The following is a 55,684-nucleotide window of genomic DNA, read 5'->3' on the forward strand; positions in this document are numbered from 1 at the left end:
TTGCCCCACCCGTCCGCGGCCGGCGTGGTTGCTTTCCGGGGGGGGGGGGGGGGGGCCGCGCCCGGGGGGGGGGGGGGCCCCCCGGCGGCCCCCCACACCCAGGGGCTCGGTCAGCCCTTGAAGCACTCCTGGCCCGTGCCCCGGCTCAGGGACAGCTTCAGGTCGGGGAGCTTGAAGGTGGCGGCCGTGGTGGCCCACGCCTTCTGCCTCACGTTGGTCAGCGTGACGCTGTCGGCGCGCTGCGCGAAGCCGTTCTCGTTGGCCTCGGTGTTGGGCTGGATGCCCTGGCCGTCCTTGTACTTCGGCAGGGAGCCCGCCGCGACACCGATGTCGATGGCCTTGAACTCGGCGTCGGCCTCCAGGTAGGAGACGTCGAGGTACAGGTCCTTGCCGATGACCTTGTCCGCGTCCTCGCCGGACTTGGCGGCGGCACCGCCCGCTTCCAGGCGAAGGGTGACGTCACCCAGGACCGGAACCGGCGTCACGACCGACTGGCACATGTTGGTGATCTTGGCCGTGTCGAAGCCGGAGACCGCCACCGGGGCACCGAACGGCGTGCCGTCCAGCTTCTTGCCCTTGGCGACGCTGCCGTACTGCACGAACTCCGTGCCCTCGAGCTTGTCGGTCGAGACCTTGAACTCCTGGCCGGAGATCGCGAACGACGCGGCGAGCGCACCCTGGGCCAGACCGACGCCGATCGCGGCCGTCGCGGCCACACTCGGGACCATGACGAAGGCGAAGCGCTTCCATCTGGTCCCGCCACGAACCTGGGACTGCATGAGAATTCCTCCTTCTCGGACGTACATCTCCGGGAGGGCCGGGGCCCGTCCAGGGATGGGAGAAGAGCTACGTCCTCGGGAAGGAGAGCGCCGAGACGGCAGGCGGCGCGTTGCGCGTCCTCATCACCGGCGATCACCCCCGAGCGACAACCATGGGCCGCGCCACGGAGCACGGCCTGATCGGACAGGCCCCGTTCGGAAAGAGCGGGAACCCCCCTGTCCATGACCGGTGCCGGAACACCGGTCCGCCCGGTGGGGACCTTCACCGCGTCCCGGTTGTTGCCGGGGTGGTGCGGTTCGGACCGAGCGTCGCCGATCGTGGTCCATTCCGCGCCCTCGCACAAGGGGGTTCGTTACTGGCTAGTAACGGGTGGATAACCACGCCATGGCGGGACGGGACCGAACGGGCACGCAGGGTGCGTTCGAGTGGAGGGGAATGTCATGGAATCGCCGCAGAAAAACGGACAGAACACCGGGTTCGATTTACTGCAAGTAACAGCGGCCGCGATTACCAAGTTTTGGTAAAGCGCGGCCGCCTTTTGTCACCCTGCTGCCAAATCGTCAGACGATCGGACGTCCGGAACCGGGCACCGGCCGGCTCAGAAGAGCACGCGGGCCAGAGCCTGCCGGGCCGCCGTCACACGGGGGTCGTCGGAGCCGATTACCTCGAACAGTTCCAGGAGCCGCAGCCGCGCCGCGTCCCGGTCCTCGCCCACCGTGCGCCGCACGGTCTCCACGAGCCGCCCGAAGGCGTCCTGCACATGTCCGCCCACCAGATCCAGGTCGGCGGCGGCGATCTGCGCCGCCACATCGGCCGGGGCGTCCGCGGCGGCCTTGCGTACGGCGGTCGGGTCCAGATCCTGCACCCGGGTGAGCAGTTCGGCCTGGGCGAGACCGAGCTTGGCCTCGGGGTGGGCCGGGTCGTCGGCGAGCACGTTCTTGTACGCCTGGACGGCGCCGGCGAGGTCGCCCGCGTCGAGCGCGGACATGGCCGCTTCGAGCAGGGCGTCGTACGGGCCCACGGGCTGCGCGGGGGCACCTCCCTCGGCCCCCTCGGCGCCGGCGTCCACGACGATGCCGGTCAGACCGAAGCGCTCCTCGCCGATCTGGATCAGCTGGTCGAGGGTCTCGCGGATCTGGGCCTCGGGCACCGCGCCCTGGAAGAGCGGCAGCGCCTGACCGGCGACCACCGCGAAAACGGCCGGAATTCCCTGGATGCCGAACTGCTGCATCAGCATCTGGTTGGCGTCGACGTCGATCTTCGCGAGCAGGAAACGGCCGTCGTACTCGACGGCGAGCCGCTCCAGAAGGGGGCCGAGCTGCTTACAGGGCTCGCACCACTCGGCCCAGAAGTCGAGGACGACCGGGACCTCGGCGGAGCGCTGGAGCACATCGCGCTCGAAGCCCGCCTCGTCGACGTCGATCACCAGGGCGGACGGGGGCACGGCGGCGGTACCACCCTGCCGGGCGGCTTCGGCGCGCGTCTGCTCCGCCTTCGCCTTGGCCTCTCCGGCCGCCTTCACCGCGGCGAGGTCGACGACGCCGCTCATGGACATGTTTCGGGGCTGCATGCGTACATCCTCCCCCTTCCGCGCGCGTAACCGGTAAGTCATGGCTGAACCGTGCCGTCCGCACGTCTCCCGCCGGTGTGCGAGACGTGGGGCGACACGGTTCTTCGTCTTCGTTCTCGCACCGGGTCCCCACCCGGCGCCATGGTTGTCGCTCAGGCCGCTCAATGCCTTTCGCTACAGGTCGTAGCGTAACTGTCCGGGGGGATCCGACGGGAGGGCGCGGACCGCATCCGCGCCGTGAACTGGCTCACACGCCGGGCCCCTGGCGCCATACCTACCGGCGGGTATGGTCGACCTCCATGTGTAGCCGCACCAACCCCTCTCGCAGCCCCCGCACCGGGCGCCCCCGCTCCACCGAGGCCGACGCGGCCATCCTGGAGGCGACCCGCGCGGCCCTGGTCGAGCTGGGCTGGTCCAAGCTCACGATGGGGGACGTCGCCGGCCGGGCCGGGGTTGCGAAGACGACGCTGTACCGCCGCTGGGCCAACAAGAACGAACTCGTGGTGGACGCCGTCGCCGTCCTCTTCGACGAACTCGAACTGCCCGACCTGGGTTCCCTCCAGGCCGACATCGAGCATGTCGTCCTCCAGTTCGCGGCGCTCCTGGAACGCCCCGAGACCAAGACGGCGCTGATGGCGGTGGTGGCGGAGTCGACCCGCGACGAACCGCTGCGCGAACGCATCCGCGCCTCGATCGTCGACCGGCAGAAGCGGCTCGTCCTCGCGGGCCGGAAGCGGGCGCAGCAGCGCGGCGAACTCCCGGAGGACCGCGACCCGGTCGCGGTCGACGCCATCGACGACCTGATCTTCGACGTCGTCGCGGGCGCCGTGGTGCACCGCGCCCTGGTGAGCGCGGAGCCGGTCGACGAGCCGTGGGTGGCGCGGCTGTCGGCCCTGCTCGTGGGCGGTCTGGGCGCGGTGGCCGCGCACGGCTAGCGGGTGTCCCTGCCGGTCTGGTCCGATCGGCGGCAGCCCCCTAGCGTGGCGGCCGTGATCACTGAACAGCAGAACCCCGAGCGGGACGGCGTCCGGCTGAACGACACCGTCCGCGCGCTGCTCGACGACGTCAACCCGGCCGTGCTGGCCACGATCCAGCCCGACGGCTCCCCGCAGACCTCGGTCGTGTGGGTCGGCCGCGACGGCGACGACCTGCTGATCTCCAGCCAGGAGGGCCGCCGCAAGATCAAGAACATCCGGGCCGACGCCCGGGTCAGCCTCACCGTCCACGACCGCCGTGACCCGGAGCTGTACGCGGAGATACGGGGGACGGCGACGGTCGCCGAGGACACCGGCCGCGCGCTGGCGGTGGCGCTCGCGGAGAAGTACGAGGGCGAGGGCGGCGGCCAGGAGTATCTGGACCTGCCGCCGGAGAAGGTCCGGGTGGCGGTCCGGATCACCCCGACGAAGGTGCTGGGCTCGGCGGCGAGGTAGCCGCCCATGCATGAGGCGGTACGGGAGTCCCCCGTACCGCCGCGCACCGCGAGGGGGCGGTACGGGAGATCCCGTACCGCCCTTTTCACCTGTGGGGGGTCAGAAGCCCGGCGGCTCCGTGTAGACGCCCCACTCGTCGCGCAGCGCGTCGCAGATCTCGCCGAGGGTCGCCTCGGCGCGTACGGCCTCCAGCATCGGGACGATCATGTTGGAGCCGTCCCGGGCGGCGGCCAGCATCGCGTCGATGGAGGCGCGGACCTTGGCGTCGTCGCGGCGCTCCTTGCGCTCGCCGAGGACCCGGACCTGCTCCCACTCGACCTCGTGGCTGACCCGGAGGATCTCCAGGTCGCCGGTGACGGAGCCGTGGTGGACGTTGACGCCGACGACCCGCTTGTCGCCCTTCTCCAGGGACCGCTGGTACTGGAAGGCGGACTCGGCGATCTCGCCGGTGAACCAGCCGTCCTCGATGCCGCGCAGGATGCCGGAGGTGATCGGGCCGATCGGGTGCTGCCCGTCCGGGTGGGCGCGGCGCCCGCGCTCCCTGATCTGGTCGAAGATCTTCTCGGCGTCGGCCTCGATGCGGTCGGTGAGCTGCTCGACGTACCAGGAGCCGCCGAGCGGGTCGGCGACGTTGGCGACGCCGGTCTCCTCCATCAGCACCTGCTGGGTGCGGAGCGCGATCTCGGCGGCCTGCTCGCTGGGGAGCGCGAGGGTCTCGTCGAGGGCGTTGGTGTGGAGGGAGTTGGTGCCGCCGAGGACGGCGGAGAGGGCCTCCACCGCGGTGCGGACGACGTTGTTGTAGGGCTGCTGGGCGGTGAGGGAGACACCGGCGGTCTGGGTGTGGAAGCGCAGCCACTGGGCCTTGTCGGTCTTGGCGCCGTAGACCTCCTTCATCCAGCGGGCCCAGATGCGGCGGGCGGCGCGGAACTTGGCGATCTCCTCGAAGAAGTCGAGGTGCGCGTCGAAGAAGAAGGAGAGGCCGGGGGCGAAGACGTCCACGTCCATGCCGCGGCTCAGGCCCAGCTCGACGTAGCCGAAGCCGTCGGCGAGGGTGTACGCGAGCTCCTGCGCGGCCGTCGCCCCGGCCTCGCGGATGTGGTAGCCGGAGACGGAGAGCGGCTTGTACGCGGGGATGCCCCGCGCGCAGTGCTCCATGAGGTCGCCGATGAGACGCAGATGGGGTTCGGGCTCGAAGAGCCACTCCTTCTGCGCGATGTACTCCTTGAAGATGTCGGTCTGGAGCGTGCCGTTGAGCACGGCCGGGTCGACGCCCTGGCGTTCGGCGGCGACCAGGTACATGCAGAAGACCGGGACGGCGGGCCCGGAGATCGTCATGGAGGTCGTCACGTCGCCGAGCGGGATGTCCTTGAAGAGGACCTCCATGTCGGCGGCGGAGTCGATGGCGACACCGCAGTGGCCGACCTCGCCGAGGGCGCGCGGGTCGTCGGAGTCGCGGCCCATGAGCGTGGGCATGTCGAAGGCGACGGAGAGGCCGCCGCCGCCGGCGGCCAGGATCATCTTGTAGCGCTCGTTGGTCTGCTCGGCGTTGCCGAAGCCGGCGAACTGGCGGATGGTCCAGGTCCGGCCCCGGTAGCCGGTCGAGTGGAGTCCCCGGGTGAAGGGGTACTCGCCGGGCCAGCCGATGCGCTCGAACCCCTCGTAGGTGTCCCCGGGCCGGGGGCCGTAGACCGGCTCGACGGCGTCGCCGGAGAGCGTGGTGAAGTCGGCGTCCCGCTTGCGGGCCTTGTCGTAACGGGCCTGCCAGCGACGGCGGCCTTCCTCGATGGCGTCAGCGTCCATGCTTCGAATTTACTAGGACGTCCTAGTAAATGTCGACGGCAAACCTCCGCACATATGTGCGGAGGTGGGGGGTCAGGCCTTGACCGGCTCCGGCTGCGCGCCGCTGACCAGCGGAAGCGTCTCGGCGACGACCTTGCGCTCGACGAAGAACGCGGCGGTCGGAATGGTGCCGGAGACCAGCACCCACAGGAGCTTCCCGAACGGCCACTTCGCCTTGGAGCCCAGGTCGAAGGCGAAGACGAGGTAGATGATGTAGAGGACACCGTGGAGCTGGGAGACCGCGAAGGTCAGGTCCTCGCCGACGCCGAAGCCGTACTTGGCCACCATGCACGCGCACAGGATGAGCAGCATGACGGCGGTGACGTAGGCCATGACGCGGTAGCGGGTCAGCACGCTGGATTTCATGCCGTCGAGCGTAACCGCACGTTCCGGGCGATCTTCGCGCGGGTCAGCCCTCGTCGAAGTCCTCCGCCGCCACCCGCAGCGGCCTCAGCATCGCGAAGATCTCCGCGCACTCCTCCGCGTCGTACGCGCCGAGCCCGAAGTCCATCTCCATCAGGTCGCGGGTCGCCGCCTCGACCACCTCGCGGCCCTTCTCCGTGATGGTCGCGAGGGTGCCGCGGCCGTCGTTCGGGTTGGGGCGCTTGTCGACCAGACCGGACCTCACCAGCCGGTCCACCGTGTTGGTCACCGAGGTGGGGTGGACCATCAGCCGCTCGCCGATCTTGGACATCGGCAGCTCGCCGGCCTTCGAGAAGGTCAGCAGCACCAGGGCCTCGTACCGCGCGAAGGTCAGCCCGTACGGCTTGACGACGGCGTCCACCTCCGCGAGGAGGATCTGATGGGCCCGCATGATCGAGGTGATGGCGGCCATCGAGGGGACCGGGCCCCAGCGCTTCTGCCAGAGTTCGTCGGCGCGGGCGATGGGGTCGAAGGGGAGACTGAGCGGCTTCGGCACGCGTCGACCTTACCCATGGGCAACATGCCGGACAGCCCTGTCTCGTCCCTCGGTCGCCCCGGCCGCCCTCAGTTCGGCCGCGGCGGCCAGCAGGCAGAGCGTGCCGAGCACCCCCGTACCCGCGACGACCGTGTGCACGGGGACGAACTCGGCCGCGACCCCCGCCCCGGCCATCCCGACGCCCTGGACGGTCATCATGCCCGCCGTCATCAGGGTCATCGCCCTCCCCCGGGTCTCCTCGGGGACGGCGGCGACGAACCAGGCGTCGAGACCGAGGGTGTACGCACCGGTGGCACCCGCCAGGAAGAGCGCGACGGCCGCGAGGGCGACGCCGGGCTTCGGGCCGTACAGCAGATAGGGCAGCACCCCGGTGACGGCGAGCGGCAGCACGATCCGGGAGCGGGTCGCGGCGCTCAGGAAGGACCCGGCGAACAGCTCGCCCACGATCGTGCCGACCGGCAGCGCGCACATGAGCAGGCCGAGCGCGGCCGTGGAGACACCGATCTCGTCGGCGTACGGGGCGGCCAGCGCCTCCGGTACGACGGCGAACAGCGGCGGCACCCAGAACATCAGCATCAGGGCGCGCACCCGCCGGTTCCGCAGCACCGCCCAGGTGCCGGCGAGCCCGCCCGCGGCCGTCTTCCCGGCGCCCCTGGCGGGCCGGCGGGCGGTGCCGAGGCGCAGCAGCAGCGCGGAGACGAGGAAGGTGACGGCGGTGACGGCGAGCGCGCCGCGCGGCGGGACGACGGTCAGCAGGACACCGCCCACGGCGAAGCCGGTGAGCAGGGCGCTCTGGGAGACGATCCGCAGGAGCGAGCGGCCGAGGACGAAGAGGTCGCCCTCGCCGAGGATGTCGGCGAGGGTCGCCATCCGGGTGCCGTTGAAGACGGGGGAGACGACGGCGATGGCGCAGCGCAGCGCGAGCAGCAGGGCGACGGGGGTGGCGGGGGCGGTCATCACGGCGACGCAGGCGGCGCAGACGAGGTCGCAGACGACGAGGAGGCGACGGGGCGGGAGGCGGTCGGTGAGGCCGGCGAGGAGGGTGCCGCCGACGAGGTAGGGGAGGAAGCCGAGGGCGAAGGTGAGGGAGGAGAGCAGCGGGGAGCGGGTGAGGTCGTAGACGAGCACGGTGAGCGCCAGCTCGCTGACGACGACGCCGAGCAGCGAGAAGAGATGCGCCACGAAGACGAACCGGAACTCGCGGACGCGGAAGACGGCCCGGTAGCCGGGCGCGGGTGCGTCCCCGGGTACGGGCGGGGGCGCGGGCGCCTCCCCGGGTACGGGCGCGGGCGCGGGCGCCTCCCCGGGTACGGGCGCGGGCGCGGGTGCCTCCCCGAGTACGGGCGGGGGCGCGGGTGCCTCCCCGAGTACGGGCGGGGGCGCGGGTGCCTCCCCGGGTACGGGCGCCCCGGCCGGGGCGCTTCCGTGGGCAGGGTCGTGCGCGGGCGCCGGTGCCGGCGCCCGGGTGTCGTTCTCGGGCATGGACGCAGCCTGCCGCGGGGAACGGGCCCGCCCTAGACTTTCGGGTCCAGCCGAATCTTCTGTCCGGGGAGGGCCGCCCGTGCCGTACCATCTGCGCTTCGGCGAGGCCGACCCGCTGCGCATCCGGTTCGCGATCTCGCCGCTCTGGGAGACCCACTCCGCCGTGCGGGTCCTCGCCCGGCCGGGGAAGCAGGGCTACCACCTGCCGTGGCTGCGGCGGATCGCGGGCGCCACGCGGGGGCTCGACCTCGGGCCGCTCCAGCTCCTGATGCCGCTGCGCGGGCACAGCCCGGACTTCCTCTATCCGCCGCCGCTCGGGCCCGTCGCCACCTTCGACGAGGAGATCGCCGCCGTACGGGAGACCGATCCGGCCCTGGCGCTCGTGGACTTCGAGCGGGCGCTCGCCGAGACGCCGGGGGCCGCCGCGACGGAGGAGGGGCGGCGGCTGCTGGCCGATCCGGCCGACGGCGTACGGCGGCTGACGGTGCTTCTGGAGGCGGCCTGGGAGGCGCTGATCGCCCCCGAGTGGCCCCGGCTGCGCGCGCTCCTGGAGGCGGACGTGGCGTACCACTCGCGCAGGCTCGCCGAGGGCGGGCTCGAACGGCTCCTGAACGAGCTGCACCCGGCCTTCGACTGGGCGGCGGAGACGGCCACCCTGCGGGTCGCCTACGCCGGGGAGCACGACCGCCCGCTGGACGGGCAGGGGCTCGTCCTCATGCCGTCGGTGTTCACCTGGCCGGACGTGGTGAGCGGCTTCGACCCGCCGTGGCAGCCGACCGTGGCGTATCCGGCGCGCGGGATCGGCGGGCTGTGGGCCGAGCCCCGGGAGCGTACGCCGGAGGCCCTCGGGCGGCTTCTGGGGCCGGTCCGGGCCGATGTCCTGTGCGCCCTGGCCGAGCCGATGGGGACCACGGCGCTCGCCCATCTCCTCGGCAGGGCCGCCTCCTCCGTCTCCGCGCACCTCGCGGTGCTGCGGGACGCCGGTCTGCTGACCTCCCGGCGGTACGGCCACCAGGTGCTGTACGAGCGGACCCCGCTGGGCATCGCGGTGTCGCAGCCCGACGCCGGCTGACCCTCGTGTCACGATGACCCGGATTGTCGCCCCACGTACGGTTTCGCACCGCCTCGTACCCGACTCTGGGGGCCGGATGTCCCGCCGCACCGTCACCGCCGTCGCCCTGGTGCTCGTCTCCGCGCCGCTCCTGGCCGGGTGCGGTGAGGACGAGTCCCCGAAGGGCCCGGTCGGCCCGCCGTCCACGCGCGGCGAGGCCGCGGCCCCCGCGAGCGGGGCGCCGTTCTGGGTCGACCCGGAGAGCGACGCGGCGAAGCAGGTCCGCCGGTACGAGGCGCAGGGCAGGACCGAGGACGCCCGCGTCCTGAAGCGGATCGCGGACCAGCCGGTCGCGGACTGGCCCGCGGGTGACGACCCGGTGCCGGAGATCACCCGGGCGGTGCGGGGCGCGGCGGCCCAGAACCGTACGGCCGTCTTCGTGGCGTACAACATCCCGCACCGCGACTGCGGGATGTACTCGGCGGGCGGCTCGCACGACGCGCAGGCCTACCGGAACTGGATCGAGTCCTTCGCGACGGCCCTCGGGGACTCCTCCGCGATCGTGGTCCTGGAGCCGGACGCGGTGCCGCACATGATGGACGGCTGCACCCCGGCGCAGTACCACGACGAGCGCTACCAGCTGCTCACGGAGGCGATCGAGCGGCTGAAGCGGCAGCCGCGGACCCGGGTCTATCTGGACGGGGGCAATCCGGCCTGGATCGACGACCCCGGGAAGCTGGTGGAGCCGCTGCGGCGGGCCGGGGTCGCCCGCGCGGACGGCTTCTCGCTGAACGTCTCCAACTTCCAGACGAACGACATCGCGCGGGGCTTCGGCCCGAACCTCTCCGGGCTGCTCGGCGGCACCCACTTCACGGTGGACACCAGTCGCAACGGCGACGGCCCCCTCCCGGGTGACCGGGAGGAGTCCTGGTGCAATCCGCCGGGCCGGGCGCTCGGCGTACCGCCGACGGACCGGACCGGGGACGGTCTGGTCGACGCGTATCTGTGGATCAAGCGCCCCGGCGACTCGGACGGCCAGTGCCGGGGCGGCCCGGCGGGGTACGGAGGGGCGCCTTCCAGAACTGCTTGACGATCGTCTCGTACGTGCCCCGGGACCAGCGGAGCTGCTGGGTGAAGAAGTCGGTCCAGGAGGCCGGGCCCTCGCCCACGGCGAGCACGTCGGGGGTGTAGACGGAGCGCCAGAAGTGGCCGGTGCGCGGGTTCCTCCTGCGGTGCAGTTCGAAGCCGGTGGCCATGTCCTCGGTGACGGAGTCGTACAGGCCGCCGATCTGCTGGAGGGCGGAGATCCTGACGACGTTGTTCGTGCCGACGAACATGGGCGCGTGGTAGCGGTTCCCGGCGCGCTGGATGAGGGCGTGGAAGAGGAACTGCTGCGACTCGGCGGCCTTGGTGACGATGCCGGTGTAGTTGCCGTACACCTGCGGGCCGACGACGAAGGCGACGTCGGGGTCGCGGAAGTAGCCGAGCATCCGCTCCAGGAAGCCGGGGAGCGGGACGTGGTGGGTTTCCACGGAGGCGAAGTAGTCGTAGTCGTCGCCGTGGAGAGCGAGCCATGCGTTGTAGTTGCCGTGCTTGGTCCTCGCCTTGTGCGGGCCCTTCTTCCGGTTCACTCGGGGACGCCGGCGCGGGTGAAGTGGCGGATGCCGAGTTCGGCGCAGAGCGCCTTGGCGTCGTCGGAGTCGCCCTCGTCGAGGAGCCAGACGTCGAGCGGGCCGTCGTGCCGCAGCAGGGTGGCGCCTTCGAGAGTGCCGCGGACCATGGAGAGAGGTTCCTTGCCCGGGACGTAGGTGGTGAGGAAGGCGACGTGGGTACCCTCTTCGGCGTACACGGGTATCGGGTCGCGGGCGACCATCGTGGCGTGGGCGATCGACGTGACGTTCACCAGCATGAAGAAGCAGATGAGGCCGATCGACACCGGCATCACGGTGTCGAGGTGGACGAGCCATTCCTCGCCGCCCTCGCGGACGGTCCAGTGGCTCGGCCAGACGAGACAGGCCAGGAGGACGGCCGAGAGGACCGGTGCGAGGCACATGAGGAGGACGGCTCGTACGCGGTGCGGCTCGTTCGCGAGCAGACTGCGGTACTGCACCGTGTAGGCCACCGGGTCCGGTTCCGTGAGCCGACCGGCGAGCCGGCTGTAGGCGCCGCACCCTGCCGGGACATGGCCATCGAGTCTGCGACAGGTGGGCGTACAGGGAGGACAGGCCTCCGCCGTGGTCCACCGTTACGTGGATTCCGTACGGCCCGGTGCTGCCCGGTGAACTGACTCGTCCGTTGGCCACGGCCCGGATCGCGGTGCCGATGGAGGCCGGGAAGTCGAGGCCGGCGGGCCACGCGGAGTCGACGTGGGAAGCAACGGAGGCCGCGGAACGCTCAGCGCCGGCGCCAGTGGGCGGCGCCAGCGGGTACGGGAGCTCGGCCACGACGGAAGCCCCCGGTCTCCGGTCGTGCGGAACGGGTCGGCGTCAGGCGCCGAGGTGCCGCTCCACCGTCTCGACCTTCAGCCGACGCCGTGCGCACACTGCGGCGCCGACGTCCCGCAGAAAGTTGGCGCCGGCCGGCTGAAGCGCTACTGCACCCCTCAGCACGGCCGCGCGTGGCGGCGTCACATGCGGGCGCTGGGCTTCCCTGTTTGGTCAGCCAAGGTACGGATCCGCCCGATCCTCCAACGCGTGCTGTACGCGCAGCCGTTGAGTGTGATGCATAGGCAGCTCGTCGACGTCGGCCGGCGGAACGAAGCGCAGCTCTGTCGACTCGTCGGAGATCGTCAGCATCCCGCCGACGACGCGCGCCTTGAAGCACACGTTGAACTGGCGCCGGACCTCCCCGTTGCTGTACTCGATGATGTGACGAGGGTCCGTGTACGTACCGACGAGGCCGGTCACTTCGATGTCGAGCCCGGTCTCTTCCCTGACCTCCCGGACGGCTGTTCCGGGGAGGCTGTCACTCAGCTCCATCCCGCCCCCGGGAAGCGCCCACAGGCCACTGTCAGCACGACGCTGGAGGAGGATGCGGCCCTCGTCGTCGGTGACGAAGGCGGAAGCAGCCACCACCATGCTGTTCGGCTTCGGGGCGCTCGGATCGTCGTAGTACTCGCGGCGGGCCATGACGTCAGCCTGCCACGGGAGCGCCTGTGTCCCACACGGCGTCAAAGCTCTGGGCGTAGGTGTCGAACATCCCGCCATCGCCGCTCCGGCGGAGGTGCCACACGGGCGCGGCGTATGCGTTGGCACCCCAAACGTGGGCGTTGACGAGGCACTGATCATCAGCGCGATAGATGCTGTTGTAGAGCGTCGTTCCGTGCGTCCGGATCTCGACGTTCTGCACCCCGATCAGCGATCGGTAGTGCATGAGCGCCAGTCGGCACCGCGACTCAATGCCGTGACCGAACCGCTCTTCCTGCCCGCGCTGTTGGACATTCTCACTGTCGGCGTCGCCAACGGCGATCCGGATCCGGCAGCCGTCGGCAGCGCGCTCCCTGAGTAGCTCGTTCAGCCGCGGATACGCCTCGTGGAGGAACACAGCGGCGTGGACGAGGATGCCAACGTGCACACGCGCAGGTGCGATCAGGTCGACGAACGTTGACACGGGAAGGTCGGCGCGTTGGTCGTATACCGCGACGAGTTCGGGGCTTATGGCTCGGGCGCTTCGGGCCTGACGCAGCGCCGGCCAGAGTGCGTGCACGTCTTCACCTAGTGCCTCAGCGGCTTTGAGCGCCGCACCCCGACCGGGGCGTCCTGCCTAGATTCACCCAGCGTTCTACGCTCTTCGGATCAACTCCGACGGCGCTCGAAAGCGACGCATGGGTCCATCCTCCCGTGGTCATGACCACCCGAAGACGCTCGTTCTGCATGAAGTCTCTCCCTATGACGTGAGACGTCGCTAGGGACGTTCTACAGCCTTCAGGACGTCCCGAAGTGGGTTGTGTACGTGGTTCCCCCGCCCCAACGCACTGCGCGACTCTCAGGGGACGTGAGGGGACGGTGCGAAATGCCGGAAGAGCAGTGGCAGCCGGCCAAGAGTCGGTATGCGGTCGACGAGAACGGTCGTATTGGCCGTGTAGTCGACCGGTACGAAGGGAGCGTCTTCCTCCGCCACCGGGTGGCGGACGTGAGTGGACGGTAGCGCCCGAGACGCTTCGTCAGCCGACCTCCGACGAGATGACGCGGGTTCGCATCTTCACTACCCCCGTACCGGTGGTGGAGCCGTGACGATCAAGTCCGTCATGCGCTTCGTCACCCACCGAATCACCCGGCACCCGGATTCCGAAGTCACCGTCACCGCGCGCTGCCTGAATCCCGACTGCACGTGGGAGGTCGAACCGACGGCCGACGTGGCGAAGGCGGACGTCGACTGCATGGTCCACAAGGGCGCCACGGGGCACGGCATCTTCGCCCGTCGGTACGAGGACGTCGCGGTCGTCGTTCGCGACGAATAGAGCTCCGCTCCTCCTCCGGCTCTTGGGGAAGCCCAGGGGGGAGCGGGTTAGTCCCGCACGGTGCGTCTCGCGAGCGCCCGTGTCAGGGAACGGACGGGGCGCCGCCCGGTAGAGGTCGGAGTAGCGCCCCGTCCCGCCCGTGCAACGTCGATCCGACGTCTATGTACTCAAGGCTTTGCCATCGAGCCCTCGATGGACGTGAACATCGCGTCCGTACGGTTCGGCAGCCCGGACTCGCGGACGACCCTGACGGCGTCGGCGACGTACTCGCCGACCTCCTCCCCCACACCCAGCGGGGTCACGGAGAACGCGACGATCACGCCTTCACCGCACCCTCGGCCGCCGCGGCGCGGGCACGGGAGGCGATGACCGCGTTCTCGGCCTCGCGCTTCAGCTTCCGCTCGGCGTAGAAGCCGCCCAGGGGCAGCACCGAGAGGACGAAGTACAGCGCGGCGGTCCCGAAGCTCCACTTGGTGCGGTTCCAGGCGTCGAGCCAGAAGAGGACGTACAGGATGAACAGCACGCCGTGGATCGCGCCCATGACCGGCACCGCGTTGAAGTCCGTCGTCCGCTTGAGCACCGAGCAGAGCAGCAGGAGCAGGAACGAGACGGCCTCCGGCGCGGAGACGAGACGGAGCCGGTGGAGGGAGGAAGCGGTCTTGAGGTCCACGGAGGGGGTCACCTTCGTTCGATCTTGTGAACGGATGCACAAGGGCCCGACCATTGTGCACGGAGACTTTGCTGTTCCTTTGACCGGGTCCCCAGTACCTTCCTCGGGTGGCAACGTTCCGACTCCAGGGCAGCAGGGTGCTCGCCGTCTCCATGACCGGCGACGCCGTCAAGGCGAAGAACGGCTCGATGGTCGCCTACGACGGCCAGATGGCGTTCAAGAAGATGAGCGGCGGCGGTGAGGGCCTGCGCGGCATGGTGACCCGCCGGCTCACGGGTGAGCAGATGGAGGTGATGGAGGTGCGCGGCCAGGGGACCTGCTGGTTCGCCGACCGGGCCGCCGAGATCAACCTCGTCTCGCTGCACGGCGAGAAGCTGTGGGTGGAGGCGAGCAACCTCCTGTGCACGGACGCGGGTCTGCGGACCGGCACGACCTTCACGGGTCTGCGCGGCGGCGCGACCGGCAACGGCCTCTTCACCACGACGGTGGAGGGCACGGGCCAGGCGGCGATCATGTCCGACGGCCCGGCGGTGGTGCTGCGGGTGACCCCGCAGTACCCGCTCCAGGTCGACCCGGGCGCGTACATCGCGCACCAGGGCAACCTCCAGCAGCACCTCCAGACCGGGGTGAACTTCCGCACCCTGATGGGCGAGGGCGGCGGCGAGGCCTTCCAGATCCGCTTCGAGGGGGACGGCCTGGTGTACGTCCAGCCGAGCGAGCGGAACACGATCGGGGGCGACGTGTGAGCGTCGCACACGCGGCCTCCGGGCCGCGGCCGACGACGATGCCCGCACCTCTGCGCCGCGGGGGCGGAGAAGCGAACGAGGAGGACTGATGCCGTTCCGTGAGATCAACTCGAAGATGGTCGAGGCGACCCTCGTCCCCGGCCGGCGGATGTTCAGTCAGCGGGGCGCGATGCTCGCGTACCGCGGCGAGGTCAGTTTCACGCCGAACATCGCGGGCGGCCAGGGCGGCCTGATGTCGATGATCGGCCGCCGGGTGGCCGGCGAGGCGACCCCGCTGATGACGGTCGAGGGCAGCGGCACGGTGATGTTCGGCCACGGCGGCCATCACATCCAGGTGATCGCGATGACCGGCGACACCCTGTACGTGGAGGCCGACCGGCTGCTGGCCTTCGACGGCACCCTGGAGCAGGGCACGATGTTCATGGGCTCGCAGGGCGGGGTCATGGGCATGGTCCGCGGCCAGGTGACCGGCCAGGGCCTCTTCACGACGACCCTCAAGGGCCACGGCTCGGTGGCCGTGATGGCGCACGGCGGCGTGATCGAACTGCCGATCTCCCCGGGTCGCCCGGTCCATGTGGACCCGCAGGCGTACGTGGCCCACCACGGGGACGTACGGAACAAGCTGTCCACCGCGCTCGGCTGGCGCGACATGGTGGGCCGCGGCTCGGGCGAGGCCTTCCAGCTGGAGCTGAGCGGCAGCGGCGCGGTGTACGTCCAGGCCTCGGAGGAGAAGCTGTGAGCACGCCGGTGATCCACGATCCGACGACGCTGCCGTCGGACGACAACGTGAACCCGTACACCTTCTGCGTGGAGCTCAAGGGCTCCCAGTGGTTCCTGCAGAAGGGCAAGATGATCGCCTACTACGGGCGGATCGAGTTCAACGGCATCGGGCACGGGCGGCTCGACCGGCTGGTGCGCACCTCCTTCCACTCGCCGCTGCACGCGAGCGACTGGGTGGTCGCGGAGGGCAGCGGGAAGATGCTGCTCGCGGACCGGTCCTTCGACGTGAACTCCTTCGACCTGGACGAGGGCAACCTGACGATCCGTTCGGGCAACCTCCTCGCCTACCAGCCCACGCTGGCGCTCAAGCAGTCGATCGTGCCGGGTTTCGTGACGCTGATCGGCACCGGCAAGTTCGTGGCGGCGTCGAACGGCCCGGTGGTCTTCATGGAGCCGCCGATGAGGGTGGACCCGCAGGCGCTGGTGGGCTGGGCGGACTGCCCCTCCCCGTGCCACCACTACGACCACGGCTACATGACGGGCGTGATGGGCGGCGTCCGGGCGCTGACGGGCATCGGGGGCACCTCGGGCGAGGAGCACCAGTTCGAGTTCGTGGGCGCGGGCACGGTCCTGCTCCAGTCGACGGAACTGCTGATGGCGGACCGGGCGATCGGCGCGCCGCCGGCCCAGGCGGGTGTCCCCGGCGGACAGGGGGCGCACGGTTCCGGCCAGGCCATGCCGGGCTCGGTACCGCGCCTTCCCGGCCAGCTCGGTGACCTCCAGCGGCGCTTCGGTCTGTGAGCGGTAGTCTGCGGAGTGTGACGTCCTCGAGCGCACGCTCCCAGACTTCGTCAAGTATTCAACTTCTTAGGTAGAATGCACATATGGAGACCGAGACCGCCACCCCGTGGCTCACCGACGCCGAGCAGTGTGCGTGGCGCACGTTCCTGGACGTCCAGAGAATGCTGACGTACCAGCTGGAGCGGGACCTCCAGCCCTTCGGACTGACGATGAACGACTACGAGATCCTCGTGAACCTCTCGGAGTCGGCGGAGCGGCGGCTGCGCATGAGCGACCTCGCCGCGGCCACCCTCCAGTCGAAGAGCCGGCTCTCGCACCAGATCACCCGTATGGAGAACGCGGGGCTCGTACGGCGCGAGAACTGCGAGTCCGACCGGCGCGGGCTCTACGCCGTCCTCACCGACGCGGGCATGGAGACCATGCAGAAGGTCGCCCCGCACCACGTCGAGTCCGTGCGCAAGCACTTCATCGACCAGATCGGCGCGGAGGCGCTCGGCGACCTCCACGAGTCGCTGAAGCCGGTCGCCGAGCAGCTGCGCGGACGGCGCGGCAAGCCGTGACCCGACCCGCGACCTGACATACGCGGGTACGCGAGAAGGGCCTCTCCGGGACGACCGGGGAGGCCCTTCTCGTACGTACGGGGGATCAGTTTCCGGTCAGGCTGGCGACCAGTTCGTCGGAGGCCGCGTACGGGTCCAGGCCACCCGCCACGATCCGCTCGGCCAGCGCGTCCAGGCGCCGGTCGCCGTGCAGGTCCCCGATCCGCTCGCGCAGGGCGGTGACCGCGATGGTCTCCACCTCGCGCGCCGCACGGGCCCGGCGGCGCTCCGCCAGGACCCCGTGCTCCTCCATCCAGGCCCGGTGCTTCTCCAGCGCCTCCACGACCTCGTCGATGCCCTCGCCGCGCGCCGCGACCGTCTTGACGATCGGCGGACGCCAGTCGCCCGCACCCCGGGCCTCACCGAGGCCCAGCATGTGGTTGAGCTCGCGCGCGGTGGCGTCCGCGCCGTCCCGGTCGGCCTTGTTCACCACGTACACGTCGCCGATCTCCAGGATGCCCGCCTTCGCGGCCTGGATGCCGTCGCCCATGCCCGGCGCGAGCAGCACGACCGAGGTGTCGGCCTGGGAGGCGATCTCGACCTCCGACTGCCCGACGCCGACCGTCTCCACGAGGATCACCTCGCAGCCGGCCGCGTCCAGGACGCGGATGGCCTGCGGGGCGGACCAGGCGAGCCCGCCGAGGTGGCCGCGGGTCGCCATCGAGCGGATGTAGACACCCGGGTCGGAGGCGTGCTCCGACATCCGGACCCGGTCACCGAGGAGCGCGCCCCCGCTGAACGGCGAGGACGGGTCGACGGCGAGCACGCCGACCCGCTTGCCGGCCCGCCGGTAGGCGGAGACCAGCGCCGAGGTCGACGTGGACTTGCCGACGCCGGGCGAGCCGGTCAGGCCCACCACGTACGCGCCGCCGGTGAGCGGCGCCAGCGCCGCCATGACCTCGCGCAGCTGCGGGGACGCCCCCTCCACGAGCGAGATCAGCCGGGCCACGGCCCGCGGCCTGCCCTCCCGTGCCTGGGTGACCAGAGCGGGGACGTCCACCATGTGCGTTGCTCCTCAGGGTCCGGAACTACTTGCCGTTGCCGGGCACGCGGACGATCAGCGCGTCGCCCTGACCGCCGCCGCCGCACAGGGCCGCCGCGCCGACGCCGCCGCCGCGCCGCTTGAGCTCCAGGGCGAGGTGCAGCACGACCCGGGCGCCGGACATGCCGATGGGGTGGCCGAGGGCGATGGCGCCGCCGTTGACGTTCACCTTCTCGGGGGTAACGCCGAGGTCCTTCATTGACTGGACGGCGACCGCGGCGAAGGCCTCGTTGATCTCGATGAGGTCGAGGTCCTCGACGCCCAGGCCGTCCTTCTTGAGGGCGTGCAGGATCGCGTTGGACGGCTGCGACTGGAGCGAGTTGTCCGGGCCCGCGACATTGCCGTGGGCGCCGATCTCTGCGATCCACTCCAGGCCCAGTTCCTCGGCCTTCGCCTTGCTCATCACGACGACGGCGGCGGCGCCGTCGGAGATCTGCGAGGAGGTGCCGGCGGTGATGGTTCCGTCCTTGGCGAAGGCGGGACGGAGCTTGCCGAGGGACTCGGCGGTGGTCTCCGCGCGGATGCCCTCGTCCTTGGCGAAGATCACCGGGTCGCCCTTGCGCTGCGGGATCTCGACCGGGGTGATCTCGGCCTCGAAGATGCCGTTCTTCTGGGCGGCGGCGGCGCGCTGGTGCGACAGCGCGGCGATCTCGTCCTGCTCGGGGCGCTTGATGCCGAGGCGGGTGTTGTGCTTCTCGGTGGACTCGCCCATCGCGATGTTCTCGAAGGCGTCGGTGAGGCCGTCGTACGCCATGGCGTCGAGCATCTCGATGGCACCGTACTTGAAGCCCTCGCGGGACTTCGGCAGCAGGTGCGGGGCGTTGGTCATCGACTCCTGGCCGCCGGCGACCACGATGTCGAACTCGCCGGCGCGGATCAGCTGGTCGGCGAGCGCGATGGCGTCGAGACCCGAGAGACACACCTTGTTGATGGTGAGCGCGGGGACGTTCATGGGGATGCCGGCCTTGACCGCGGCCTGGCGGGCGGGGATCTGCCCGGCGCCCGCCTGGAGCACCTGGCCCATGATCACGTACTGCACCTGGTCGCCGCCGATGCCGGCCCGGTCGAGGGCGGCCTTGATCGCGAAACCGCCCAGCTCCGCGCCCGAGAAGGACTTGAGCGAGCCGAGCAGGCGACCCATGGGCGTGCGGGCGCCCGCGACGATCACTGAGGTGGTACCGGTCGTTCCAGACATGAGGCACGGCCCCTTGGGATGAGAGGTGAACGAGGGTTTACCGCCAATGTACTGAGGCGCGCCGCGCGAGGTCACCGGGCAGCCGGTGTGACGGCGCGCACGTTGCGTAACCACCTTCCTGGCGCTGCACTGGAGGAATGCTGACGCGAATCGACCACATCGGGATCGCCTGCTTCGACCTGGACAAGACCGTCGAGTTCTACCGTGCCACGTACGGTTTCGAGGTCTTCCACTCCGAGGTCAACGAGGAACAGGGCGTCCGCGAGGCCATGCTCAAGATCAACGGGACCTCGGACGGCGGGGCCTCGTACCTCCAGCTCCTGGAGCCGACCCGGGAGGACTCGGCGGTGGGCAAGTGGCTCGCCAAGAACGGCGAGGGCGTGCACCACATCGCGTTCGGCACCGCCGATGTCGACGGCGACGCCGAGGCCATCCGCGGCAAGGGCGTCCGGGTCCTCTACGACGAGCCGCGGATCGGCTCGATGGGCTCCCGGATCACCTTCCTCCACCCCAAGGACTGCCACGGGGTGCTCACCGAACTGGTCACCTCCGCCGAGCCGTCCGCTGACCACTCCTCAGCGGAGCACTGACCTCCGGATTCCTGGCCCGGTAGAGTGGGCGGCTCCGGGCCGGGGCCGGTCGGGGCCGCCCGTGCGGCATCGCAGTCGGGATGTCGGGGTCGTCCGATCTGCCACGATTCCCCGGGAGTCCGTCCTCGGCCGAGAGGGCGTTCTCGCAGGAGTTGCGACCAGGGTTGGGGTATCCCCTGCTCGAAGAGCTCGGGGAAGGATGGGACCGCGCAGTGCGGGGCTACGAACGCCAGGAGAGCCACCGAGCTGAAGACGACCATCTCGCCAGGTTCGAAGCCGAGATGGACCGGCTGAAGACCGAACGCGAGAAGGCCGTCCAGCACGCCGAGGATCTCGGTTACCAGGTCGAGGTCTTGCGCGCCAAGCTCCACGAGGCGCGCCGCACCATCGCGTCCCGGCCCGCGTACGACAGCGCCGACATCGGCTACCAGGCCGAGCAGCTGCTGCGGAACGCGCAGGCGCAGGCCGAGCAGCTCCGCCAGGACGCCGAGCGCGAGCTGCGCGACGCCCGCGCCCAGACGCAGCGCATCCTCCAGGAGCACGCCGAGCACCAGGCCCGCCTCCAGGCCGAGCTGCACAACGAGGCCGTACAGCGCCGCCAGCAGCTGGACCAGGAGCTCAACGAGCGCCGGCAGACCGTCGAGGCGCACGTCAACGAGAACGTCGCCTGGGCCGAGCAGCTCCGCGCCCGTACGGAGTCCCAGGCCCGCCGTCTGATGGAGGAGTCCCGGGCGGAGGCCGAGCAGTCGCTGACCGCCGCCCGCGCCGAGGCCACCCGGCTCGCCGAGGAGACCAGCCGCCGGGCCGGCGCCGAGGCCGAAGCGGCCCGCGCCGAGGCGGAAGCGATTCTGCTGCGCGCCCGCAAGGACGCCGAGCGGCTCATCGGGGCCGCGTCCAGCCAGGCGCAGGAGGCCACCAGCCACGCCGAGCAGCTGCGCTCGACCACCACCGCCGAGACCGACCAGGCCCGCCGCCAGGCCACCGAACTCTCCCGCGCCGCCGAGCAGCGCATGCAGGAGGCCGAGGAGAAGCTGCGGGTCGCCCGCGCCGAGGCCGAGAAGGCCCTCACCGAGGCCAAGGACTCCGCCGCCCGGCAGCTCGCGAACGCCGATTCGGTCAACGAGCAGCGCACCCGTACCGCGAAGGCCGAGATCGCCCGGCTCGTCGGCGAGGCCACCAAGGACGCCGAGGCCCTCAAGGCCGAGGCCGAGGAGAAGCTGCGCGAGGCGACCGCCGAGGCGGAGAAGCTCGTCACCGAGGCCTCCGAGAAGGCCGTCACGGCCGCCGCCGAGGACTCCGCCGCCGCGCTCGCCAAGGCCGCCCGCAGCGCCGAGGAGATCCTCACCAAGGCGTCCGAGGACGCCCGGGAGACCACCCGCAAGGCCTCCGAGGAGGCCGAGCGGGTCCGCCGCGAGGCCGAGACCGAGGCCGACCGGCTGCGCGCCGAGGCCGGGGACAAGGCCGACGAGCTGCTCGGTTCGGCGAAGGACGACACCAAGGAGTACCGGGCCAAGACGGTCGAGCTCCAGGAGGAGGCCCGGCGGCTGCGCGGCGATGCCGAGCAGCTGCGCGCCGAGGCCATCGACGAGGGCGAGCGGATCCGCGGCGAGGCCCGGCGCGAGGCCCTCCAGCAGATCGAGGAGGCGGCCGGGACCGCCGAGGAGCTGCTCACCAAGGCCCGTACGGACGCCGAGGAGCTGCGGACCAAGGCCGGCGCCGAGAGCGAGCGGGTCAAGTCGGAGGCGATGGAGCGCGCCCAGACGCTCCGGACCCAGGCCGAGGAGACCCTTGAGCGCACCCGCGCCGAGGCCGAGCGGCTGCGGACCGAGGCCGAGGAGCAGGCCGAGTCGGTGAAGGGGGCGGCCGAGGAGGCCGCCGCCGGGCTGCGCGCGGACGCCGAGCGGGCCGCCGAGGCCCGTCGCGCGGAGGCCGCCGAGGAGCTGACCCGGCTGCACACCGATGCCGAGGCGAAGGTGGCCGCCGCCGGGGAGGAGCTCACCGACGCGCGTGCCGAGGGCGAGCTGATCCGGCGCGAGGCCGCCGAGGAGACGGAGCGGCTGCGGACCGAGGCCGCCGAGCGGGTCCGCAACCTCCAGGAGCAGGCGGAGCGGGAGGCCGAGCGGCTGCGCGCCGAGGCCGCGTCGGACGCGTCGACCACGCGCACGGAGGCCGAGTCCGCGGCGGTACGGCTGCGCACCGAGGCCGCCGCCGAGTCCGAGCGGCTGCGGTCGGAGGCCCAGGAGACCGCCGACCGGGTGCGGGCCGAGGCCGCCGCCGCCGCCGAGCGGGTCGCCGCCGAGGCGGCCGAGGCGCTGGCCGCCGCGCAGGAGGAGGCCGTCCGGCGCCGCCGGGAGGCGGACGAGACCCTGGAGTCGGCCCGTTCCGAGGCCGGCCGGGAGCGCGAGCACGCCCGCGAGCAGTCCGAGGAACTCCTCGCCGCCGCCCGCAAGCGCGTCGAAGACGCGCAGGCCGAGGCGCAGCGCCTGGTCGAGGAGGCGGACACCCGGGCGACCGAGATGGTCACCGCGGCCTCGCGGGCCGCCCAGGAGGTACGGGACTCGGTGGCGGGTCTGCGCGAGCAGGCCGAGGAGGAGATCGCCGGGCTGCGCAGTGCCGCCGAGCACGCGGCGGAGCGGACGCGGTCCGAGGCGCAGGAGGAGGCGGACCGGGTCCGTTCCGACGCGCACGAGGAGCGGGAGCGGGCGTCGGAGGACGCCGGCCGCATCCGGGCGCGGGTGCAGGAGGAGACGGAGGCCGCGAAGGCGCTGGCCGAGCGGACCGTCACGGACGCCATCGCCGAGGCGGAGAAGCTGCGGGCGGACACCGCCGAGTACGCGCAGCGGGTACGGACCGAGGCGACGGATTCGCTGGCCTCGGCCGAGCAGGACGCGGCCAGGACGCGGGCGGACGCGCGGGAGGACGCGAACCGGATCCGTTCGGAGGCGGCCGAGCGCGCCGAGTCGGTGGTCGGTGAGGCCCGTACGGAGGCGGAGCGGATCGCCGCCGAGGCGGAGCAGGTCCTCGACGAGGCCCGTCAGGCGGCGGACAAGCGCCGCAGCGACGCGGCCGAGCAGGCCGACGCCCTCATCGCGGAGGCGACCGGCGAGGCGGAGCGGGTCACCCGTGAGTCGACCGCGGAGGCCGAGCGGCTGACCGCCGAGGCGGTCGAGCTGATGGAGACCACCGAGCAGGACGCCCTGCGGCTCCGCACCGAGGCCGAACAGGCCAAGGCCGACGGGGAGGCGCACGCGGAGGCGCTGCGGGCGGCGGCGGTCGCGGACGGGGAGCAGGTCCTCGACGAGGCGCGCAAGGCGGCGGACAAGCGCCGCAGCGACGCCGCCGAGCAGGCCGACGCCCTCATCGCCGAGGCCACCACCGAGGCCGAGCGGATCGCCCGCGAGTCGACCGCGGAGGCCGAGCGGCTGACCGCCGAGGCGGTCGAGCTGATGGAGACCACCGAGCAGGACGCCCTGCGGCTCCGCACCGAGGCCGAACAGGTCAAGATCGACGGGGAGGCGCACGCGCAGGCCCTGCGGAACGCGGCCCTCGCGGACGGCGAGCAGGTCCTCGACGAGGCGCGCAAGGCGGCGGACAAGCGCCGCAGCGACGCCGCCGAGCAGGCCGACGCCCTCATCGCGGAGGCCATCACCGAGGCCGAGCGGCTCGCCCGCGAGTCCACGGCCGAGGCAGAGCGGGTCACCCGCGAGGCGGGCGAGCTCGCGGACGCCGTCACGGCGGACGCCCGCGCCGAGGCGGAGGCCACCGTGGGCTCCGCGCGGCAGGAGGCGGAGCGGATCCGTACCGAGTCGGAGCGGCTCGGGGCGGCGGCCGAGGCGGCGGCCGAGCAGATGCGCTCGGAGGCCCGCGAGGAGGCGGACCGGACGCTCGACGAGGCCCGTGAGGCCGGCGCGCGGAAGCGTTCGGACGCGGCGGAGCAGGCGGACCAGCTCGTCGCCAAGGCCCAGGAGGAGGCGCTGCGCGCCACCACCGAGGCCGAGACGCAGGCCGACACGATGGTCGGCGCGGCCCGCAAGGAGGCCGAGCGGATCGTGGCCGAGGCGACCGTCGAGGGCAACTCGTTGGTGGAGAAGGCCCGTACGGACGCGGACGAGCTGCTGGTCGGGGCGCGCAGCGACGCGACGGCCATCAGGGACCGGGCCGAGGAGCTGCGGGGCCGCATCGAGGGCGAGATCGAGGACCTGCACGAGCGGGCCCGCCGTGAGAGCGCCGAGCAGATGAAGACGGCCGGCGAGCGGGTCGACAACCTCGTGAAGGCGGCGACGGAGCAGCGCGCCGAGGCGGAGGAGAAGGCCAAGGAGCTGGTGTCCGAGGCGAGTTCGGAGGCGAGCAAGGTACGGATCGCCGCCGTGCGGAAGGCCGAGGCACTGCTCAAGGAGGCCGAGCAGAAGAAGGCCTCGCTCGTCGCGGAGGCGGAGGGCATCAAGGCCGAGGCCGAGCGCATCCGGGCGGAGGCGCTGGCCGAGGCGGAGACGACCGTCGCCGAGGGGCAGCGCGAGCTGGAAGTGCTCGTGCGGCGCCGCAAGGACATCAATGCCGAGATCTCCCGTGTCCAGGACGTGCTGGAGGCGTTGGAGTCTTTCGAGACTCCGTCGGCCGGTGCGAAGTCCCCGGGAGCGGTGGGTGCGAAGGCGGGCGCGTCAGCGGGTTCCACCCGTTCGGGTGGCAAGGCCCAGGACGGCTAGCCACTCAAAAGGCTGGACATTCTCCAGATCAAACGGGCATACGCTCGATGACACGCCGCTTCGGCCCCTAGGATTCCCTCTAACACCTCACCGGTCTCATTCGACAGGAAACCCATGAGCGACACATCCTCCCCCTTCGGCTTCGAGCTCGTGCGGCGCGGTTACGACCGCGGTCAGGTGGACGACCGCATTACCAAGCTCGTGTCCGACCGCGACAGCGCCCTGTCCCGCATCACCTCCCTGGAGAAGCGGATCGAGGAGCTCCACCTCGAGACGCAGAACGCCCAGGCCCAGGTCAGCGACGCCGAGCCGTCGTACGCGGGGCTCGGTGCCCGGGTCGAGAAGATCCTCCGGCTCGCCGAGGAGGAGGCGAAGGACCTGCGTGAGGAGGCCCGTCGCGCCGCCGAGCAGCACCGTGAGCTGGCCGAGTCGGCCGCCCAGCAGGTGCGCAACGACGCGGAGTCGTTCGCGGCCGAGCGCAAGGCGAAGTCCGAGGACGAGGGCGTCCGGATCGTCGAGAAGGCGCAGGGCGAGGCCAACACGCTGCGCGCCGAGGCGCAGAAGGACGCGCAGTCGAAGCGCGAGGAGGCGGACGCCCTCTTCGAGGAGACCCGCGCCAAGGCCGCCCAGGCCGCCGCGGACTTCGAGACCAACCTGGCGAAGCGCCGCGAGCAGTCGGAGCGGGACCTGGCCTCGCGTCAGGCGAAGGCCGAGAAGCGTCTCGCGGAGATCGAGCACCGCGCGGAGCAGCTCCGCCTGGAGGCCGAGAAGCTGCGTACGGACGCGGAGCGCCGCGCCCGTCAGACGGTGGAGACGGCGCAGCGCCAGGCCGAGGACATCGTGGCCGACGCGAATGCCAAGGCCGACCGGATCCGTTCGGAGTCGGAGCGCGAGCTCGCGGCGCTGACGAACCGCCGCGACTCGATCAACGCGCAGCTGACGAACGTCCGCGAGATGCTGGCGACGCTGACCGGTGCCGCGGTGGCGGCGGCCGGCTCGCCGATCGACGACGAGCGCGCGGCCGGTGTCCCGGCCCAGCAGTCCCGCTGAGGCGTCGCTCTGACGCCGCGCCGGTAACGACTGCGTAGAGTTGCCCGAACCCCTCGTCATTCCGGTGGCGGGGGGTTTTGCGCGCCCGTAGGTTGGTACGCATGATCGAGCTTGAGGGCCTGACCAAGCGCTACGGGGCGAAGACCGCGGTCGACCATCTCTCCTTCCAGGTGCGTCCTGGTGTGGTCACCGGCTTCCTCGGGCCGAACGGGGCGGGCAAGTCGACGACGATGCGGATGATGCTGGACCTGGACAACCCGACGAGCGGGACGGTCCGGATCGACGGCAAGCACTACCGGGACCTGGCGGAGCCACTGAAGTACATCGGGGCGCTGCTCGACGCCAAGGCGATGAACGGCGGCCGTTCGGCGTACAACAACCTGTTGTGTCTGGCGCAGTCGAACCGCATCCCGGAGCGCCGGGTGGCCGAGGTGCTGGACCTGGTGGGTCTGACGCCGGTGGCACGGAAGAAGTCGAAGGGGTTCTCCCTCGGGATGGGACAGCGGCTGGGCATCGCGTCCGCGCTGCTCGGGGATCCCGAGATCCTGATGTTCGACGAACCGGTCAATGGTCTGGACCCCGAGGGAATTCACTGGATCCGCAATCTGATGAAGGCGTTGGCGGCCGAGGGCCGGACGATCTTCGTTTCCAGTCATCTGATGAGTGAAATGGCCCTGACAGCCGATCATCTGATCGTGATCGGCCAGGGAAAGCTGCTGGCGGACACGTCGATGGCGGATTTCATCCAGCAGAATTCCCGGAGTTTCGTACGGCTGCGGTCCCCGCAGCAGGAGCGGCTCAGGGACGTGCTGCACGCCAACGGGTTCGTCGCGGTCGAGGCGGGCAACGGCACCCTGGAGGTGGACGGGGCGACCACCGAGAAGCTGGGCGAACTGGCGGCCGGCAGCGGTCTCGTGCTGCACGAGCTGAGCTCCCAGCGGGCCTCGCTCGAAGAGGCCTTCATGCAGATGACGGCCGGTGCGGTGGAGTACCACTCGCACGGCACCGATGTACACGGCGGCGCCCCGGCGCCCGGCCCCCAGTGGGGCAAGACCTCCCAGGGAGCCTGAACGATGGCAGCGGCAACAGCGGTCCTGCAGTCCGAGTGGACCAAGATCCGGACGGTGTCGTCGACCGTCTGGACGCTGGCGAGCGCCCTGCTCGTCACGGTGGCGATGGGTGCGGCGCTGTGCGCCCTGATGAACTCCACCTTCAACGACCTCAAGGACGCCGAGCAGGCGACCTTCGACCCGACCCTGATCAGCTTCTCCGGGATGATCCTGGGTCAGCTGGCGATGGTGGTCTTCGGCGTCCTGGTGGTGGGGACCGAGTACTCCTCCGGCATGATCCGCACCTCGCTGGCGGCCGTTCCGCAGCGCGCGACCTTCCTCTTCTCGAAGATCGCGGTCGCGGGCGGGCTCGCCCTCCTGGTGGGCCTGGTGACGAGCTTCCTCTCCTTCTTCCTGGGGCAGGCCCTGCTCGGCGAGCACCGGGCCTCGATCAGCGACGACAACGTCCTGCGGGCGGTGGTGGGCGCCGGGCTGTACATGGGCCTGATCGCGCTGTTCTCGATGGGTGTGGCGACGATGCTGCGCTCGTCGATGCTGTCGCTGGGCATCCTGGTGCCGTTCTTCTTCCTGGTCTCGCAGATCCTGTCGGCGGTCCCGAAGGCCAAGGAGGTCGCCCGCTACTTCCCGGACCAGGCGGGCTCGAAGATCATGCAGGTCGTCCCGGACGCCATGAACACGGAACCGGCTCCGTACGGCCCGTGGGGCGGGCTCGGGATCATGGTGATCTGGGTGGTGGCGGCGCTGCTGGGCGGCTATGTGGTGATGAAGAGGCGGGACGCCTGATCCGGCGGGTCATCCCCCGGATCCCCCGCAGGTTCTCCGCCCTGTCTCCCCCTGATCCCCTGGGGGAGAACCCTGAGGTTCCCCCAGGGACTGCCCGGAGGTCGTCTCCGCTTCGCCGGAACCATCAATGGCTGGATAAGCTCCTAGCTCATACGGGGGGCTCCGGCCTTCGGCCGCCACGCCCCGACATGGATGCGACCGACCTGTCGATGGGGCTGGAGAATGATCGAGGCAGTCGGCCTGACGAAGCGCTACGGCGCCAAAACGGCCGTGTACAACCTTTCCTTCCAGGTGAGGCCCGGTGTCGTCACCGGGTTCCTGGGGCCCAACGGGTCCGGCAAGTCGACCACCATGCGGATGATCCTGGGGCTCGACCGGCCCACCGCGGGGCATGTGACGATCGGCGGCCACCCCTTCCGGCAGCTGCCGAACGCGCCACGGCAGGTCGGCGCGCTGCTGGACGCCAAGGCCGTGCACGGCGGGCGGAGCGCGCGCAGCCATCTGCTGTCGCTCGCGCAGCTCGCCGGCATCCCGGCGCAGCGCGTCGACGAGGTCCTCGGCGTCGTCGGCCTCCAGGACGTGGCCAGGCGGCGCTCCAAGGGCTTCTCGCTCGGCATGGGCCAGCGGCTGGGCATCGCGGCGGCGCTCCTGGGCGATCCGCAGGTGCTGCTCTTCGACGAGCCCGTGAACGGTCTGGACCCCGAGGGCATCCTCTGGGTCCGCAACCTGATGAAGAAGCTGGCCGCCGAGGGGCGGACCGTCTTCGTCTCCAGCCACCTCATGAGCGAGATGGCACTGACCGCCGAGCACCTGATCGTGATCGGCCGCGGCCAGCTCCTCGCCGACATGAGCGTCACGGACTTCATCTCGGCGAACTCCGCGGACTTCGCCCGGGTGCGGACCCCCGAGACCTCTCCGGCGGAGCGGGCGAAGCTGACGGCGGCACTGATGGAGGCCGGCGGGCAGGTCCTCTCCGAGCCGGACGGCGCGCTCCGCGTGACGGGGCTGCCGCTGCCGAGGATCAGCGACCTGGCGCACGGCGCGGACGTACGGCTCTGGGAGCTGTCCCCGCACCAGGCCTCCCTGGAGGAGGCGTACATGCGTCTGACCCAGGGCGCGGTGGACTACCGCTCGACCGACGACCGGCTCGCGCACCTCCAGCCGCCGCTGCAGCCCGGCCACCCGGGGTACGGGACGCCGCCGCAGCAGCCGGTGGCGCAGGACGTGCCGCAGCAGGGCTGGTACGCCCCGCCGCCGCCCGGACAGAACCCGTACGCGGGAGCGCCCGGCCAACCGCCCGCCCCCGGTCCGCACGCCGCTCCGGCCGCCGTGCCGCCGGGCCCCCCGCAGTCGAGCCCCGCCCAGCCGAGCGACACCACCAAGGACGCCCGATGACCGCCCCCGCACCGCACCACGCCCCGGCGCCGCCGTACAAGAACTACGTCTCCCCCATCCCGGTCCGCAGGGCGCACCTCGGTGACGCCCTCACCTCCGAGTGGACGAAGATCCGCTCGGTGCGCTCGACGCTGTGGACGCTCGGGGTCATGGTCCTGCTGATGCTGGCCATCGGCCTGGGCGTCGCCGCCATCGCGGCGAGTTCCGAGGCGTCGATGGGTGAGGAGTCGGCGCTCACCTTCGGCTTCTTCGGGATGCTGCCGGCCTCGATCTGCGTGATCACGCTCGGGGTGCTGACGATCGCCTCCGAGTACGGCACCGGCATGATCCGTACGACCCTGACGGCCTGCCCGAGCCGGGCGCGGGTGCTCACGGCGAAGGCGATCGTCTTCTTCGTGCTGGTCTTCACGGTCACCACCGTGGTCGCCACCCTGGTGGCGGCGACGCAGGTCGCCCTCGTGGACGGGGCGGCGACCCCGACGGGGTCCGAGTGGCTGCGGGCGACGGTCGGCGCGGGCGCCTACCTGGCCGTGCTGGGGCTGCTCTCGCTGGCGCTCGGCACGCTGATCCGGCACTCGGCCGGCGCGATCACGGTGATGATCGGCCTGCTGCTGCTGCCGCTGGTGGCGGCGCTGTTCATGTTCAACGAGACGCTGCGGTCGGTGCAGGAGTTCCTGTTCACCTACGCGATCCCCTCGCAGATGATCGCGCTGTACAGCGACACTCCCCCGTTCGGGAACAGCGGCCCGGCGGGCTGGGAGCCGCTGCTGATCATGACGGCGGTCGCGGGGGCCGCCCTGGCCGGTGCGTACGCCGCGCTGAACAGCCGGGACGTGTAGGCCGCGGCGGGTACGGACCCGGTGCCCCGGCTCAGTACCTCGGCGCGTTACGGGACCGCTGCACCCTGCTGGTGCGGCGGTCCTTCGCGTTCCAGCAGGCCTTGTGCCAGTGGCGCCGGTCGTCCACTCCGCCGTACTCCGGCCAGGCGACCACGTGCGGGGCGCCGCCGGGGATCTCCTGGTCGCAACCGGGGCAGCGGTAGCGCTTGCCGGGCGAGCTGGCTCCGGCGACGAGGCGGACGTACCACTCCTCGCCCTGCCAGGTCTCGCTGCGTTGCGCCCCGCCGTACCGGTCGCCGTTGTCGCCCTGCTGTTCGGGCTTCTCGCCGCCTCGGGAACGGTTGTGGCGCGGGGACACGGGCACACCTCACGGGGTCTGGGAACACGGACCGTTCGTTCAAGCCTACGGGCCGCGACGCGGTGCCCCGGGCCCGCCGAAGGACGGCTTAGCCGAAAATCGCAAGAACTTCATGAACGGCCGTTGCCTTTGGCACGTGTCAGACGTTGGTGCCAGTGCGAGGGGAGATACGCGTCGGCCGCAAGGAGGCAGAAGGCGATGCGCGTGGGTACGTTCGTTCTGGCCGCCCAGTTCCCGGGTCAGGGGCAGGGAGAGGCCCTGCATCGGGCGGTGCGGACCGCCGAGGTCGCCGAGGAGGCGGGCCTCGACTCGGTCTGGCTGGCCGAGCACCACTTCGTGCCGTACGGGGTCTGTCCGTCGGCCGTGACCCTGGCCGCGCTGCTCCTCGGCCGCACCCGTCGGCTGCGGGTGGCCACGGCGGTGAGCGTGCTGCCGACCGTCCACCCGGTCGCTCTCGGCGAGCAGGCGGCGCTGCTGCACCTCACCTCGGGCGGCCGGTTCACCCTCGGGGTGGGCCGGGGCGGGCCCTGGGTGGACCTGGAGGTCTTCGGCGCGGGTCTCGGCGCGTACGAGAAGGGGTTCCCCGAATCCCTCGACCTGCTGCTGCGCTGGCTCACCGAGCCGCGCGTGGGCGCCGAGGGAGAACGATTCGCCTTCCGGGAGGTCCCGGTCGTGCCCCGCCCCGACGAGCTGATCGGCGGCGATCCGGCACCGGAGGTCGTGGTGGCCTGCACCTCGCCGAGGAGTGTGCGGCTCGCCGCCGAGCGCGGGCTGCCGATGCTGCTGGGCATGCACTGCGGCGACGAGGACAAGGCCGAGATGGTCGGGGCCTGGGCACGCTGCGCGCGGGAGGCCGGGCGGGACCCGGACGAGATCGCGCGGATCGGCGGCCTCCACGTCTCGGCGGGGGTCGCGGAGCTCGCCGACCGGGGCGCGGACGCGGCCGAGGCACTGGTGAAGGCGATGCCGGGGTGGCTCAGACAGGGCCTCGACGCACATATGACGGTCGACGGCCGGCACCGGGCGATGCGGGACCCGGTGGCGTACACGGAGCTGCTGTGCGGTCTGCACCCGGTGGGCACCCCACGGCGGGCGGCGGACCGGCTCGCGGCGACCGCCGAGCGCACGGGCATCACGCGGTTCGCGCTGCTCGCGGAGGGCACGGGCGACCTCGCGGCGACCGAGGAGAACGTCCGGCGGCTGGGCGCGGAGGTCCTGCCGCTGCTGGTATGAGGGCGCTCCGGTCCGGGACCGTGAGGGCGCTCCGGTCCGGGACCGTGCTGCCACCCCGGTGCTGGCCTGTGCTGCCGCTCCGATGCTGGCCTGTGAGAGCGCTCCGGTGCTGGCCTGTGAGAGCGCTCCCGTCCGGGACTGTGCTGCCGCTCCGCACCTGTCGGTGCCGATGCGCGTCGGCTCGCATCGATCGCGTTCGACCGCGATACGGAGCGGCAGCACCATGTCTCAGCAGTCGCGCAGTTCCGGCGACTGGTTCAGCAGCTGCCCCCGTACGGACGTGAAGCGGGCGAGCCGCTCGTCCACCGACGGGTCCAGCGGGAACACCGCCACCCGGTGGCAGTTCTGGAATGCGAGACGCACCCCGAAGTGCCGCTGCAGCGCACCACGAATGGCGTCGCTCGCGAGCGCGCGCAGCAGCTGACCACGTGCCTGCTCATTCGGCGGCGGCGTCTGGTTGTCGGCGAACTCTCCGCCGTCGACCTTCAGCTGGGCCACCAGAGAACTGATCATCTCCCATGCGAAGGGCAGGGAGGTCCGGACGCAGTCGACGAAGTCGGCTTCGTCGACCTCGCCTCGCTCGGCCTGTTCCAACAGAGCCGGTGAGACGTCGAGCGACATGGGTTCTCCTCTCGCGACCCCGCGGACGGGGTCTTGCGGGCAGGGCCGAAGGCCGGGCCGTACGCCACGCAGCGTGCACGGACGACGACCTCCAGCTTCCACGGTAAGCGCGCAGTCCTGCCCGCACCAGGAGATTGGGAACACAACCGGCTGATAACCGACGGGTGTTCGGCTCAGGATCACTGCCGGGCGGCCTCGGGCCGGTGCCCGAATCGCGCGGAAGAGCGCCCGTCTTGTAGCGTTGCGGACCATGCGTCTCGTCATTGCCCGTTGCTCCGTGGACTACGCGGGCCGGCTCACGGCCCACCTGCCCTCCGCGCCCCGTCTGATCCTGATCAAGGCAGACGGCAGCGTCTCCATCCACGCGGACGACCGGGCGTACAAACCGCTCAACTGGATGTCGCCGCCGTGCACCCTCAAGGAGGGGGTCGAGGCCGAGGCCGGCGTCTGGACCGTGATCAACAAAGCGGGCGAGAAACTGATCATCACGATGGAGGAGATCCTCCACGACTCCTCGCACGAGCTGGGTGTGGACCCGGGCCTCATCAAGGACGGTGTCGAGGCGCACCTCCAGGAGCTGCTGGCGGACCGCATCGAGATCCTGGGCGAGGGGTACACCCTGATCCGCCGCGAGTACATGACGGCGATCGGCCCGGTCGACATCCTCTGCCGCGACGCCGACGGCGGGACGGTCGCGGTCGAGCTCAAGCGGCGCGGCGACATCGACGGCGTCGAGCAGCTGACCCGCTATCTGGAGCTGCTCAACCGCGATCCGCACCTCACGCCGGTGAAGGGCGTCTTCGCGGCGCAGGAGATCAAGCCGCAGGCGCGGGTGCTGGCCACGGACCGGGGCATCGGCTGCGTGGTCCTGGACTACGACGCGATGCGCGGCATCGAGGACGACAAGCTGCGGCTGTTCTGACGGCGGCGGAGGTACGGGGACGGCCCCGGGTGCGGTGAACGCGCCAGGGGCCGTCCCCGTACCCCGTACGTCCGTCAGGCGGGCGTCTCCGAGCCGGCCGGGGTGACCGAGGCGGGCGGACCGCCGAGGGACGAGGAGGCGGAGTTGCTGGGGCTGTTCTCCTCCGTCGCCGGAGGAGCGCTCGTCGTCGTCGGCGGGGTCGTGCTCGGCTCCGGCGGCGTCGTCGACGGCGTCGGGCTGGTCGGCTTCGGCGGGGTGGTGCCGGCCTTCGGCGGGGTGGTCGACGGGCGCGGCGGCCTGGTCGTCGTGTTCGGGCTCGTGGGCGGCGCCGTCGTCGTGGGGGCCGTGGTGTCCGTCGGGCTGTCCGAGGTCGACGGGGTGCCGGAGGAGGGGCTGCCCGAGCTCGTCGGGTCCGTAGGGGAGGCGCTGCCGGAGCCGGACGGGCTCGGGGAGCCGGAGCCGGTGGGCTTCCCCGTCTCGCCCGGCTCCCCCTCCTCGCCCTCGGCCGGAACCTCGTCGGTGCCGTCGTCGGGGGCGCCCTCGCTCGCCGTGCTGTCGGTGGTGACGCGGTTGGTGGCCGGGTCGTCGCCGTTGCCGGAGGTGGCGCCGAGGGTCACGACGGTGCCGAGGACGGCGACGAGGAGCGCGCCCGCGCCGACGGCGGCGAGGTTGCGGCGGGCGCCGAGGAGGCCGCCCTTGAGGATGCCGCCCCGGGCCGCTCCCCTGCCGCTCGCCCCCTCGGGCCCCTTGCGGCCGGAGTCGGGGCGGGTGATGAGCGTCGGGCCCTCGTCCGCGAAGTCGGGGAAGGCCGGGAACGGGGCGGTCGCCGGGGCCTGCACGACACCCGCGGGAGGCAGCGCCGGCCGTACGGGCCCGCCGGGCAGCGGGGCGGTGACGGCGGCGGCGCTCCCGGTGGCCGGGCCGCGCAGGGCGGGGGTGCCGCGCGGCGGGGAGACGGGCTCCTCGGCGCGGACCGGGCCGGTGTGCGCGCCGGAGAGGTCGGCGACGAGGGCGAGCGCCCGGCGGCCGGCGACGGTGCCGCGCTTGTCTGCGAGCACCCCGCGCATCCCGATGGAGGCCTCGAGTTCGGCGCGGGCCCGCTCCAGGTTGCCCGCGCAGAGGGCGAGGACGCCCAGTTCGTGGTGGAAGTAGGCCTCCTCGGCGACCTCGCCGGTGAGCCGGGCGGCCTCCTGTCCGGCGCGCAGGGCGCGCTCCCAGGCGCCCCAGTGGAGTCCGGCGGCGAAGGCGGGCGCGGCGGCGCGGGCGAGGCGGACGGCGGTGGCGCGGTGCTCTGTGGTGACGTCGGCGTCCGCCTCGGCGGCGGACCCGCCCGCCCCGGGGCCGGGGCCCGCGACGAGGACGGACAGGGCGGCGAGGAGGGCGTCGGACTCGGCGGCGGCCCGCTCGGGGGTGACGGAGGGGTGGGCGGCCCACCAGGCGTAGTGCTGGGCCACGGTGTGGGCGCGGGCGGCGGCCTCGGGCTCGTACCCCTGGGCGAGGAGCTGGGTGAGGACCCCGGCGGCGAGCCGGTAGCGGGGGCCGACCGGGGAGAGCAGGCCGCAGGCCATGAGTTCACCGAGGGCGGCGTCGGCGTGGGTGTCGCCGACGAGCGCCGGGAGGTGCGCCTGGTGCGGCACCTCGCCGCCGAGGGCTACGGCGAAGCGCAGGGCGGTCTGGGCGGAGCGGCTGAGGCGCGAGGCGAGCAGGGCGGCGGGTGCGGCGCCCTCGCCGAGGCTGGGCAGCGGTATCTCGCGGAGTTCGACGTCGGGGTCGTCGAGACCGTCGAAGGCCGCGGCGGCGACGGCGGCGGCAGCGTCGGGGTCGGTGGGTCCGAAGGCCTCTTCGAGGGCGCCGAAGGCGTCGAACTCGGCCGGGGTGACGCGCAGTCGGTCGCGCTGGCGGAGCAGCGCCCCGGCCTGGACGAAGCGCAGCGGCAGTCCCTCGGACTCGAACCACAGGTCGCCCGCCCAGTTGGCCTCCTCGTCGGTGAGGGTGCGGCCTACCGCGCTCTCCAGGAGCTTGAGGGCGGCGCCGCGGCCGAGGCCGGCGAGCTGGATCTCCTCGATGTGCGCGTCGGCGGAGGGGGCGGGGGTGTCGGGTCCCGCGGCGAGGAGGAAGGCGCATTCGGGGGCGGCGGCGAGGAGTTCGTCGAGGGCGGCGCCGCCGAACTCCAGGTCGTCGACGACGACGACGGCGCCGATGTCGTCGAGCCGGGCGAGGAGTTCGGCGCGGTCGGGGCGGTGGTCCGGGGCGTGGCGGACGGCGGTGAACAGCTCGCGGAGGAGTTCGAGGGGGGTGCGGTGGTGTCCGGAGAGCCGGATGACCCCGTCGGGCGCGAGGCCCTCGCAGTCGGCGGCGACGGCGTCGAGGAGGGCGGTCCGGCCGGATCCGGCGGGGCCGGTCAGTCGGGCGGAGCGTCCTCGGCCGAGGACGCCCGCGAGCCGGTCGCGCTGCTCCTGGCGTTCGAGGAGGGGCAGTTGGGGCGCGGCGGGGCCCGGCGGGACGGGTGGGGCGGCGGCGCGGGCGGCCTCGGCGCGTTCCTCGGGGGTACGGGGGCGGGGGGCGGCCGGTTCGCGGCCGGGCGGGCAGGCCTCGATCTCACTGCCGTCGACGGGGTTGACGGTGACGAGCAGGTCTCCGGAGACGAGCTGGACGACGCGGGCCCGCGCGGGTGCGGCGGCGGGCGCGGGTCCGGGCACGCCGCGGTCCTGGCGGGCCTCCCCCTCGGCGTCGTGACCGTACTCCTGCGACCCAGGGTTGATCGGGTCCATGGTGCAAGCCCCCAAGAAGCGGTGTCCGGTGCCCGCCGGGTGGTTCCGTCAATGTGCAGGCGACCGAACCCTAGACCGTGCTCGGACGCCCGGGAACAGCCGGGGTGCTCCCGAGACCAAGACGTCACGGTCTTGTGAGGATTGAGCGTGACGCCTGTTTCACACCACTGCTTCCCATGGTTGAGGGCACGTCACACGCGGGGCAGGGACTCCAGTGCGAGGCCGCCCTCGATGGCGAGGATGCGGTGCAGCTTGGTGGCGACGAGCAGGCGCTGCATCTGGGGCGGCACTCCGCGCAGGACGAGGCGCCGGCCGCAGCGGCCGGCCCGCCGGTGGGCGCCCATGATGACGCCGAGTCCGGTGGCGTCCCAGGAGTCCAGTCCGGTCAGGTCGAGCACCAGGTCGCCGACTCCGTCGTCGACGGCCGAGTGCAGGACCGTACGGGCGTCCGCCGCGCTGCGGACGTCGAGGCGGCCCCCGACGACCAGCTCGACATGGTCGCCCCTGATGTGCATATGCGCTCCCCGAGAGTGCTCCGTCTTCACAACGACTGACTGCCTCGACAGCAGAAGCGTTGCGCCTTGTCAGCGAACCGGTACCGAAATTCACCCCACGGGGTGAGGCGGGGTGGCGGGTACGGCTCAGTACTTGTAGAAGCCCTGCCCGCTCTTGCGGCCGATGTCACCCGCGTCCACCATCCGGCGCATCAGCTCCGGCGGCGCGAACTTCTCGTCCTGGGACTCGGTGTAGATGTTGTTGGCGGCGTTCACCAGGATGTCGATGCCGGTGAGGTCGGCGGTGGCGAGCGGGCCCATGGCGTGGCCGAAGCCGAGCTTGCAGGCGATGTCGATGTCCTCGGCGGTGGCGACGCCCGACTCGTGGAGCTTGGCGGCCTCGACGACGAGGGCGGAGATGAGCCGGGTGGTGACGAAGCCGGCGACGTCGCGGTTGACGACGATGCAGGTCTTGCCGACGGACTCGGCGAACGCGCGGGCGGTGGCGAGGGTCTCGTCGCTGGTCTTGTAGCCGCGGACCAGCTCGACGAGCTGCATCATCGGCACCGGCGAGAAGAAGTGGACGCCGACGACGGCCTCGGGGCGCTCGGTGACCGCGGCGATCTTGGTGATCGGGATCGCGGAGGTGTTGGAGGCGAGGACGGCGCCGTCCTTGGCGATCTTGTCGAGCGAGCGGAAGATCTCGTGCTTGACGTCGAGGTTCTCGAAGACGGCCTCGACGATCACGTCCGCGTCGGAGACGGCCTCCAGGTCGGTGGTGGCGGTGATGCGGCCGAGGGCGGCCTCGGCGTCACCGGCGTCCATCCTGCCCTTGGCGACGAAGCGGTCGTACGAGGCCTTGATGCCGTCCGTACCGCGGGTGAGGGCGGCGTCGGTGACGTCCCGCAGGACGACGTCCCAGCCCGCCTGTGCCGAGACCTGCGCGATGCCGGATCCCATGAGTCCGGCCCCGATGACGGCGAGCTTCCTGGCCACGATGTTCCACCCCTCAACGCCTGTTCACTTCTGGCTCTCCGGCGGAGATTAGCGGTCTCCGGGCGCCATGTGACCGTGAAGTAACGCGCGTCACGCCTTCTTTGACGGACGTCACACCCGCGGCACCCCGTTCGGGCGCCCACACGGTCGCCACACACCCTCGGGGGGTATGTGGTCGAGCGCCCTCGTCCGGCGCCCGCCGCCCGAGAGGAGTTGCCGCCGTGCGCCCGCGTCAGCTCTCCCGCACCGCGTAGCCGAGCACCCGGTCGCTGAGCAGCTCCTCGATCTCGTCGAGGAGTACGAGGGCCTCGCGGGAGACGGTGCTCGCCCTGGCCCCACCGGTCATCGCGCGGGTGATGTAGCCGACGACGGTGCTCTCGATCCAGGCGAGCTGCCCGCCGACGAGCAGCGGCAGCGGATCCTCGGCGGGCGCGCCGGTCTCCTCGCGGAGCGTGGCGACGACGGCGTCGTGGACCTGCTGCTGGACGTGGAAGAGCCGGGCCTTGAGGGTGGGGGCGTGCTCGATGACGTTCATGAAGGCGTCGAAGCCGTCCATGAGCCCGTACGCGGGTGACACCGCCCCGATGTCCTGGCGGAGTTCGCGCAGGACGGCCTGGGCGGCGGACTCGCCCCGGTCGCGGCCCCGGATCATCCGGGCGAGGCGCTGGGTGACGCCGTCCATCCGGTCGAGGAAGAGGTCCTCCTTGGCCGGGAAGTAGTTGTAGACGGTGTTGACGGAGACGTCCGCCGCCTCGGCGACGTCCGCGACGGTCACGGTCACGAAGCCGCGCTCCAGGAAGAGCCCGGTCGCGATGTCGGAGATCCGCTGCTTCGTCTCGCGCTTCTTGCGTTCCCTGAGTCCCTCGGCCATGCCCTCATCCTAGGCTCCCTGAAATTTCGGTGGCCCTGAATTTTTGGAGACGTTGCAAAATTTCAGTGACTCTGTTTTTGTAGTCGCCATGCCCATCATCAGTACGGCCGGGCTCGCCCGGACCTTCACCACGAAGAACGGCCCCGTGGAGGCCGTCCGCGGAATCGACCTCACCGTCCGGCCCGGCGAGATCCTCGGCCTCCTCGGCCCCAACGGCGCCGGAAAGACGACCACCCTCCGCATGCTCACCACGCTCCTGCCGCCCACCGGCGGCGCCGCCACCATCGCCGGCCACGACCTCGTGCGGGACCCCGCCGCCGTACGCCGTCGCATCGGATACGTCGCCCAGTCCGGCGGCCTCGACCCCCAGGAGACCGTCCGCTCCGAACTCGTCATGCAGGGCAGGCTCTACGGCCTGGACCGGGCGCGCGCGAACGAACGCACCGAGGAGCTCGCGGCCGACCTCGGCCTCACCGAACTCCTCGGACGGAGGACCCCGGCGCTCTCCGGCGGCCAGCGCCGCCGCCTCGACCTCGCGATGGGACTCACCCACCACCCCGAGGTCCTCTTCCTCGACGAGCCGACCACCGGCCTCGACCCCGGCAGCCGCGCCGACCTGTGGGCCCTGGTGCGGCGGCTGCGCGACGAGCACGGCACCACCGTCGTCCTCACCACCCACTACCTCGACGAGGCCGACGCCCTCGCCGACCGCCTCGTGATCGTGGACAAGGGCACGGTCGTCGCCGAGGACAGCCCTTCGGGACTCAAGGCCGCGCACGGCGTGAGCACCCTCCAGGAGGCCTTCCTCGCCGTCACCGGCCGCGGCCCGGCCCCCGCCGACACCACCCCCGTAGCGGTCTAGGAGACCCGTGATGCTGCTCCACGACACCGCGCTGCTCTTCGGGCGCTACATCCGCCAGACCCTGCGCTCCCCGTTCCAGATCTTCTTCGGCGCCCTGATGCCGCTGCTCTACCTGTTCTTCTTCGGACCGCTGCTCACCGGCCTCCCGCTGGGCCGCGAGGGCGACTCCTGGCAGATCCTCGTCCCCGGACTGCTGCTTCAGCTCGGACTCTTCGGCGCCTCGTTCGCCGGCTTCTCGATCATCATGGAGAAGAACTGGGGCGTGCTGGACCGGATGCGGGTCACCCCGGTGAGCCGGCTCGCCCTGCTGCTCGGCCGGGTCCTGCGGGACGCCACGCTCTTCGTCTTCCAGGCGGTCCTGCTCGTCGTCGTGGCGATCCCGATGGGCCTGCGGGCACCGGTCGCCGGGGTCCTCATGGGCTTCGGCTTCGTGGCCCTGCTCTCCGCCGCGCTCGCCTCGCTGTCGTACGCGCTGGCCCTCAAACTGCGCACCCCGCAGGAGTTCGGCCCCGCGATCAACACGCTCGCGATGCCGTCGATGCTGCTCTCGGGGCTGATGCTGCCGATGGCCCTCGCCCCCGGCTGGCTCGACGTGGTCTCGCACCTCATGCCGTTCCGCTATCTGGTGGACGCGGTCCGGGAGGCGTACATCGGCCACTACACGACCCCGGCCATGCTGTACGGGGTGCTCGTGGCGCTCGGACTGACCGCGGTCGCCGTGACGGTCGGCACACGCACGTTCCGGAGCGCCGGTGCCTAACTAGGCTGGACCCATGGTCAATCTGACGCGCATCTACACCCGTACCGGCGACCAGGGCACCACGGCCCTCGGCGACATGAGCCGGACCGCCAAGACGGATCTGCGGATCTCGGCCTACGCCGACGCCAACGAGGCGAACGCCGCCATCGGCACGGCGATCGCCCTCGGGCAGCTCGGCGAGGAGGTCGTGAAGGTCCTCGTCCGCGTCCAGAACGACCTGTTCGACGTGGGCGCGGACCTCTGCACTCCGGTGGTGGAGGACCCCGAGTACCCGCCGCTCCGGGTCGAGCAGGGTTACGTCGACAAGCTGGAGGCGGACTGCGACCTCTTCCTGGAGGAGCTCGACAAGCTGCGCTCCTTCATCCTGCCGGGCGGCACGCCCGGGGCGGCCCTGCTGCACCAGGCGTGCACGGTGGTCCGGCGCGCGGAGCGCTCCACCTGGGCGGCCCTCGAAGTGCACGGCGAGACGATGAACGCCCTGACGGCCACGTACCTCAACCGTCTGTCAGACCTGCTCTTCATCCTTGCCCGGACGGCGAACAAGGAGGTCGGGGACGTGCTCTGGGTCCCGGGCGGGGACCGCTGAGGCCGGACGCCCGGCGGGTGCGGCGGGCCGCTCGCCGACCGGGGCCCTCTTCGGCCAGATCGCGTAGCTGAGCGCGATCAGGCCGTGGATGCCCGCCGCCCGCCAGGCGACGAAGATCCAGCCGTGGAGACCGTCGGTGTCCCCGTCGCCGCCGACGTACCAGGCCGCCAGGAGCAGCAGCGCCGAGGCGACGGCCGCGGCGACCACGCTGCCCACCCAGACCGCGCCCTCGTGACGGGCCCGGGCCATCCCGTAGCGTGGCGGCTTCGCGGGCGGCGGCGCCTCGCCGAGGCGGTGGGCCGCGTGCCCGTCGAGCCACTTCACGGTGCGGTGGCCGTGGCCGACGGTGTAGCCGATGTAGAGGGCGGCGAGGCCGTGCTCCCAGCTGGGGTCGGCGCCGTTCTTGAGGTCGATCGCGGTGGCGACGAGGAGAACGATCTCCAGGAGCGGTTCGCACAGCAGCAGGGCCATACCCGCCCGGGGCATCTTCAGCAGATAGCGGGTGGCGAGCCCGGCGGCCAGCAGGACCCAGAAGCCGACCTCGCAGACGACGATCAGCGTGACGATCACGGCGGTTCCCCTCTCGGTTCCCCTCCAGCGTCCCGTGGGACCGGCCGGGTTTCGTCGTCGCCGGTGACGACGTACGCCTACATCCTTCGACGGAGGCGGGGATCGGCCCGGACGAGGAGGTCCCGGCACGTCGGGCCGTGTTGGATGAGAGCGTGACACTCCCCCGCCCGGTGACGACCCCCCGCCCGACCGCGATCACCCGCCCCCACCGCGTCGACCTGTTCATCGCCCTCTCGGGGCTCGCCGTCGGGGTGCTCCTGTGGTTCTTCGGGCTGTACACGAGCGCCGACCGCGTCTTCGAGCAGCGGTGGGCGGCGCTGGTGCCGCTCGCGGTGATGAGCGCCTGCGAGGCCGGGCGCCGGACGATGCCGCGGGCGGCGCTGATCGTGGGCACGCTCGCGATCGTCGCGAACCAGTTCACCAACGGGAACCTGGTCACCGTCCTGATGTTCACGGACATCGTCTACGCCGCCGTGGTGTACGGACCGCCCGCCCAGGCCCGCCGCGTCCCCTATACGACCGGGCTGATCACGGTCGCGGTGACGATCGGACTCCTCGTCTGGTGGCAGAACGCGCTGGCCCTGCTCGTCGGGGTGATCACGGGCATGGTCTCCTTCCTGCCCGCCATGACCGGCGCCATCGTCCGCAACCACCGGGAGGCCGCGGAGGCCGCCCGGCTGCGGGCCGAACAGACGGCGCTGCTCGCCGAGATGGACCGGGTGCAGGCGGTGGCGGCCGAGCGGGCCCGGATGGCGCGCGAGCTGCACGACATGGTCGCCAACCACCTCTCCGCGATCGCCATCCACTCCACGGCCGCGCTCTCGCTCGACGAACCGGCCACCACCCGGCAGGCGCTGACCGTGATCCGGGAGAACAGCGTGGCGGGCCTGGCGGAGATGCGCAGGCTGATCGGACTCCTCAGGGACAGCGGCGGGGACACCGAGCCGGCCGCCGCGCCCACCCTCGCCGGTCTGGACGCGCTGGTCGGCCAGGCACGGGCGAACGCCCGGCCCAGCGGCCTCGTGCTGGTCCTCGACGACGGCGGGGAGAGCGACGCGGGCCTCCCGGCGCCGGTCGAGCTGGCCGCGTACCGGATCGTGCAGGAGTCCCTGACGAACGCGCTCAAGCACGCCGCTCCCGGCGAGGTCCGGGTGCTGCTCGGCCGGGGTCCCGACGCCCTGACGGTCGAGGTGACGAGTCCGTACGGGGAGCGCCCCGGTCCGACGGCTCCCGGTTCGGGGGCGGGTCTGGTGGGGATGCGGGAGCGGGTGGCGCTGCTCGACGGGGTCTTCGAGGCGGGGCCGGTCACGGACCACGAGGGACACAGACGATGGCGGGTCCGGGCGGAGCTGCCCGTGGCCGCGAGCGACGAGGAGCGGGCATGACGGTGCGGGTGGTGGTGGCGGAGGACCAGTCCGCGGTACGGGCGGGGCTGGTGCTCATCCTGGGGAGCGCGCCGGACATCGAGGTGGTCGGGGAGGCGGCGGACGGCGAGCGAGCGGTGGAGCTGGCGCGCGAACTGCGCCCGGACCTGGTCCTGATGGATGTACAGATGCCCCGGATGGACGGGGTGACGGCGACCGGGATCGTGGTCGCGGAGGGGCTCGCGGACGTCCTCGTGCTGACCACCTTCGATCTGGACGAGTACGTCTTCGGGGCGCTGCGGGCGGGCGCCTCCGGATTCCTGCTCAAGAACGCGGACGCCCGGGAACTGATCGAGGCGGTACGGACGGTGGCGCGCGGCGAGGGGCTGATCGCGCCGGCGGTGACCCGGCGGCTGATCGCGGAGTTCGCGGCGGCGGGCCGTCCGGTACGGGCCTCGGGAGGGACGGATCCCGCCGTGCTCGACGCGCTGACGCCGCGGGAGCGGGAGGTGCTCTCGACGCTGGGCCAGGGTCTGTCGAACGCGGAGATCGCGGCACGGCTCGACATGGCGGAGGCGACGGTGAAGACACACGTCAGCAAGGTGCTGGGCAAGCTGGAGCTCCGGAGCAGGGTGCAAGCGGCCGTCCTGGCCCAGGAGTTGGGGGTTTAGCGGCGGACGGCGACGTTGGTCTGGACCTCTTGACGATTGGTCCAGACCTTCCTACGCTCTCGGGGCGCGCGCATCTCCACGGACCACCCCCACCCATGTCCGTCCGCAACTTGAGGAGCACCGTTGAGCACTCAAGCACCGACGCGCAGAACAGGGTTCAGACACCGGGCCGCCGCCGGTCTGACCGCCCTGATCCTGCCCCTGGCCGCCATGGTCGGCCTCGCCACCCCCGCCGAGGCCGCCACCTCGGCCACCGCCACGTACACCAAGACCCAGGACTGGGGCACCGGATTCGGTGCCAGCTGGACCGTGAAGAACACCGGTACCACCACCATCAGCTCCTGGACCGTCGAGTGGGACTACCCCGCCGGCACCTCCGTGACCTCCGCCTGGGACGCCACCGTCACCGGCTCCGGCACCCACTGGACCGCCAAGAACGTCGGCTGGAACGGCAGCCTCGCCCCGGGCGCCTCCGTCTCCTTCGGCTACAACGGCGCCGGCTCCGGCGCCCCCAGCGGCTGCAAGATCAACGGCGCCGCCTGCGACGGCAGCACCCAGCCCGGCGACAACCCGCCCTCGGCCCCCGGCACCCCCGTAGCCTCGGGCGTCACCGACACCTCGGTGAAGCTCACCTGGACCGCGGCCACCGACGACAAGGGCGTCAAGAACTACGACGTCCTGCGCGACGGCACCAAGGTCACCACCACCACCGGCCTCACCTACACGGACAGCGGCCTCACCGCGGGCACCGACTACAGCTACACGGTCGTCGCCCGCGACACCATCGACCAGACCGGCCCCGCCGCCGGCCCGGTCCCCGTCCGTACCACCGGTGGCGGCGGCACCCCGCCGCCCCACGTCGTGAAGATGGGCTACTTCACCAACTGGGGCGTCTACGGGCGCAACTACCACGTGAAGAACATCGTGACCTCGGGCTCCGCGTCCAAGATCACCCACATCAACTACGCCTTCGGCAACGTCACGGGCGGCAAGTGCACCATCGGTGACGCCTACGCCGACTACGACAAGGCCTACACCGCCGACCAGTCCGTCGACGGCGTCGCCGACACCTGGGACCAGCCGCTGCGCGGCAACTTCAACCAGCTGCGCAAGCTGAAGGCGAAGTACCCGAACATCAAGATCCTCTGGTCCTTCGGCGGCTGGACCTGGTCCGGCGGCTTCGGCCAGGCCGTGCAGAACCCGGCCGCCTTCGCGCAGTCCTGCTACGACCTGATCGAGGACCCGCGCTGGGCCGATGTCTTCGACGGCATCGACCTGGACTGGGAGTACCCGAACGCCTGCGGTCTGTCCTGTGACACCAGCGGCGCCGCCTCCTTCAAGAACATGATGCAGGCCATGCGCGCCAAGTTCGGCGCCAACTACCTCATCACCGCGGCCGTCACGGCCGACGCCTCCGCCGGCGGCAAGATCGACGCCGCCGACTACGCGGGCGGGGCGCAGTACATGAACTGGTTCAACGTCATGACGTACGACTTCTTCGGCGCCTGGGCGGCGCAGGGCCCGACGGCCCCGCACTCCCCGCTCACCGCCTACCCCGGCATCCCGCAGTCCGGCTTCAACTCCGCCGAGGCGATCGCCAAGTTCAAGGCGAAGGGCGTCCCCGCCAACAAGCTGCTGCTCGGCATCGGCTTCTACGGGCGCGGCTGGACCGGCGTCACCCAGGACGCCCCCGGCGGCACGGCGACCGGCCCCGCGCCGGGCACCTACGAGCAGGGCATCGAGGACTACAAGGTCCTGAAGAACTCCTGCCCGGCCACCGGAACCGTCGCCGGCACGGCGTACGCCAAGTGCGGCGGCAACTGGTGGAGCTACGACACCCCGGCCACGGTCACGTCCAAGATGAGCTGGGCGAAGAACCAGGGCCTGGGCGGCGCGTTCTTCTGGGAGTTCAGCGGTGACACCGGCAACGGCGAACTGGTCGGCGCCATCAGCACCGGCCTGAGCTAGCCCGTACGAACCGGTCCCGGCCGGGAGATGACGAAGCGGGGGACGGCGCAGCACGCCGCCCCCCGCTTCAGCCGTATCAGGCCACGCTCACTCCCCCCAGACTTCGTCCGGGGGGACCCCCATTCAACGGGGCAGGGAATTCAAGCAACATTGACCCGTTGCCCGGGAGGCGCCGCCTCCAGCCAGGCCATGAAGCCGGTCCGGGCGTCCTCGCTCATCGCGAGCTCCAGACGGACGCCCTCGTACATACAGGGCTGGATCACCATCTCGGACAGAAGAGCCAGCTCCTCCTCGCCCTCCGGCATCCGGCGTTCCAGAGCCACGATGGACGAGCGCTCCAGGGTACGGCGGGGGCGGGGCGAGTACGAGAAGACACGGAACCAGGCGATCTCGTCACCGCTGTAGCGGGCGACGCCGTACACCCAGCCCTTGCCGCTCGGATCCGGCTCGTCCGGGACGTTCCAGTGCAGCGAGCAGTCGAAGGTGCCGCCGGCACGCTGGATCAGCCTCCGGCGCATACCGAAGACGAAGAGCCCGATCACCACCAGTGCGACGACCAGGCCGCACACGAGCAGAGCGAGGAACATCTTCACCGACCTCCTCGCTGCGTCCCGTAGCCGGCACCGCCGGCAGAACCGAATACAACCTGCATCTGCATCGCCTCAGCCGCGGCACGGTCCGGAAAATTCCGGACCGTGCCGCGGCTGAGGGCACTACTCTGCGCGGACCGTCAGCGGACCGCTACCGCGCGCAGCCGTACATCGGCGCGCCGCTCGGCGGCGGCGTCCGAATCCGACTTCGCACGCTCCAGCGCGCGCTCGGCGCGCTGGGCGTCGATCTCGTCCGCCAGCTCGCAGACCTCCGCGAGCAGAGACAGCTTGTCGTCGGCGAACGAGATGAATCCACCGTGGACGGCGGCGACGACGGTCGCGCCCTCACTGGTACGGATGGTCACCGGGCCCGACTCCAGCACACCGAGCAGCGGCTGGTGGCCGGGCATGACGCCGATGTCGCCGGAGGTGGTACGCGCGATGACCAGGGTGGCCTCGCCGGACCAGACACTCCGGTCCGCGGCGACCAGCTCGACGTGCAGCTCAGCAGCCAAGGGTGGCTCCTCGGGTCACCACCCGGCGGTCGTGCCGGGTGTTGGGGTCAATTCTAAGGGGCGTGGTGAGGGGGGCGGGACAGGATCCCGCCCCCCTCGGGAGCACGGGGCTCAGGAGACGCCGAGTTCCTTGGCGTTGTTCTTGAGGTCCTCGATGCCACCGCACATGAAGAACGCCTGCTCGGGGAAGTGGTCGTACTCACCGTCGCAGATCGCGTTGAACGCGGAGATCGACTCGTCGAGCGGAACGTCCGAACCGTCCACACCGGTGAACTGCTTCGCCGCGTGGGTGTTCTGGGACAGGAAGCGCTCGACACGGCGGGCGCGGTGGACAACGAGCTTGTCCTCCTCGCTCAGCTCGTCGATACCGAGGATCGCGATGATGTCCTGGAGGTCCTTGTACTTCTGCAGGATTCCCTTGACGCGCGTGGCGGCGTCGTAGTGGTCCTGCGCGATGTAGCGCGGGTCCAGGATCCGGGACGTGGAGTCCAGCGGGTCCACGGCCGGGTAGATGCCCTTCTCGGAGATCGGACGGGAGAGAACCGTCGTCGCGTCGAGGTGGGCGAAGGTGGTGGCCGGAGCCGGGTCGGTCAGGTCGTCCGCGGGGACGTAGATCGCCTGCATCGAGGTGATCGAGTGACCACGGGTCGAGGTGATGCGCTCCTGGAGGAGACCCATCTCGTCGGCCAGGTTCGGCTGGTAACCCACGGCGGAGGGCATACGGCCGAGCAGGGTCGACACCTCGGAACCGGCCTGGGTGAAGCGGAAGATGTTGTCGATGAAGAACAGCACGTCCTGCTTCTGCACATCGCGGAAGTACTCCGCCATGGTCAGGCCGGCGAGGGCCACGCGGAGACGGGTGCCCGGGGGCTCGTCCATCTGGCCGAAGACCAGCGCGGTCTTGTCCAGAACGCCGGCCTCCTCCATCTCCACCATGAGGTCGTTGCCCTCACGGGTGCGCTCGCCGACGCCCGCGAAGACCGACACACCGTCGTGCAGCTTGGCCACACGGACGATCATTTCCTGGATCAGAACGGTCTTGCCGACACCGGCACCACCGAACAGACCGATCTTTCCACCCTTGACGTACGGGGTGAGAAGGTCGACGACCTTCAGGCCGGTCTCGAACATCTCGGTCTTGGACTCGAGCTGGTCGAAGGCCGGGGCCTTGCGGTGGATCGTCCAGCGCGGCGCGTCGGCCACGGTGGACTCGTCGGCGTTCAGCACCTGGCCCAGCGTGTTGAACACGCGGCCCTTGGTGACGTCACCGACGGGGACGGTGATGCCCGTGCCGGTGTCGGTCACCGGGGCCTGGCGGACCAGGCCGTCGGTGGGCTGCATGGAGATGGCGCGGACAACGCCGTCACCGAGGTGCTGGGCGACCTCGAGGGTCAGCGTCTTGGTCGCGCCCTCCTCGGTCGGGTCCATGACCTCGACGTGCAGGGCGTTGTAGATCGCCGGCATCGCGTCGACGGGGAACTCCACGTCGACGACCGGGCCGATGACCCGGGCGACGCGGCCCGTGGCGGCGGCCGTCTCAACAGTGGTCGTCATTACTTGTCACTCCCCGCGGTCGCGTCGGCCAGGGCTGCGGTGCCACCGACGATCTCGCTGATTTCCTGGGTGATTTCGGCCTGGCGGGCCGCGTTGGCAAGTCGGGAGAGGTTGTTGATCAAGTCTCCCGCGTTGTCGGTCGCCGACTTCATCGCGCGTCGCGTGGCGGCGTGCTTGGAAGCAGCCGACTGGAGCAGCGCGTTGTAGATCCGGCTCTCGACGTACCGCGGCAGCAGGGCGTCGAGGACGTCCTCCGCCGACGGCTCGAAGTCGTACAGCGGACGAAGCGTGTCCGAGTCGCCCGCCTCCTTCGCCACCTCGTCGAGGCTGAGGGGCAGCAGCCGGGCCTCGACCGCCGTCTGCGTCATCATCGAGACGAACTCGGTGTAGACGATGTGGAGCTCGTCCACACCACCCTCCGCCGTGTCCTTCTCGATCGCCTCGATCAGCGGAGCCGCGATCGTCTTGGCGTCGCCGTACGACGGCTGGTCCGTGAACCCGGTCCACGTACCGGCCAGCTTCCGCTCGCGGAAGTTGTAGTGGGCGATGCCACGACGGCCGACGACGTAGATGGCGACCTCGCGGCCTTCGCCCTCAAGCTTCGCCGTCAGCTTCTCCGCGGCCTTGATGGCGTTGGAGTTGAAGGCGCCGGCCAGACCGCGGTCGCTCGAAAGAAGCAGAACCGCGGCACGGATCGGGTTCTCCGCCTCGGTGGTCAGCGGGTGGTTGTCGTTCGCACCCGTGGCCACCGCCGTGACCGCACGCGTCAGCTCGGTCGCGTACGGCGTGGACGCCTGCACCTTGCGCTGCGCCTTGACGACACGCGAGGCGGCGATCATCTCCATCGCCTTGGTGATCTTCTTCGTCGCGGTGACGGATTTGATGCGACGCTTGTAGACCCGGAGCTGCGCTCCCATGAGTCAGGTCCCTTCCGTCGTCACTTCGAGACGTTGACGGCGGCAGGAGCGTCCTCGCCCAGCAGCTTGCCGTCAGAGGTCTCGAACTGCTTCTTGAACTCCGCGATGGCGTCGCCCACGGCCTGCAGGGTGTCGTCGGACATCTTGCCGCCCTCACGGATGGAGGTCATGAGACCGGAGTGGCTCTGGCGCAGGTACGCCAGGAGCTCGGCCTCGAAGCGGCGGATGTCGGCGACCGGAACGTCGTCCATCTTGCCGGTGGTGCCGGCCCAGACGGAGACGACCTGGTTCTCGGTGGGCATCGGCTGGTACTGAGCCTGCTTGAGCAGCTCGACCATGCGCTGTCCACGCTCCAGCTGCGCCTTGGAGGCGGCGTCCAGGTCGGAACCGAAGGCGGCGAACGCCTCCAGCTCACGGAACTGGGCCAGGTCCACGCGGAGGCGGCCGGAGATCTGCTTCATCGCCTTGTGCTGGGCGGAGCCACCGACACGCGAGACCGAGATACCGACGTTCAGAGCCGGACGCTGGCCGGCGTTGAACAGGTCGGACTCCAGGAAGCACTGGCCGTCGGTGATGGAGATGACGTTGGTCGGGATGAACGCCGACACGTCGTTCGCCTTGGTCTCGACGATCGGAAGACCGGTCATCGAACCGGCACCCAGCTCGTCCGAGAGCTTCGCGCAGCGCTCGAGGAGACGCGAGTGCAGGTAGAAGACGTCACCCGGGTAGGCCTCACGGCCCGGCGGGCGGCGCAGCAGCAGCGACACGGCGCGGTAGGCGTCGGCCTGCTTCGACAGGTCGTCGAAGACGATCAGGACGTGCTTGCCCTGGTACATCCAGTGCTGACCGATGGCGGAACCGGTGTACGGCGCCAGGTACTTGAAGCCGGCCGGGTCGGACGCCGGGGCGGCGACGATCGTCGTGTACTCGAGCGCACCGGCCTCTTCCAGGGCGCCGCGAACGGACGCGATGGTCGAGCCCTTCTGGCCGACGGCGACGTAGATGCAGCGGACCTGCTTGTTCACGTCGCCCGAGCGCCAGTTGTCGCGCTGGTTGATGATCGTGTCGACACACAGAGCGGTCTTGCCGGTCTGACGGTCACCGATGATCAGCTGACGCTGACCACGGCCGACCGGCGTCATGGCGTCGACGGCCTTGTAGCCGGTCTCCATCGGCTCGTGCACCGACTTACGGGCCATCACGCCCGGGGCCTGCAGCTCGAGGGCGCGGCGGCCCTCGGTCGCGATCTCGCCGAGACCGTCGATCGGGTTGCCGAGCGGGTCGACGACGCGACCCAGGTAACCCTCACCGACACCGACGGAGAGGACCTCACCGGTGCGCTGCACCGGCTGACCCTCCTCGATGCCGCTGAACTCGCCGAGGACGATCGCACCGATCTCGCGCTCTTCGAGGTTCAGCGCGAGACCGAGGGTCCCGTCCTCGAACTTCAGCAGCTCGTTCGCCATGGCCGAGGGAAGTCCCTCGATCTTCGCGATACCGTCACCGGCCAGGCTGACCGTGCCGACCTCCTCGCGCGAGGCCGCGTCCGGCTGGTACGACTGGACGAAGTTCTCCAGTGCGTCCCGGATCTCCTCCGGCCGGATCGTGAGCTCCGCCATCTGGGTTCCCTGCTCTCCTTGTTGGGCCCGAAGTTTCTTAAGGGGTCTGGGGGCCGACCCCCAGGAATCTTCTGCAATCTCTGCACGGCCCAACCGGGCCGCTGGTGATGCTGTGTTGCTGTGATGCCTTGTGCTGCTGGTGACGGTCGTCAGCCGGCCAGTCGGCGGGTCGCCTCGTCGAGGCGCTCCGCGATCGAGCCGTTGATGACCTCGTCGCCGACCTGCACCGTGATCCCGCCGAGGACCGAGGGGTCCACGTCCAGGTTCAGGTGCATCTCGCGGCCGTACAGCTTGGCCAGTACGGCACCGAGGCGCTGCTTCTGCTGGTCCGACAGCGGCACCGCCGTGGTGACGACAGCGACCATCCGGTTCCGGCGCGCCGCGGCGAGCTTGGAGAGGGACTCGAGTCCCGCTTCCAGGCTACGTCCCCGGGGCTGGGTCACCAGACGGACGACCAGGCGCTCGGTGGCCGGGTCGGCCTTGCCGCCGAGCAGGCTGCGGAGCAGCGCGCCCTTGGCGGTGGCCGTGGCGGCCTTGTCCGTCAGCGCCGAGCGGAGCTCGGGGCTGGAGGACACGATCCGACCGAAGCGGAACAGTTCGTCCTCGACGTCGTCGAGGGCGCCCGCCTTCTGCGCCGCGGTGAGGTCGGCGGTGTTCGCCAGTTCCTCGGCCGCGTCGACCAGGTCACGCGAACGCGACCAGCGGGAACGCACCATGCCGGACACCAGGTCGACGGCTTCGCCACCCACCTGACCGCTCAGGAGTCGCTGCGCGAGCTCGGCCTTGGCCTCACCCGACTGCGCGGGGTCCGTCAGGACCCGGCGCAGCGACACCTCGCGGTCGAGCAGCGTGGTGACTGCGGCCAGCTCGACCGCGAGCTTCGCCGCGTCGACCGACGTGTTGTCGGTCAGCGCGTCGAGGGACTCACGTCCTGCGGCCAGTGCCTCGCGGCTCGCTCCGTTCATCGGACGGCCTCGGCCTTCTCCTCGAGCTCGTCGAGGAAGCGGTCGATCGTCCGGCTCTGGCGGGCGGAGTCCTCGAGGGACTCGCCGACCAGCTTGCCGGCCAGGTCGGTGGCGAGCTTGCCCACGTCCTGACGCAGCGAAGCGGACGCGGCCTTGCGGTCGGCCTCGATCTGCGTGTGGCCGGCCGCGATGATCTCCTCGCGCTGGCGCTGGCCTTCCGCCTTCATCTCCTGGATGATCGCGGTGCCCTGCTCCGTCGCCTCCTGGCGAAGACGCGCGGCCTCGTGGCGGGCCTCGGCGAGCTGGGCCTTGTACTGCTCCAGCACACTCTGAGCCTCGATCTGGGCCGACTCGGCCTTCTCGATGCCACCCTCGATGGCCTCGCGACGCTGCTCCAGAACCTTGTTGATGTTCGGGAGGAGCTTCTTGGCGAGGAAGCCGAAGACGATGACGAAGGCGATCAGGCCGATGACGAGCTCGTCGAGATGCGGAATCAGAGGAGGCTGGGGCTCCTCCGCTGCCGCAAGAAGCAGAGCGTTCACATCAGTGCCTTCCGTAAAAAGAATCGGGCAGTCGGTCCGGCTTACTGGTAGACGAAGCCCATGACGATGCCGATGAGGGCGAGCGCCTCACAGAAGGCGAAGCCCATGATCTGGTTGGTGCGGATCAGACCGGCGGCCTCGGGCTGGCGGGCGAGGGCCTGCGTGCCGTTACCGAAGATGATGCCGACGCCGACGCCGGGGCCGATCGCGGCGAGGCCGTAACCGATCGAGGCGACGTTGCCGACGACGTTGGTCTTGGCGCTGCCACCATCGGCGGCGAGGTTGATCATGTCGAGAGCAGCGGACATGCCGTTACTTCCTTCTCTTTCAATGACCCGATGGGGGTTGGCCACCGGACGACTGATGGATTCGGGGGTGGAGCTACGGGGCCGGTACGGCTCAGTGGTGCTCGGCGAGCGCGCCCTGGACGTAGCTGCAGGCCAGGAGGACGAAGACGTACGCCTGGACAGCCTGGATGAAGAGCTCGAAGGCCGTCATCACGAGGACCATCACGAACGAGGCGCCGGCGTAGACGAAGCCCAGGCCGTTCATGAGGTACCAGGTGGCCAGCGAGAACATCACGATCAGCAGGTGACCGGCGAACATGTTCGCGAACAGTCGCACCGCGTGCGTGAAGGGCCGGATGAGCAGGTTCGAGAAGAACTCGAGGACCATGACCATCGGAAGGATCGCGCCGAGCGACTTGTCGTAGCCGACGATGTTCTTCCAGCCGCCGACGAAGCCGTGCTTCTTGAAGGTCAGCGACACCCAGAGGACGTACACGATCAGCGCGAGACCGGCCGGGAAGGCGATCAGGGAGGTGACCGGGAACTGGGCGAGCGGGATGATCGACCAGAGGTTGAGCATCCACACGAAGAAGAACAGCGACACCATCAGCGGGACGTACTTCTCGCCGTCCTTCTTGCCGATGATCTCGTAGACGATGCCGCGGCGCACGAAGTCGTAACCGGCCTCGCCGACCATCTGCATCTTGCCGGGGATCAGCTTGGGCTTGTTGAAGGCGGCCCAGAAGAACCCGACGACCACGATCGAACCCAGGATCGCCAGCAGCATCGGCTTGGTGAAGTCGATACCGCCCACGGTGAACATGGGCTCGTACATGAACGTGTGCAGGCCCGGCGCCGGGAAGCCGCATCCACTGAAGATGTGGCAATCCGGGTCGAAGGCAAGCGTCTGGTCAGCACTCACCGCGGGCTCCTTCAGCGTGGCGCATAGGTACGGCAACCTCGTTGTGTCGGCGCGGCACGCAGCCGCGGGTCGGCACTGGACTGGTCTTACGGATAAGGGGGCGGCGGTTCGGCATCGAGCCTCGCGCTGGGACAGGCGTCTCGGATGCCCGCGCCCGCAGTGCCGCAGTTGGCACCGGACGATAGCAGGAAGCCGAACGCGGCTTTATCCCGGCCCTACCCTTCACGACTTCGACCCCGTGTTTCCGGGGTCGATGTACGTGATCTTGGCCTTCATGTAGGCCCGGGCCTGTGCGGCGACCCACACCACGGTCGTCGCGAGCAGCGTGAAGGCGAAGGCCTTGAAGTCGAACAGCGTCGTGTTCTTGAGCAAGGCCAGGAAGATGAAGAGCACCAGCAACTGGGCCGTGTAGAGCATGAGCCCCATGGCCTGGAAGAGGTGCGGAAGCGACTTCGCCGTCCGCTGCAGGACCACCTGCCCGATCCCCATGAAAAGGATCACGACCAGGGTGCCGACAACGGCACCGACAGCTCCCTTGCCACCCGCGATCACGCCGCTGATGACCGTGGCGAGAGCGCCGACGGCAGCGGTGGGAACAGCGGTGTGCAAGAGGATGCGTGCGTCGTTGGACGGCATGGCGGTGTCTCCGCAGTGATGGAGGGGGCGATGGTGTCGTCATGGACGAGCGTAAGCCCGGTCCGAGGTGGGTCTCGGGGCCAACGGACCGTCGCACTACGGTCTTTCGGCACTGTCGCCGGGTCTCGTGAACCGTATCACAAACTATTTGAATAGGTCTTTACCCATAAGGTGTGCCAACCATCACACATGAGAGTTACCCCGCGCGTGTGTGCACGACAGAGCGGCGCCTTGTCTGGTAATGGCCGCTGATGCGGCCATTCGTCAACTTGGCGTTCCGGCCTTCCTTCGGTCGGTGAAGCGCGCGCGGTTGCCGATGGCCGTGGACCCGTGGAGGCCGGCCGGCACCGGAACGCGTTCCTCCGCGGGCTCCGGAGCGAGCTCCGCCACGACAGGGACCGGAGTACGGCGGCGGTAGCGGGGCGGCACGACCGACTGCGCCCAGCGGGGCGCCCGCGGCGTGAAGCGCGGCAGCAGGAGCAGCACCAGACCGATCGCGCTCAGCGCGACCACGCACAGCACGATCCACATCGACGCCGAGTGCACCGAGTACGCCAGCGTCCCGAAGGCGATCAGCGCCGACCAGAAGTACATGATCAGGACCGCGCGGCTGTGCGAGTGCCCGATCTCCAGGAGCCGGTGGTGCAGGTGCCCGCGGTCGGCCGCGAACGGCGACTGGCCCTTCCATGTACGGCGCACGATCGCCAGGACCAGGTCCGCCATCGGGATCGCGATGATCGTCAGCGGCAGCACCAGCGGGATGAAGACCGGCAGGGCGGCGTGGGTGGCCTGCCGGGTCGAACCCTCGAAGATCTTCAGCGCGTCCGGATCGACCTGGCCGGTGATCGAGATCGCGGAGGCCGCCAGGATCAGACCGATCAGCATCGAACCCGAGTCGCCCATGAAGATCCGCGCCGGGTGCATGTTGTGCGGCAGGAAGCCCAGGCACATGCCCATGAGGATCACGGTGAAGAGCGTCGCGGGGGCGGCGGCCTCGATCGTGTAGCCGTACCAGAGGCGGTACGCGTACAGGAAGAAGGCGGCGGCGGCGATGCAGACCATGCCGGCGGCGAGACCGTCGAGACCGTCGACGAAGTTGACCGCGTTGATGGTCACGACCACCAGCGCCACGGTCAGGAGGGTGCCCTGCCCGGAGGTCAGCGAGACGACGCCGACGCCGGGGATCGGCAGCCACAGGATCGTCAGACCCTGCGCGACCATCACGCCCGCCGAGATCATCTGGGCGCCCAGCTTGATCAGCGCGTCCAGCTCGAACTTGTCGTCCAGGACGCCGATCAGCCAGATCAGGGCGGCACCGGAGAGCAGGGCCCGCGGCTCGTTGGAGAGCTCGAAGACGCTGTTCAGGTTCTGCAGGTGGTCGGCGACGAGCAGACCCGCGCACAGCCCGAAGAACATGGCGATGCCACCGAGCCGCGGAGTCGGTTCTCGGTGTACGTCGCGGGCGCGGATCTCCGGCATCGCCCCGGTCGCGATGGCGAACTTCCTCACCGGACCGGTGAGCAGGTACGTCACCGCGGCCGTGACACAGAGCGTCAGCAGGTAATCACGCACGGGCTGCCCCACAGGAATCGCTGGCCATCTCAGCCCCACACCCTAGCCGTGCCGTCCATGTGCTTGGAGACACGCGGGCCGTCCGAACGGTTGCACAGCGACTTTCCCGGATCTTCCCTCAGGGTCCATACGGGGGAAATCGCCCGGTCAGCGCCCTTACCTCCGCCCGCACCCTGGCGGTCTCCGCGGGGTCGTCGCGCAGCGCGGTGGTGAACAGCCCGGCGATCCTGGCCATCTCCGGGGCGCCCATGCCCTGCGTCGTCACGGCGGCCGTGCCCAGCCGGATGCCGCGCCCCTCCCCGTAGGGCAGGGCGCAGGTGTCGAGCACCACACCGGCGGCGGCCAGCCGGGAGCGGGCGGTGCGGCCGTCGATGCCGAGGGGGCCGGGGTCGGCGGTGATGAGGTGGGTGTCGGTGCCGCCGGTCGTCAGCGCGAAGCCCTCGGCGGCGAGGGCGGCGGCGAGGACCCGGGCGTGCTCGACCACCTGGTGGGCGTACGCGGTGAACGCCGGGGTGGAGGCCTCGCCGAACGCCACGGCCTTCGCCGCGATCGTGTGCATCTGGGCGCCGCCCTGGGTGAACGGGAACACCGCGCGGTCGATCCGCCCCGCGAGGTCGTCGCCGCAGAGGATCAGCCCGCCGCGCGGACCGCGCAGCACCTTGTGCGTGGTCGCGCAGACCACGTCGGCGTACGGGACGGGGTTCGGGGCCGCTCCCCCGGCGACCAGGCCGATGGGGTGGGCCGCGTCCGCGATCAGATAGGCGCCGACCTCGTCGGCGATCTCC

Annotated in this window: 53 protein-coding genes and 4 pseudogenes (1 of these 57 cut by a window edge); 24 read left to right on the plus strand and 33 right to left on the minus strand. The window is 70.9% G+C overall.

From position 1 onward, the window contains the following. Positions 1-110: 110 nt before the first annotated feature. Together ABT154_RS31355 and ABT154_RS31360 are read right to left on the minus strand one after the other, a co-directional pair. Entirely contained in the window at positions 111-779 is a 669-nt protein-coding gene (locus tag ABT154_RS31355; RefSeq protein WP_351861416.1) for a DUF6230 family protein, read from the minus strand. A 599-nt stretch (positions 780-1,378) separates the two neighbouring features. Continuing rightward, positions 1,379-2,350, minus strand: coding sequence for a tetratricopeptide repeat protein (locus tag ABT154_RS31360; protein ID WP_351861418.1), 972 nt, complete (start codon positions 2,348-2,350; stop codon positions 1,379-1,381). 299 nt (positions 2,351-2,649) lie between these two features. On the opposite strand from ABT154_RS31360, the gene ABT154_RS31365 reads away from it, so the two are divergent. Next, on the plus strand, positions 2,650-3,285 hold the full coding sequence (locus ABT154_RS31365) for a TetR/AcrR family transcriptional regulator (RefSeq protein ID WP_351861420.1): 636 nt from the start codon (positions 2,650-2,652) through the stop codon (positions 3,283-3,285). Positions 3,286-3,339: 54 nt separating this feature from the next. Continuing rightward, on the plus strand, positions 3,340-3,780 hold the full coding sequence (locus ABT154_RS31370) for a PPOX class F420-dependent oxidoreductase (RefSeq protein ID WP_351861423.1): 441 nt from the start codon (positions 3,340-3,342) through the stop codon (positions 3,778-3,780). Between the two features lie 99 nt (positions 3,781-3,879). Here ABT154_RS31370 and icmA read toward each other — a convergent pair whose 3' ends face one another. From icmA to ABT154_RS31390, 4 genes are all read right to left on the minus strand, one after another. Continuing rightward, entirely contained in the window at positions 3,880-5,580 is a 1,701-nt protein-coding gene (gene icmA, locus ABT154_RS31375) for a coenzyme B12-dependent isobutyryl-CoA mutase large subunit (protein WP_351861425.1), read from the minus strand. A 72-nt stretch (positions 5,581-5,652) separates the two neighbouring features. Continuing rightward, on the minus strand, positions 5,653-5,985 hold the full coding sequence (locus ABT154_RS31380; protein WP_056567618.1) for a DUF3817 domain-containing protein: 333 nt from the start codon (positions 5,983-5,985) through the stop codon (positions 5,653-5,655). 43 nt (positions 5,986-6,028) lie between these two features. Then, the gene (locus ABT154_RS31385; RefSeq protein ID WP_351861427.1) at positions 6,029-6,538 is read right to left on the minus strand and encodes a MarR family winged helix-turn-helix transcriptional regulator; all 510 of its coding nucleotides are present in this window, start codon (positions 6,536-6,538) and stop codon (positions 6,029-6,031) included. Between the two features lie 9 nt (positions 6,539-6,547). Continuing rightward, positions 6,548-8,020 carry an MFS transporter gene (locus ABT154_RS31390; RefSeq protein WP_351861429.1) on the minus strand — a complete coding sequence of 491 codons (1,473 nt, stop codon included), beginning with the start codon at positions 8,018-8,020 and terminating at the stop codon, positions 6,548-6,550. A 79-nt stretch (positions 8,021-8,099) separates the two neighbouring features. Between ABT154_RS31390 and ABT154_RS31395 the strand changes: the two genes are divergently transcribed. After that, complete coding sequence (locus tag ABT154_RS31395) at positions 8,100-9,092, plus strand: ArsR/SmtB family transcription factor (protein WP_351861431.1); 993 nt, start codon at positions 8,100-8,102, stop codon at positions 9,090-9,092. Positions 9,093-9,168: 76 nt separating this feature from the next. Then, a complete protein-coding gene (locus ABT154_RS31400) occupies positions 9,169-10,161 on the plus strand; it encodes a glycoside hydrolase family 6 protein (RefSeq protein WP_351861432.1) in 993 nt (330 codons plus the stop codon). On the opposite strand, the pseudogene ABT154_RS31405 reads toward ABT154_RS31400, so the two are convergent. The 4 genes and pseudogenes from ABT154_RS31405 to ABT154_RS31420 all read right to left on the minus strand — a co-directional run. After that, positions 10,118-11,232 (minus strand): annotated as a pseudogene (locus ABT154_RS31405) (glycosyltransferase family 2 protein); the annotation flags it as partial. The gene ABT154_RS31400 and the pseudogene ABT154_RS31405 overlap by 44 nt on opposite strands. A 91-nt stretch (positions 11,233-11,323) precedes the next feature. Continuing rightward, a pseudogene (locus ABT154_RS31410) lies at positions 11,324-11,515 on the minus strand (M23 family metallopeptidase); the annotation flags it as partial. Between the two features lie 213 nt (positions 11,516-11,728). Continuing rightward, positions 11,729-12,199, minus strand: coding sequence for an NUDIX domain-containing protein (locus ABT154_RS31415; RefSeq protein WP_351861434.1), 471 nt, complete (start codon positions 12,197-12,199; stop codon positions 11,729-11,731). Positions 12,200-12,203: 4 nt separating this feature from the next. Beyond that, positions 12,204-12,945: pseudogene (locus tag ABT154_RS31420) on the minus strand (XRE family transcriptional regulator). A gap of 354 nt (positions 12,946-13,299) precedes the next feature. Between ABT154_RS31420 and ABT154_RS31425 the strand changes: the two are divergent. Further along, positions 13,300-13,530 carry a DUF7848 domain-containing protein gene (locus ABT154_RS31425; protein WP_351861436.1) on the plus strand — a complete coding sequence of 77 codons (231 nt, stop codon included), beginning with the start codon at positions 13,300-13,302 and terminating at the stop codon, positions 13,528-13,530. Between the two features lie 185 nt (positions 13,531-13,715). Here the strand turns inward: ABT154_RS31425 and ABT154_RS31430 are convergent. Both ABT154_RS31430 and ABT154_RS31435 read right to left on the minus strand, forming a co-directional pair. After that, positions 13,716-13,850 (minus strand): annotated as a pseudogene (locus ABT154_RS31430) (thiamine-binding protein); the annotation flags it as partial. After that, positions 13,847-14,200 (minus strand): DUF3817 domain-containing protein, encoded by a 354-nt coding sequence (locus ABT154_RS31435; protein ID WP_317876908.1) that lies wholly within the window; start codon positions 14,198-14,200, stop codon positions 13,847-13,849. The gene ABT154_RS31435 and the pseudogene ABT154_RS31430, both read right to left, overlap by 4 nt. A gap of 107 nt (positions 14,201-14,307) precedes the next feature. On the opposite strand from ABT154_RS31435, the gene ABT154_RS31440 reads away from it, so the two are divergent. The 4 genes from ABT154_RS31440 (at position 14,308) to ABT154_RS31455 (ending at position 17,027) form a co-directional block, all read left to right on the plus strand. Next, a complete protein-coding gene (locus ABT154_RS31440; RefSeq protein WP_317876909.1) occupies positions 14,308-14,946 on the plus strand; it encodes an AIM24 family protein in 639 nt (212 codons plus the stop codon). 88 nt (positions 14,947-15,034) lie between these two features. Then, the gene (locus tag ABT154_RS31445) at positions 15,035-15,685 is read left to right on the plus strand and encodes an AIM24 family protein (protein ID WP_351861438.1); all 651 of its coding nucleotides are present in this window, start codon (positions 15,035-15,037) and stop codon (positions 15,683-15,685) included. Next, positions 15,682-16,467, plus strand: a complete 786-nt coding sequence (locus tag ABT154_RS31450) for an AIM24 family protein (protein WP_351861440.1) — start codon at positions 15,682-15,684, stop codon at positions 16,465-16,467. Before ABT154_RS31445 ends, ABT154_RS31450 begins: the two co-directional genes overlap by 4 nt. A gap of 83 nt (positions 16,468-16,550) precedes the next feature. Further along, complete coding sequence (locus ABT154_RS31455; RefSeq protein WP_351861442.1) at positions 16,551-17,027, plus strand: MarR family winged helix-turn-helix transcriptional regulator; 477 nt, start codon at positions 16,551-16,553, stop codon at positions 17,025-17,027. Between the two features lie 85 nt (positions 17,028-17,112). Here the strand turns inward: ABT154_RS31455 and meaB are convergent, their stop codons facing one another. Both meaB and ABT154_RS31465 read right to left on the minus strand, forming a co-directional pair. Beyond that, the gene (gene meaB / locus ABT154_RS31460) at positions 17,113-18,069 is read right to left on the minus strand and encodes a methylmalonyl Co-A mutase-associated GTPase MeaB (protein ID WP_351861444.1); all 957 of its coding nucleotides are present in this window, start codon (positions 18,067-18,069) and stop codon (positions 17,113-17,115) included. A gap of 25 nt (positions 18,070-18,094) precedes the next feature. Continuing rightward, positions 18,095-19,303 carry an acetyl-CoA C-acetyltransferase gene (locus ABT154_RS31465; RefSeq protein ID WP_351861445.1) on the minus strand — a complete coding sequence of 403 codons (1,209 nt, stop codon included), beginning with the start codon at positions 19,301-19,303 and terminating at the stop codon, positions 18,095-18,097. A 137-nt stretch (positions 19,304-19,440) separates the two neighbouring features. Between ABT154_RS31465 and mce the strand changes: the two genes are divergently transcribed. The 7 genes from mce to ABT154_RS31500 all read left to right on the plus strand — a co-directional run bounded on the left by mce (position 19,441) and on the right by ABT154_RS31500 (position 29,733). Next, the gene (gene mce, locus ABT154_RS31470; RefSeq protein ID WP_056567577.1) at positions 19,441-19,893 is read left to right on the plus strand and encodes a methylmalonyl-CoA epimerase; all 453 of its coding nucleotides are present in this window, start codon (positions 19,441-19,443) and stop codon (positions 19,891-19,893) included. 212 nt (positions 19,894-20,105) lie between these two features. Continuing rightward, positions 20,106-24,596: a polarized growth protein Scy gene (scy, locus tag ABT154_RS31475; RefSeq protein WP_351861447.1), complete on the plus strand. Its 4,491-nt coding sequence runs from the start codon at positions 20,106-20,108 to the stop codon at positions 24,594-24,596. A gap of 114 nt (positions 24,597-24,710) precedes the next feature. Beyond that, a complete protein-coding gene (locus tag ABT154_RS31480; protein WP_351861449.1) occupies positions 24,711-25,646 on the plus strand; it encodes a coiled-coil domain-containing protein in 936 nt (311 codons plus the stop codon). 101 nt (positions 25,647-25,747) lie between these two features. Then, positions 25,748-26,716 carry an ABC transporter ATP-binding protein gene (locus ABT154_RS31485; RefSeq protein ID WP_317878004.1) on the plus strand — a complete coding sequence of 323 codons (969 nt, stop codon included), beginning with the start codon at positions 25,748-25,750 and terminating at the stop codon, positions 26,714-26,716. Positions 26,717-26,719: 3 nt separating this feature from the next. Continuing rightward, positions 26,720-27,499 carry an ABC transporter permease gene (locus ABT154_RS31490; protein ID WP_351861451.1) on the plus strand — a complete coding sequence of 260 codons (780 nt, stop codon included), beginning with the start codon at positions 26,720-26,722 and terminating at the stop codon, positions 27,497-27,499. A gap of 222 nt (positions 27,500-27,721) precedes the next feature. Further along, on the plus strand, positions 27,722-28,894 hold the full coding sequence (locus ABT154_RS31495; protein ID WP_351861453.1) for an ABC transporter ATP-binding protein: 1,173 nt from the start codon (positions 27,722-27,724) through the stop codon (positions 28,892-28,894). Beyond that, on the plus strand, positions 28,891-29,733 hold the full coding sequence (locus tag ABT154_RS31500; protein WP_351861455.1) for an ABC transporter permease: 843 nt from the start codon (positions 28,891-28,893) through the stop codon (positions 29,731-29,733). Before ABT154_RS31495 ends, ABT154_RS31500 begins: the two co-directional genes overlap by 4 nt. A 31-nt stretch (positions 29,734-29,764) precedes the next feature. Here ABT154_RS31500 and ABT154_RS31505 read toward each other — a convergent pair whose 3' ends face one another. Beyond that, positions 29,765-30,091 (minus strand): Rv1322 family protein, encoded by a 327-nt coding sequence (locus ABT154_RS31505; RefSeq protein ID WP_317878320.1) that lies wholly within the window; start codon positions 30,089-30,091, stop codon positions 29,765-29,767. A 198-nt stretch (positions 30,092-30,289) separates the two neighbouring features. On the opposite strand from ABT154_RS31505, the gene ABT154_RS31510 reads away from it, so the two are divergent. After that, positions 30,290-31,324: an LLM class flavin-dependent oxidoreductase gene (locus ABT154_RS31510; RefSeq protein WP_351861458.1), complete on the plus strand. Its 1,035-nt coding sequence runs from the start codon at positions 30,290-30,292 to the stop codon at positions 31,322-31,324. A 228-nt stretch (positions 31,325-31,552) separates the two neighbouring features. On the opposite strand, the gene ABT154_RS31515 is transcribed toward ABT154_RS31510, so the two are convergent. Further along, positions 31,553-31,945, minus strand: coding sequence for an SCO5389 family protein (locus ABT154_RS31515; protein ID WP_073808533.1), 393 nt, complete (start codon positions 31,943-31,945; stop codon positions 31,553-31,555). A gap of 250 nt (positions 31,946-32,195) precedes the next feature. Here ABT154_RS31515 and nucS point away from each other — a divergent pair, with 250 nt between their 5' ends. After that, a complete protein-coding gene (gene nucS / locus ABT154_RS31520; protein ID WP_351861460.1) occupies positions 32,196-32,867 on the plus strand; it encodes an endonuclease NucS in 672 nt (223 codons plus the stop codon). 74 nt (positions 32,868-32,941) lie between these two features. On the opposite strand, the gene ABT154_RS31525 is transcribed toward nucS, so the two are convergent. The 4 genes from ABT154_RS31525 to ABT154_RS31540 form a co-directional block, all read right to left on the minus strand. After that, positions 32,942-35,638, minus strand: coding sequence for a P-loop NTPase family protein (locus tag ABT154_RS31525; RefSeq protein ID WP_351861462.1), 2,697 nt, complete (start codon positions 35,636-35,638; stop codon positions 32,942-32,944). Positions 35,639-35,829: 191 nt separating this feature from the next. Continuing rightward, complete coding sequence (locus tag ABT154_RS31530) at positions 35,830-36,153, minus strand: STAS domain-containing protein (protein WP_015036221.1); 324 nt, start codon at positions 36,151-36,153, stop codon at positions 35,830-35,832. A 126-nt stretch (positions 36,154-36,279) separates the two neighbouring features. Continuing rightward, positions 36,280-37,128, minus strand: a complete 849-nt coding sequence (locus ABT154_RS31535) for a 3-hydroxyacyl-CoA dehydrogenase family protein (RefSeq protein ID WP_351861464.1) — start codon at positions 37,126-37,128, stop codon at positions 36,280-36,282. Positions 37,129-37,360: 232 nt separating this feature from the next. Then, positions 37,361-37,999: a TetR/AcrR family transcriptional regulator gene (locus tag ABT154_RS31540; protein ID WP_351861466.1), complete on the minus strand. Its 639-nt coding sequence runs from the start codon at positions 37,997-37,999 to the stop codon at positions 37,361-37,363. 88 nt (positions 38,000-38,087) lie between these two features. On the opposite strand from ABT154_RS31540, the gene ABT154_RS31545 reads away from it, so the two are divergent. The 3 genes from ABT154_RS31545 to ABT154_RS31555 are packed head-to-tail and all read left to right on the plus strand — an operon-like array spanning position 38,088 to position 40,207. Continuing rightward, a complete protein-coding gene (locus ABT154_RS31545; RefSeq protein ID WP_351861468.1) occupies positions 38,088-38,861 on the plus strand; it encodes an ABC transporter ATP-binding protein in 774 nt (257 codons plus the stop codon). 10 nt (positions 38,862-38,871) lie between these two features. Beyond that, positions 38,872-39,621: an ABC transporter permease gene (locus ABT154_RS31550; protein WP_351861469.1), complete on the plus strand. Its 750-nt coding sequence runs from the start codon at positions 38,872-38,874 to the stop codon at positions 39,619-39,621. 13 nt (positions 39,622-39,634) lie between these two features. Continuing rightward, positions 39,635-40,207, plus strand: a complete 573-nt coding sequence (locus tag ABT154_RS31555; protein ID WP_351861471.1) for a cob(I)yrinic acid a,c-diamide adenosyltransferase — start codon at positions 39,635-39,637, stop codon at positions 40,205-40,207. Here ABT154_RS31555 and ABT154_RS31560 read toward each other — a convergent pair. Continuing rightward, positions 40,127-40,777 (minus strand): hypothetical protein, encoded by a 651-nt coding sequence (locus ABT154_RS31560; protein ID WP_351861473.1) that lies wholly within the window; start codon positions 40,775-40,777, stop codon positions 40,127-40,129. The genes ABT154_RS31555 and ABT154_RS31560 overlap by 81 nt on opposite strands. A gap of 152 nt (positions 40,778-40,929) precedes the next feature. Between ABT154_RS31560 and ABT154_RS31565 the strand changes: the two genes are divergently transcribed. From ABT154_RS31565 to ABT154_RS31575, 3 genes are all read left to right on the plus strand, one after another. Continuing rightward, positions 40,930-42,162 carry a sensor histidine kinase gene (locus tag ABT154_RS31565; protein ID WP_351861475.1) on the plus strand — a complete coding sequence of 411 codons (1,233 nt, stop codon included), beginning with the start codon at positions 40,930-40,932 and terminating at the stop codon, positions 42,160-42,162. Beyond that, on the plus strand, positions 42,159-42,812 hold the full coding sequence (locus tag ABT154_RS31570) for a response regulator (RefSeq protein ID WP_351861477.1): 654 nt from the start codon (positions 42,159-42,161) through the stop codon (positions 42,810-42,812). Before ABT154_RS31565 ends, ABT154_RS31570 begins: the two co-directional genes overlap by 4 nt. A 123-nt stretch (positions 42,813-42,935) precedes the next feature. Next, complete coding sequence (locus tag ABT154_RS31575; protein ID WP_502969631.1) at positions 42,936-44,780, plus strand: glycosyl hydrolase family 18 protein; 1,845 nt, start codon at positions 42,936-42,938, stop codon at positions 44,778-44,780. A 140-nt stretch (positions 44,781-44,920) separates the two neighbouring features. On the opposite strand, the gene ABT154_RS31580 is transcribed toward ABT154_RS31575, so the two are convergent. The 12 genes from ABT154_RS31580 to glyA form a co-directional block, all read right to left on the minus strand. Then, on the minus strand, positions 44,921-45,367 hold the full coding sequence (locus tag ABT154_RS31580; protein WP_317873977.1) for a DUF2550 domain-containing protein: 447 nt from the start codon (positions 45,365-45,367) through the stop codon (positions 44,921-44,923). Between the two features lie 143 nt (positions 45,368-45,510). Beyond that, positions 45,511-45,885: a F0F1 ATP synthase subunit epsilon gene (locus tag ABT154_RS31585; protein ID WP_053648591.1), complete on the minus strand. Its 375-nt coding sequence runs from the start codon at positions 45,883-45,885 to the stop codon at positions 45,511-45,513. A gap of 111 nt (positions 45,886-45,996) precedes the next feature. Then, positions 45,997-47,439 carry a F0F1 ATP synthase subunit beta gene (gene atpD, locus ABT154_RS31590; RefSeq protein ID WP_351861480.1) on the minus strand — a complete coding sequence of 481 codons (1,443 nt, stop codon included), beginning with the start codon at positions 47,437-47,439 and terminating at the stop codon, positions 45,997-45,999. After that, entirely contained in the window at positions 47,439-48,356 is a 918-nt protein-coding gene (locus ABT154_RS31595; protein ID WP_351861482.1) for a F0F1 ATP synthase subunit gamma, read from the minus strand. Before ABT154_RS31595 ends, atpD begins: the two co-directional genes overlap by 1 nt. Positions 48,357-48,376: 20 nt before the next feature. Beyond that, complete coding sequence (gene atpA, locus ABT154_RS31600; RefSeq protein ID WP_056567515.1) at positions 48,377-49,975, minus strand: F0F1 ATP synthase subunit alpha; 1,599 nt, start codon at positions 49,973-49,975, stop codon at positions 48,377-48,379. 149 nt (positions 49,976-50,124) lie between these two features. Continuing rightward, positions 50,125-50,940, minus strand: a complete 816-nt coding sequence (locus ABT154_RS31605; RefSeq protein WP_317873973.1) for a F0F1 ATP synthase subunit delta — start codon at positions 50,938-50,940, stop codon at positions 50,125-50,127. After that, the gene (locus ABT154_RS31610) at positions 50,937-51,482 is read right to left on the minus strand and encodes a F0F1 ATP synthase subunit B (protein WP_056567509.1); all 546 of its coding nucleotides are present in this window, start codon (positions 51,480-51,482) and stop codon (positions 50,937-50,939) included. Before ABT154_RS31610 ends, ABT154_RS31605 begins: the two co-directional genes overlap by 4 nt. A 41-nt stretch (positions 51,483-51,523) precedes the next feature. After that, positions 51,524-51,790, minus strand: coding sequence for an ATP synthase F0 subunit C (gene atpE, locus ABT154_RS31615; RefSeq protein WP_317873972.1), 267 nt, complete (start codon positions 51,788-51,790; stop codon positions 51,524-51,526). A 91-nt stretch (positions 51,791-51,881) separates the two neighbouring features. Further along, positions 51,882-52,691: a F0F1 ATP synthase subunit A gene (gene atpB, locus ABT154_RS31620; RefSeq protein ID WP_317873971.1), complete on the minus strand. Its 810-nt coding sequence runs from the start codon at positions 52,689-52,691 to the stop codon at positions 51,882-51,884. A gap of 222 nt (positions 52,692-52,913) precedes the next feature. Then, the gene (locus ABT154_RS31625) at positions 52,914-53,327 is read right to left on the minus strand and encodes a Cg1360 family ATP-synthase-associated protein (protein WP_351861485.1); all 414 of its coding nucleotides are present in this window, start codon (positions 53,325-53,327) and stop codon (positions 52,914-52,916) included. 264 nt (positions 53,328-53,591) lie between these two features. Continuing rightward, positions 53,592-54,899, minus strand: a complete 1,308-nt coding sequence (locus ABT154_RS31630) for an MraY family glycosyltransferase (RefSeq protein ID WP_351861487.1) — start codon at positions 54,897-54,899, stop codon at positions 53,592-53,594. 118 nt (positions 54,900-55,017) lie between these two features. Beyond that, positions 55,018-55,684 carry the 3' portion of a serine hydroxymethyltransferase gene (gene glyA, locus ABT154_RS31635; protein ID WP_351861489.1) on the minus strand. It continues 581 nt past the right edge of the window, so the window shows 667 of its 1,248 coding nt (coding positions 582-1,248); the start codon falls outside the window, past its right edge; its stop codon occupies positions 55,018-55,020.

The sequence above is a fragment of the Streptomyces sp. NPDC001728 genome, assembly GCF_040297565.1.
In the GTDB taxonomy this organism is placed as follows: domain Bacteria; phylum Actinomycetota; class Actinomycetes; order Streptomycetales; family Streptomycetaceae; genus Streptomyces.

What these genes read in the sequence shown, in the direction of transcription:
- ABT154_RS31415 (WP_351861434.1), bottom strand. Translation starts at nt 12,199, where the DNA reads ATGGCCCGCCGCGAGTACTACGACGATCCGAGCGCCCCGAAGCCGAAC.
- ABT154_RS31540 (WP_351861466.1), bottom strand. Translation starts at nt 37,999, where the DNA reads ATGGCCGAGGGACTCAGGGAACGCAAGAAGCGCGAGACGAAGCAGCGG.
- ABT154_RS31580 (WP_317873977.1), bottom strand. Translation starts at nt 45,367, where the DNA reads ATGTTCCTCGCTCTGCTCGTGTGCGGCCTGGTCGTCGCACTGGTGGTG.
- ABT154_RS31365 (WP_351861420.1), top strand. Translation starts at nt 2,650, where the DNA reads ATGTGTAGCCGCACCAACCCCTCTCGCAGCCCCCGCACCGGGCGCCCC.
- meaB (WP_351861444.1), bottom strand. Translation starts at nt 18,069, where the DNA reads ATGGTGGACGTCCCCGCTCTGGTCACCCAGGCACGGGAGGGCAGGCCG.
- ABT154_RS31455 (WP_351861442.1), top strand. Translation starts at nt 16,551, where the DNA reads ATGGAGACCGAGACCGCCACCCCGTGGCTCACCGACGCCGAGCAGTGT.
- ABT154_RS31465 (WP_351861445.1), bottom strand. Translation starts at nt 19,303, where the DNA reads ATGTCTGGAACGACCGGTACCACCTCAGTGATCGTCGCGGGCGCCCGC.
- ABT154_RS31625 (WP_351861485.1), bottom strand. Translation starts at nt 53,327, where the DNA reads ATGCCGTCCAACGACGCACGCATCCTCTTGCACACCGCTGTTCCCACC.
- ABT154_RS31555 (WP_351861471.1), top strand. Translation starts at nt 39,635, where the DNA reads ATGGTCAATCTGACGCGCATCTACACCCGTACCGGCGACCAGGGCACC.
- ABT154_RS31490 (WP_351861451.1), top strand. Translation starts at nt 26,720, where the DNA reads ATGGCAGCGGCAACAGCGGTCCTGCAGTCCGAGTGGACCAAGATCCGG.
- ABT154_RS31550 (WP_351861469.1), top strand. Translation starts at nt 38,872, where the DNA reads ATGCTGCTCCACGACACCGCGCTGCTCTTCGGGCGCTACATCCGCCAG.
- atpD (WP_351861480.1), bottom strand. Translation starts at nt 47,439, where the DNA reads ATGACGACCACTGTTGAGACGGCCGCCGCCACGGGCCGCGTCGCCCGG.
- ABT154_RS31595 (WP_351861482.1), bottom strand. Translation starts at nt 48,356, where the DNA reads ATGGGAGCGCAGCTCCGGGTCTACAAGCGTCGCATCAAATCCGTCACC.
- ABT154_RS31500 (WP_351861455.1), top strand. Translation starts at nt 28,891, where the DNA reads ATGACCGCCCCCGCACCGCACCACGCCCCGGCGCCGCCGTACAAGAAC.
- ABT154_RS31495 (WP_351861453.1), top strand. Translation starts at nt 27,722, where the DNA reads ATGATCGAGGCAGTCGGCCTGACGAAGCGCTACGGCGCCAAAACGGCC.
- ABT154_RS31380 (WP_056567618.1), bottom strand. Translation starts at nt 5,985, where the DNA reads ATGAAATCCAGCGTGCTGACCCGCTACCGCGTCATGGCCTACGTCACC.
- nucS (WP_351861460.1), top strand. Translation starts at nt 32,196, where the DNA reads ATGCGTCTCGTCATTGCCCGTTGCTCCGTGGACTACGCGGGCCGGCTC.
- ABT154_RS31570 (WP_351861477.1), top strand. Translation starts at nt 42,159, where the DNA reads ATGACGGTGCGGGTGGTGGTGGCGGAGGACCAGTCCGCGGTACGGGCG.
- atpE (WP_317873972.1), bottom strand. Translation starts at nt 51,790, where the DNA reads ATGTCCGCTGCTCTCGACATGATCAACCTCGCCGCCGATGGTGGCAGC.
- ABT154_RS31605 (WP_317873973.1), bottom strand. Translation starts at nt 50,940, where the DNA reads ATGAACGGAGCGAGCCGCGAGGCACTGGCCGCAGGACGTGAGTCCCTC.
- ABT154_RS31545 (WP_351861468.1), top strand. Translation starts at nt 38,088, where the DNA reads ATGCCCATCATCAGTACGGCCGGGCTCGCCCGGACCTTCACCACGAAG.
- ABT154_RS31355 (WP_351861416.1), bottom strand. Translation starts at nt 779, where the DNA reads ATGCAGTCCCAGGTTCGTGGCGGGACCAGATGGAAGCGCTTCGCCTTC.
- mce (WP_056567577.1), top strand. Translation starts at nt 19,441, where the DNA reads ATGCTGACGCGAATCGACCACATCGGGATCGCCTGCTTCGACCTGGAC.
- atpA (WP_056567515.1), bottom strand. Translation starts at nt 49,975, where the DNA reads ATGGCGGAGCTCACGATCCGGCCGGAGGAGATCCGGGACGCACTGGAG.
- ABT154_RS31480 (WP_351861449.1), top strand. Translation starts at nt 24,711, where the DNA reads ATGAGCGACACATCCTCCCCCTTCGGCTTCGAGCTCGTGCGGCGCGGT.
- ABT154_RS31445 (WP_351861438.1), top strand. Translation starts at nt 15,035, where the DNA reads ATGCCGTTCCGTGAGATCAACTCGAAGATGGTCGAGGCGACCCTCGTC.
- ABT154_RS31530 (WP_015036221.1), bottom strand. Translation starts at nt 36,153, where the DNA reads ATGCACATCAGGGGCGACCATGTCGAGCTGGTCGTCGGGGGCCGCCTC.
- ABT154_RS31525 (WP_351861462.1), bottom strand. Translation starts at nt 35,638, where the DNA reads ATGGACCCGATCAACCCTGGGTCGCAGGAGTACGGTCACGACGCCGAG.
- ABT154_RS31515 (WP_073808533.1), bottom strand. Translation starts at nt 31,945, where the DNA reads ATGTCGCTCGACGTCTCACCGGCTCTGTTGGAACAGGCCGAGCGAGGC.
- ABT154_RS31360 (WP_351861418.1), bottom strand. Translation starts at nt 2,350, where the DNA reads ATGCAGCCCCGAAACATGTCCATGAGCGGCGTCGTCGACCTCGCCGCG.
- ABT154_RS31485 (WP_317878004.1), top strand. Translation starts at nt 25,748, where the DNA reads ATGATCGAGCTTGAGGGCCTGACCAAGCGCTACGGGGCGAAGACCGCG.
- ABT154_RS31510 (WP_351861458.1), top strand. Translation starts at nt 30,290, where the DNA reads ATGCGCGTGGGTACGTTCGTTCTGGCCGCCCAGTTCCCGGGTCAGGGG.
- ABT154_RS31400 (WP_351861432.1), top strand. Translation starts at nt 9,169, where the DNA reads ATGTCCCGCCGCACCGTCACCGCCGTCGCCCTGGTGCTCGTCTCCGCG.
- ABT154_RS31390 (WP_351861429.1), bottom strand. Translation starts at nt 8,020, where the DNA reads ATGCCCGAGAACGACACCCGGGCGCCGGCACCGGCGCCCGCGCACGAC.
- icmA (WP_351861425.1), bottom strand. Translation starts at nt 5,580, where the DNA reads ATGGACGCTGACGCCATCGAGGAAGGCCGCCGTCGCTGGCAGGCCCGT.